At 47.9% G+C, this 57,671-nt stretch carries 53 protein-coding genes, 3 pseudogenes and 1 riboswitch (2 of these 57 only partly in view); of the genes and pseudogenes, 20 read left to right on the forward strand and 36 right to left on the reverse strand.

What is annotated here, in order from left to right:
- The 7 genes and pseudogenes from TOI97_RS02645 to TOI97_RS02675 all read right to left on the reverse strand — a co-directional run.
- Window positions 1-2,158: the 5' portion of a type III restriction-modification system endonuclease gene (locus TOI97_RS02645; RefSeq protein ID WP_321552579.1), read on the reverse strand. 854 nt of this gene lie to the left of the window's left edge; the window shows 2,158 of its 3,012 coding nt (coding positions 1-2,158); its start codon is at window positions 2,156-2,158; its stop codon lies beyond the left edge, outside the window.
- Complete coding sequence (locus TOI97_RS02650) at window positions 2,155-3,321, reverse strand: PDDEXK nuclease domain-containing protein (RefSeq protein ID WP_321552580.1); 1,167 nt, start codon at window positions 3,319-3,321, stop codon at window positions 2,155-2,157. Before TOI97_RS02650 ends, TOI97_RS02645 begins: the two co-directional genes overlap by 4 nt.
- Window positions 3,321-5,246, reverse strand: coding sequence for a site-specific DNA-methyltransferase (locus TOI97_RS02655; protein ID WP_321552581.1), 1,926 nt, complete (start codon window positions 5,244-5,246; stop codon window positions 3,321-3,323). Before TOI97_RS02655 ends, TOI97_RS02650 begins: the two co-directional genes overlap by 1 nt.
- A 47-nt stretch (window positions 5,247-5,293) precedes the next feature.
- Window positions 5,294-6,109: a DUF4391 domain-containing protein gene (locus TOI97_RS02660; RefSeq protein ID WP_321552582.1), complete on the reverse strand. Its 816-nt coding sequence runs from the start codon at window positions 6,107-6,109 to the stop codon at window positions 5,294-5,296.
- The gene (locus TOI97_RS02665; RefSeq protein WP_321552583.1) at window positions 6,102-9,344 is read right to left on the reverse strand and encodes a helicase-related protein; all 3,243 of its coding nucleotides are present in this window, start codon (window positions 9,342-9,344) and stop codon (window positions 6,102-6,104) included. Before TOI97_RS02665 ends, TOI97_RS02660 begins: the two co-directional genes overlap by 8 nt.
- Before the next feature lie 11 nt (window positions 9,345-9,355).
- Complete coding sequence (mads1, locus tag TOI97_RS02670) at window positions 9,356-9,538, reverse strand: methylation-associated defense system helix-turn-helix domain-containing protein MAD1 (RefSeq protein WP_321552584.1); 183 nt, start codon at window positions 9,536-9,538, stop codon at window positions 9,356-9,358.
- 582 nt (window positions 9,539-10,120) lie between these two features.
- Window positions 10,121-11,502 (reverse strand): annotated as a pseudogene (locus tag TOI97_RS02675) (IS1380 family transposase).
- A 103-nt stretch (window positions 11,503-11,605) separates the two neighbouring features.
- On the opposite strand from TOI97_RS02675, the gene TOI97_RS02680 reads away from it, so the two are divergent.
- From TOI97_RS02680 to TOI97_RS02690, 3 genes are all read left to right on the forward strand, one after another.
- The gene (locus TOI97_RS02680) at window positions 11,606-12,040 is read left to right on the forward strand and encodes a hypothetical protein (RefSeq protein ID WP_321552585.1); all 435 of its coding nucleotides are present in this window, start codon (window positions 11,606-11,608) and stop codon (window positions 12,038-12,040) included.
- A gap of 322 nt (window positions 12,041-12,362) precedes the next feature.
- Window positions 12,363-14,444: a TonB-dependent receptor domain-containing protein gene (locus TOI97_RS02685; protein WP_321552586.1), complete on the forward strand. Its 2,082-nt coding sequence runs from the start codon at window positions 12,363-12,365 to the stop codon at window positions 14,442-14,444.
- 232 nt (window positions 14,445-14,676) lie between these two features.
- Window positions 14,677-15,972, forward strand: a complete 1,296-nt coding sequence (locus TOI97_RS02690) for a ComEA family DNA-binding protein (RefSeq protein ID WP_321552587.1) — start codon at window positions 14,677-14,679, stop codon at window positions 15,970-15,972.
- Window positions 15,973-16,033: 61 nt separating this feature from the next.
- Here TOI97_RS02690 and TOI97_RS02695 read toward each other — a convergent pair whose 3' ends face one another.
- The 7 genes from TOI97_RS02695 to TOI97_RS02725 form a co-directional block, all read right to left on the reverse strand.
- The gene (locus tag TOI97_RS02695) at window positions 16,034-16,375 is read right to left on the reverse strand and encodes an ATP-binding protein (protein ID WP_321552588.1); all 342 of its coding nucleotides are present in this window, start codon (window positions 16,373-16,375) and stop codon (window positions 16,034-16,036) included.
- A gap of 153 nt (window positions 16,376-16,528) precedes the next feature.
- Window positions 16,529-17,980 (reverse strand): DUF6094 domain-containing protein, encoded by a 1,452-nt coding sequence (locus TOI97_RS02700; protein ID WP_321552589.1) that lies wholly within the window; start codon window positions 17,978-17,980, stop codon window positions 16,529-16,531.
- Window positions 17,981-18,040: 60 nt separating this feature from the next.
- Complete coding sequence (locus tag TOI97_RS02705; protein WP_321552590.1) at window positions 18,041-18,685, reverse strand: hypothetical protein; 645 nt, start codon at window positions 18,683-18,685, stop codon at window positions 18,041-18,043.
- A gap of 329 nt (window positions 18,686-19,014) precedes the next feature.
- Window positions 19,015-19,566 (reverse strand): hypothetical protein, encoded by a 552-nt coding sequence (locus tag TOI97_RS02710; protein WP_321552591.1) that lies wholly within the window; start codon window positions 19,564-19,566, stop codon window positions 19,015-19,017.
- Between the two features lie 78 nt (window positions 19,567-19,644).
- On the reverse strand, window positions 19,645-19,956 hold the full coding sequence (locus TOI97_RS02715) for a hypothetical protein (protein ID WP_321552592.1): 312 nt from the start codon (window positions 19,954-19,956) through the stop codon (window positions 19,645-19,647).
- A 58-nt stretch (window positions 19,957-20,014) separates the two neighbouring features.
- Window positions 20,015-20,707 carry a DUF3275 family protein gene (locus TOI97_RS02720; RefSeq protein WP_321552593.1) on the reverse strand — a complete coding sequence of 231 codons (693 nt, stop codon included), beginning with the start codon at window positions 20,705-20,707 and terminating at the stop codon, window positions 20,015-20,017.
- A 713-nt stretch (window positions 20,708-21,420) separates the two neighbouring features.
- Window positions 21,421-22,803, reverse strand: a complete 1,383-nt coding sequence (locus TOI97_RS02725; RefSeq protein WP_321552594.1) for an IS1380 family transposase — start codon at window positions 22,801-22,803, stop codon at window positions 21,421-21,423.
- 104 nt (window positions 22,804-22,907) lie between these two features.
- On the opposite strand from TOI97_RS02725, the pseudogene TOI97_RS02730 reads away from it, so the two are divergent.
- The 3 genes and pseudogenes from TOI97_RS02730 to TOI97_RS02740 all read left to right on the forward strand — a co-directional run.
- A pseudogene (locus TOI97_RS02730) lies at window positions 22,908-23,294 on the forward strand (type IIL restriction-modification enzyme MmeI); the annotation flags it as partial.
- The gene (locus tag TOI97_RS02735; protein ID WP_321552595.1) at window positions 23,291-24,301 is read left to right on the forward strand and encodes a virulence RhuM family protein; all 1,011 of its coding nucleotides are present in this window, start codon (window positions 23,291-23,293) and stop codon (window positions 24,299-24,301) included. The pseudogene TOI97_RS02730 and the gene TOI97_RS02735, both read left to right, overlap by 4 nt.
- A 125-nt stretch (window positions 24,302-24,426) precedes the next feature.
- On the forward strand, window positions 24,427-28,044 hold the full coding sequence (locus TOI97_RS02740) for a YobI family P-loop NTPase (protein WP_321552596.1): 3,618 nt from the start codon (window positions 24,427-24,429) through the stop codon (window positions 28,042-28,044).
- A gap of 372 nt (window positions 28,045-28,416) precedes the next feature.
- On the opposite strand, the gene TOI97_RS02745 is transcribed toward TOI97_RS02740, so the two are convergent.
- The 5 genes from TOI97_RS02745 to TOI97_RS02765 form a co-directional block, all read right to left on the reverse strand.
- The gene (locus TOI97_RS02745) at window positions 28,417-28,539 is read right to left on the reverse strand and encodes a hypothetical protein (protein ID WP_321552597.1); all 123 of its coding nucleotides are present in this window, start codon (window positions 28,537-28,539) and stop codon (window positions 28,417-28,419) included.
- Window positions 28,540-28,611: 72 nt separating this feature from the next.
- Window positions 28,612-29,145 carry a RadC family protein gene (radC, locus tag TOI97_RS02750; RefSeq protein WP_321552598.1) on the reverse strand — a complete coding sequence of 178 codons (534 nt, stop codon included), beginning with the start codon at window positions 29,143-29,145 and terminating at the stop codon, window positions 28,612-28,614.
- 87 nt (window positions 29,146-29,232) lie between these two features.
- A complete protein-coding gene (locus TOI97_RS02755) occupies window positions 29,233-29,433 on the reverse strand; it encodes a hypothetical protein (RefSeq protein ID WP_321552599.1) in 201 nt (66 codons plus the stop codon).
- Window positions 29,434-29,731: 298 nt separating this feature from the next.
- Window positions 29,732-29,800, reverse strand: coding sequence for a hypothetical protein (locus TOI97_RS02760; RefSeq protein ID WP_321552690.1), 69 nt, complete (start codon window positions 29,798-29,800; stop codon window positions 29,732-29,734).
- On the reverse strand, window positions 29,769-29,981 hold the full coding sequence (locus TOI97_RS02765) for a hypothetical protein (protein WP_321552694.1): 213 nt from the start codon (window positions 29,979-29,981) through the stop codon (window positions 29,769-29,771). Before TOI97_RS02765 ends, TOI97_RS02760 begins: the two co-directional genes overlap by 32 nt.
- A 306-nt stretch (window positions 29,982-30,287) precedes the next feature.
- Between TOI97_RS02765 and folE2 the strand changes: the two genes are divergently transcribed.
- Both folE2 and zigA read left to right on the forward strand, forming a co-directional pair.
- A complete protein-coding gene (folE2, locus tag TOI97_RS02770) occupies window positions 30,288-31,214 on the forward strand; it encodes a GTP cyclohydrolase FolE2 (RefSeq protein ID WP_321552600.1) in 927 nt (308 codons plus the stop codon).
- Window positions 31,215-31,281: 67 nt separating this feature from the next.
- A complete protein-coding gene (zigA, locus tag TOI97_RS02775) occupies window positions 31,282-32,490 on the forward strand; it encodes a zinc metallochaperone GTPase ZigA (protein WP_321552601.1) in 1,209 nt (402 codons plus the stop codon).
- A 214-nt stretch (window positions 32,491-32,704) separates the two neighbouring features.
- On the opposite strand, the gene TOI97_RS02780 is transcribed toward zigA, so the two are convergent.
- Window positions 32,705-33,181, reverse strand: coding sequence for a hypothetical protein (locus TOI97_RS02780; RefSeq protein ID WP_321552602.1), 477 nt, complete (start codon window positions 33,179-33,181; stop codon window positions 32,705-32,707).
- A gap of 660 nt (window positions 33,182-33,841) precedes the next feature.
- Entirely contained in the window at window positions 33,842-36,091 is a 2,250-nt protein-coding gene (locus tag TOI97_RS02785) for a DEAD/DEAH box helicase (RefSeq protein ID WP_321552603.1), read from the reverse strand.
- A gap of 459 nt (window positions 36,092-36,550) precedes the next feature.
- Window positions 36,551-36,672: riboswitch (yybP-ykoY riboswitch) on the forward strand.
- Between the two features lie 49 nt (window positions 36,673-36,721).
- Here TOI97_RS02785 and mntP point away from each other — a divergent pair.
- Entirely contained in the window at window positions 36,722-37,279 is a 558-nt protein-coding gene (gene mntP, locus TOI97_RS02790; RefSeq protein WP_321552691.1) for a manganese efflux pump MntP, read from the forward strand.
- Window positions 37,280-37,353: 74 nt separating this feature from the next.
- On the opposite strand, the gene TOI97_RS02795 is transcribed toward mntP, so the two are convergent.
- The 3 genes from TOI97_RS02795 to TOI97_RS02805 form a co-directional block, all read right to left on the reverse strand.
- The gene (locus tag TOI97_RS02795) at window positions 37,354-37,734 is read right to left on the reverse strand and encodes a hypothetical protein (RefSeq protein WP_321552604.1); all 381 of its coding nucleotides are present in this window, start codon (window positions 37,732-37,734) and stop codon (window positions 37,354-37,356) included.
- Between the two features lie 125 nt (window positions 37,735-37,859).
- Window positions 37,860-38,063 carry a hypothetical protein gene (locus TOI97_RS02800; RefSeq protein WP_321552605.1) on the reverse strand — a complete coding sequence of 68 codons (204 nt, stop codon included), beginning with the start codon at window positions 38,061-38,063 and terminating at the stop codon, window positions 37,860-37,862.
- A gap of 322 nt (window positions 38,064-38,385) precedes the next feature.
- Window positions 38,386-39,756, reverse strand: a complete 1,371-nt coding sequence (locus tag TOI97_RS02805) for a hypothetical protein (protein ID WP_321552606.1) — start codon at window positions 39,754-39,756, stop codon at window positions 38,386-38,388.
- Window positions 39,757-40,263: 507 nt separating this feature from the next.
- On the opposite strand from TOI97_RS02805, the gene TOI97_RS02810 reads away from it, so the two are divergent.
- Both TOI97_RS02810 and TOI97_RS02815 read left to right on the forward strand, forming a co-directional pair.
- Window positions 40,264-40,539 carry a CopG family ribbon-helix-helix protein gene (locus TOI97_RS02810; protein WP_321552607.1) on the forward strand — a complete coding sequence of 92 codons (276 nt, stop codon included), beginning with the start codon at window positions 40,264-40,266 and terminating at the stop codon, window positions 40,537-40,539.
- Window positions 40,536-40,817, forward strand: a complete 282-nt coding sequence (locus TOI97_RS02815; RefSeq protein ID WP_321552608.1) for a type II toxin-antitoxin system RelE/ParE family toxin — start codon at window positions 40,536-40,538, stop codon at window positions 40,815-40,817. Before TOI97_RS02810 ends, TOI97_RS02815 begins: the two co-directional genes overlap by 4 nt.
- 8 nt (window positions 40,818-40,825) lie before the next feature.
- Here the strand turns inward: TOI97_RS02815 and TOI97_RS02820 are convergent, their stop codons facing one another.
- Together TOI97_RS02820 and TOI97_RS02825 are read right to left on the reverse strand one after the other, a co-directional pair.
- On the reverse strand, window positions 40,826-41,671 hold the full coding sequence (locus TOI97_RS02820; RefSeq protein WP_321552609.1) for a 3'-5' exonuclease: 846 nt from the start codon (window positions 41,669-41,671) through the stop codon (window positions 40,826-40,828).
- Window positions 41,672-41,713: 42 nt separating this feature from the next.
- On the reverse strand, window positions 41,714-42,631 hold the full coding sequence (locus TOI97_RS02825) for a recombination-associated protein RdgC (RefSeq protein ID WP_321552610.1): 918 nt from the start codon (window positions 42,629-42,631) through the stop codon (window positions 41,714-41,716).
- Between the two features lie 227 nt (window positions 42,632-42,858).
- Between TOI97_RS02825 and TOI97_RS02830 the strand changes: the two genes are divergently transcribed.
- Together TOI97_RS02830 and TOI97_RS02835 are read left to right on the forward strand one after the other, a co-directional pair.
- The gene (locus TOI97_RS02830; RefSeq protein ID WP_321552611.1) at window positions 42,859-43,155 is read left to right on the forward strand and encodes a type II toxin-antitoxin system RelE/ParE family toxin; all 297 of its coding nucleotides are present in this window, start codon (window positions 42,859-42,861) and stop codon (window positions 43,153-43,155) included.
- Window positions 43,156-43,158: 3 nt separating this feature from the next.
- Window positions 43,159-43,458, forward strand: a complete 300-nt coding sequence (locus tag TOI97_RS02835; RefSeq protein ID WP_321552612.1) for an addiction module antidote protein — start codon at window positions 43,159-43,161, stop codon at window positions 43,456-43,458.
- Between the two features lie 819 nt (window positions 43,459-44,277).
- On the opposite strand, the gene TOI97_RS02840 is transcribed toward TOI97_RS02835, so the two are convergent.
- Window positions 44,278-45,609: a ferredoxin reductase family protein gene (locus tag TOI97_RS02840; RefSeq protein ID WP_321552613.1), complete on the reverse strand. Its 1,332-nt coding sequence runs from the start codon at window positions 45,607-45,609 to the stop codon at window positions 44,278-44,280.
- 743 nt (window positions 45,610-46,352) lie between these two features.
- On the opposite strand from TOI97_RS02840, the gene TOI97_RS02845 reads away from it, so the two are divergent.
- Complete coding sequence (locus tag TOI97_RS02845; RefSeq protein ID WP_321552614.1) at window positions 46,353-46,646, forward strand: type II toxin-antitoxin system RelB/DinJ family antitoxin; 294 nt, start codon at window positions 46,353-46,355, stop codon at window positions 46,644-46,646.
- Window positions 46,639-46,923 carry a type II toxin-antitoxin system RelE/ParE family toxin gene (locus TOI97_RS02850; protein WP_321552615.1) on the forward strand — a complete coding sequence of 95 codons (285 nt, stop codon included), beginning with the start codon at window positions 46,639-46,641 and terminating at the stop codon, window positions 46,921-46,923. Before TOI97_RS02845 ends, TOI97_RS02850 begins: the two co-directional genes overlap by 8 nt.
- Before the next feature lie 264 nt (window positions 46,924-47,187).
- Here TOI97_RS02850 and TOI97_RS02855 read toward each other — a convergent pair whose 3' ends face one another.
- The 3 genes from TOI97_RS02855 to TOI97_RS02865 all read right to left on the reverse strand — a co-directional run bounded on the left by TOI97_RS02855 (window position 47,188) and on the right by TOI97_RS02865 (window position 49,523).
- On the reverse strand, window positions 47,188-47,382 hold the full coding sequence (locus tag TOI97_RS02855; RefSeq protein WP_321552616.1) for a hypothetical protein: 195 nt from the start codon (window positions 47,380-47,382) through the stop codon (window positions 47,188-47,190).
- Between the two features lie 221 nt (window positions 47,383-47,603).
- Entirely contained in the window at window positions 47,604-48,383 is a 780-nt protein-coding gene (locus TOI97_RS02860; protein WP_321552617.1) for a SprT-like domain-containing protein, read from the reverse strand.
- A 678-nt stretch (window positions 48,384-49,061) separates the two neighbouring features.
- On the reverse strand, window positions 49,062-49,523 hold the full coding sequence (locus tag TOI97_RS02865; protein ID WP_321552618.1) for a hypothetical protein: 462 nt from the start codon (window positions 49,521-49,523) through the stop codon (window positions 49,062-49,064).
- 480 nt (window positions 49,524-50,003) lie between these two features.
- On the opposite strand from TOI97_RS02865, the gene TOI97_RS02870 reads away from it, so the two are divergent.
- The 5 genes and pseudogenes from TOI97_RS02870 to TOI97_RS02890 all read left to right on the forward strand — a co-directional run bounded on the left by TOI97_RS02870 (window position 50,004) and on the right by TOI97_RS02890 (window position 52,152).
- Window positions 50,004-50,453, forward strand: coding sequence for a hypothetical protein (locus TOI97_RS02870; protein WP_321552619.1), 450 nt, complete (start codon window positions 50,004-50,006; stop codon window positions 50,451-50,453).
- Between the two features lie 228 nt (window positions 50,454-50,681).
- Window positions 50,682-51,125 (forward strand): antitoxin PaaA2 family protein, encoded by a 444-nt coding sequence (locus TOI97_RS02875; RefSeq protein WP_321552620.1) that lies wholly within the window; start codon window positions 50,682-50,684, stop codon window positions 51,123-51,125.
- Between the two features lie 3 nt (window positions 51,126-51,128).
- Complete coding sequence (locus TOI97_RS02880) at window positions 51,129-51,437, forward strand: type II toxin-antitoxin system RelE/ParE family toxin (protein WP_321552621.1); 309 nt, start codon at window positions 51,129-51,131, stop codon at window positions 51,435-51,437.
- A 50-nt stretch (window positions 51,438-51,487) separates the two neighbouring features.
- Window positions 51,488-51,694 (forward strand): annotated as a pseudogene (locus tag TOI97_RS02885) (addiction module antidote protein); the annotation flags it as partial.
- Between the two features lie 125 nt (window positions 51,695-51,819).
- A complete protein-coding gene (locus TOI97_RS02890; RefSeq protein ID WP_321552622.1) occupies window positions 51,820-52,152 on the forward strand; it encodes a hypothetical protein in 333 nt (110 codons plus the stop codon).
- Window positions 52,153-52,232: 80 nt separating this feature from the next.
- Here TOI97_RS02890 and TOI97_RS02895 read toward each other — a convergent pair whose 3' ends face one another.
- The 6 genes from TOI97_RS02895 to TOI97_RS02920 form a co-directional block, all read right to left on the reverse strand.
- Window positions 52,233-53,906 (reverse strand): conjugal transfer protein TraG N-terminal domain-containing protein, encoded by a 1,674-nt coding sequence (locus TOI97_RS02895; protein WP_321552623.1) that lies wholly within the window; start codon window positions 53,904-53,906, stop codon window positions 52,233-52,235.
- Window positions 53,907-53,915: 9 nt separating this feature from the next.
- Window positions 53,916-54,245 (reverse strand): hypothetical protein, encoded by a 330-nt coding sequence (locus TOI97_RS02900; RefSeq protein WP_321552624.1) that lies wholly within the window; start codon window positions 54,243-54,245, stop codon window positions 53,916-53,918.
- Window positions 54,242-55,636 (reverse strand): integrating conjugative element protein, encoded by a 1,395-nt coding sequence (locus TOI97_RS02905; protein WP_321552625.1) that lies wholly within the window; start codon window positions 55,634-55,636, stop codon window positions 54,242-54,244. The genes TOI97_RS02900 and TOI97_RS02905 overlap by 4 nt, the downstream gene beginning before the upstream one ends.
- Window positions 55,637-55,645: 9 nt before the next feature.
- Window positions 55,646-56,560: a TIGR03756 family integrating conjugative element protein gene (locus TOI97_RS02910; protein ID WP_321552692.1), complete on the reverse strand. Its 915-nt coding sequence runs from the start codon at window positions 56,558-56,560 to the stop codon at window positions 55,646-55,648.
- A gap of 38 nt (window positions 56,561-56,598) precedes the next feature.
- The gene (locus tag TOI97_RS02915) at window positions 56,599-57,036 is read right to left on the reverse strand and encodes a DUF1525 domain-containing protein (RefSeq protein ID WP_321552626.1); all 438 of its coding nucleotides are present in this window, start codon (window positions 57,034-57,036) and stop codon (window positions 56,599-56,601) included.
- Between the two features lie 161 nt (window positions 57,037-57,197).
- Window positions 57,198-57,671 carry the end of a conjugative transfer ATPase gene (locus tag TOI97_RS02920; protein ID WP_321552627.1) on the reverse strand. 2,385 nt of this gene lie beyond the right edge of the window, so the window shows 474 of its 2,859 coding nt (coding positions 2,386-2,859); its start codon lies beyond the right edge, outside the window; it ends in the stop codon at window positions 57,198-57,200.

Genomic DNA, 57,671 nt, shown 5'->3' on the forward strand with positions numbered 1-57,671 from the left:
TTAAGAATACTGCTTTATTCAGTGATACTTTTTTCTTATCAGCATTGTTTTTGATATTAAGATTGCCCGACACTTTTTTCAGTACAGCAGCAATTTGTGACGCGTGCTCTTTAAACTCTTGAGGTAAGTCGAGATTGCCGTCTTTTAATGCTGTTTTCAAAGAGTCTTGGACCTTGCCTTTTGCATCGATATAGCCTGAAGCCTGCATGTGTTCCCATAGCTTTTTCGACGCATCAACACCTAGGTGCTCATGGTTATGCTCATCTATTGGCACGACGATATTGGCAAACAAGTGCTGTTCTACCACGCCAAACTTAATACCTGTTTCCTTCTCAATCTCTTTTTGAAGCTGCTCTGCAAACTCCTCGTAAGACTCATTTGCCATAACCGTTAGCGTATTCACCTCAAAGCCATGTACACGCTCGCCTTCTTGGTTAACGCAGATACGCAGGCCACGACCAATCTCTTGGCGTTTTTTGATCACAGAGTTGGTTTCATTCAAGGTACAGATCTGAAAGACGTTAGGGTTATCCCAACCTTCTTTTAATGCTGAGTGTGAGAAAATGAATTTCAGCTTGGATTTAAAGCTGAGCAGTCTTTCCTTATCCTTCATAATCAAGTTATAAACGCCCTCGTCAGCGACGGTAGCGCCGGAGGTGTCCTTGACCATTTCATTGCCTGCTGAGTCTTTCTTTTTATCAATTGCGAAATAACCGTTATGCACACCTGTGGCAGCTGTTTCTAAATCTGCGCCTTCAAACAGCGTACTGTATTTAGGCTTACGAATAGCATTGGTATATTCCTCTTCAAACATCTGCGCGAACTTGCCTTTCTGAGCGTGACCGTCTGCATCGTACCAACGGTAATTGGCTACCTTGTCGATAAAAAACAAGCTCAATACTTTGATGCCTTGAGGGCGTAAGCGCATTTCTTTGTCTAGATGCTCTTCAATAGTCTTACGAATTTGCAGACGCTTGTACTCATCTACATCCACTTCACCAATGGCTTGGCCTAGTTTTAGAATTTCTGGCTTACTGGTAAAGCTAATGTACTCATTGCCTTTTTCACAATAAATATCATCAACAATATAGCCGTCATAGATATCACGACCACCACTGTATTTAGCATCCAGCAGGTCAGCGCCACTGGTGACTGTGACGGTTTTGGCTTTAATGCCGCCATCTTTTAAGCGTCCGTGAATTTCTATTTTTGCGCTAATCGGACTCTTCTTGTTATCCACGCTTAATAGCTTGATATAGGCTTGGTTGTGACCATCCTTGACTTCAATCCCCGCCACTTCAATCTGCTTCACCAGCTTTTGCTCGTAAGCATCTACTGAATCCAGTTTGTAGAGCATGTGATGCTTTTCCACGTGGGTAGCAGAATAGCGCATGGTGCACATTGGGTTCAGCGAGGCAATCGCCTCTTTACTTTTAGCTGTGGTATCCACGCTTTGCGGCTCATCGATAATCACAATCGGATTGGTCTGCTGAATAAACTCAATCGGTTTAGCACCCGTCATGCGGTCGTGGGCACGGTGAATAATATTGGCCTTGTTCTCTAACTCAGGATCACTAAAGCTTCTACGGAAAGCATCAATGTTAATCACCATGATCTGAATATCAGGGCTGGTAGAAAAGTTTCTTACATCGGAAAGTTTGCTGGAATCATAAACAAAGTAATCAAAGCTGGTATTTTCAAACAGCTCTTTAAAGTGGCTTGTAGTGATTTCTAGCGTCTTATACACACCTTCTTTAATGGCGATGGACGGCACCACAATGATGAACTTAGTAAAGCCATACAAGCGGTTCATCTCAAAAATAGAGCGCAGGTAGACATAGGTTTTACCTGTACCTGTTTCCATTTCTACTGTTAGGTTAATACCGTCTTTTGAGCTAAAACTCTCTGAAGGGGCCAAGCCATTTTGCAGCTGTATTTTACGAATGTTGGCGTGAATATCTTCATCTAACAGCCGCAGACGATTACCAATACCTAACGTGTTTTCTTCTGCGCCATGAAATAACGTACCTTCTTCCCAGGCCTGTAAGGGCGCAACAGTAAAATTAGTCTGGCAAGTTTCCTGCCCAGCAAAAACACCGGTGATTGAGTCGATGGCTTGTTTTTGGTAATCCAGATTTGCATCAAATTGAATTTTCATGCGTCACCTCCTTGGTTTTGAACTTCCGAGCAATCCTCAACTGTTGCTTCCCATTGTGCATGGGCTTCCTCCAGCTGTTTTTTTAGAGCTTCCTTGTCTGGCAGGTAAGTTTGGTATTTGGCGGCATGAATATTAGCGCCCTCTGGCAGGGTAATTTTTACCAGCGAGTCCTTTTTCTTCTTACACAGCACAATCCCTATGGTTGGCTGCTCATCATCAAGCTTTACATGGCGGTCGAAGTAATTGACATACATCTGCATTTGGCCAAGATCCTGATGTTTTAGCTCACCTATTTTCAGGTCGATGATGACGTAGCAGCGAAGCAAGCGGTTGTAAAAAACTAGATCAACGTAGAAGTGGTCTTCATCAAAGGTAAAGCGTTTTTGCCTCGCTTCAAAAAGAAAGCCTTTACCCAGCTCTAGCAGGAAGTGTTCGAGCTTATCAATAATGGCCGTTTCTAAATCGCTTTCAGAATAGTGGGTATGTTCTTCAAACCCTAAAAACTCCAGCACCAGCGGGTCTTTAATCACATCAGTGTGTTTTTCCAAAAGCTGGCCTTGTTCGGAAAGTGCTTTAGCGCCTTTTTTATCTTTGCTCAGCGCCAAGCGCTCATACAAGCTAGTATTAAACTGCCGTTTTAACTCTCGAAGTGACCAGTTTTCATTCGCTGATTCAATTTCATAAAAACAGCAGTCTTCAAGGTTGGAAATACCCATCAGAAATAAATAATGAGACCAGCTCAAGGGTAATTGCTCAGACATTGCTTGCACAATCTGGGTACTATTCAGTTTCAGAGACACTGAACCGCTTTGTGCAGAAATCCCAGACACTGTTTGGGATTTCTCTTCAAGGCTTGGCGCATAGGTCAGGTAAAACCTACGCATGTACTCCAAATTGCTACGAGAATAGCCGCGCCCAAACTCTTTGGTCAGTTCAGCCGACAGTTCCTTTAAGATCGCTTGACCATATTCAGCCCGCTCATGTCCTCCTTGTTCCTCAGTAACAATGCGCATGCCAATCAGATAGTTGGAAATAACCTGCAAGGAGTTGACACTGCGCCGTGTCAAAGACCGAGCTTGAGAAATAATCGCCCTAATATCCTGAACAAGACCTTGTCCATTCATATCTATCGGTTTGTTAGGTGCCTTATCGCTGTTACTCATCACAGGCTCCGAACGTCTTCAATGCCTGCTTGTTTGAGAATCTGCAGTGCATTGGTTTTCACTACATCATCGGCAAAGCCTGCGTCTTTAAATACCACACGCATGATTTCAGGATTAAGCTCTTCTTTCAGCTTGGCGATACCTTCGGCGACTTCAAGAGAAATCTTATCGCTCAAACAAACCATCAAGGCGCCCATGCCAATGTTGAATACTTTGTGGCCATCAATGCTGTGTTCGGTGATGGGCAGGGTTAAGTCCAGGCCGTACTTTAAGAGCACTTCGTACAGGACATCTTCCTCTTTACGGTCAGTTTTGATATTAGATATTTGGTCTTCAAGGTCTTGTGCAGTGAAGTCAAAATCGAGCTCCCAAGGTTTGATATTGGTGGAGTCGAGCTTGAAAGCCTTAAAGCCAAGGTCGCCATCGTAGCCAGGGTTTTCTGCTTGAATTTTAGCCGCAGCGCGGCGGATACGTTCTTTACTGATATCAGTTATAGTTTTATAACCAACTTTCGACGCTTCAGACTTTCCGTCTAGAGCTTCGGGAAGCTGAACCATAATGAACTGTCTAGAACCTTTATCTTCAGCGTTTATACGCATTACCGCTTCAGCAGAGGAGCTTGAACCGGCAAACATATCAAGCATCAATGAGTCATTCTGCATACCTGATATCACAAACGTCTTAAGTAGTGCTAAAGGCTTTGGAAAGCTAAAATACTTACCGCCAAGCAATGATTCAACCTCAGATGTCCCTCTTCTAGATGTATATTCTTTACCTGAGATTATAGAGCGCACCAACTTCTCGTCAGTACGCATTTTTTGCACAATGCGGTACTCACCTGACGAGGTTTTATAACCCATTATTTCTTGATTCATATTCTCAATAGACTTTTGTTTCCCCCACCGCCAAACAAACTGTACAGAGTTTTTCTGTGATAACGGCGGATATACCTCTATCGAATTAAATGTTTTATCTAATCCTATCTCGTAAAAATCACCTTCAAATTCTTTAATAGGGCGATCTGTATAAAGATAAAATGGATAATATAAATTTGGACGATTACCTTTATGGAAGGCCTCGTTACTATTATAAAGTGGATGGATATTAAATCCGCTTACTTCATCTTCAAACTTAAATGTCTTAGTTGCGTCAGGAATTAAATTTGTGTCGCACTCTGATATGTTTTTACTATAAAAAACACAGAACTCATGGTTTTTAGCAATATGACCGTAATCTCTACCATTCGGTGCTGCGTTAACAACGAATGTGCCAATAAAGTTTTCTTCGCCAAAGATCTCATCACAAATATTTTTAAGATTCGTTACTTCATTATCATCAATGCTAATAAAGATAACACCATCGTCTCTCAGTAGGTTTCTCGCCAACTTCAAGCGTGGGTACATCATATTCAACCAGTCCGTATGATAACGCCCACTGGTTTCTGGGTTATTGGATAAACTACGTCCTTCACCATCCACTTGCCCGGTAATTTCTTTGTAATTTTTGATATTGTCTTTAAAATTATCTTTATAAACGAAGTCTTTACCGGTGTTATACGGCGGGTCGATGTAAATCATTTTTACTTTTTTGTGATAGCTCTTTTGCAGCAGCTTGAGCACTTCCAGGTTATCACCTTCAATAAACAGGTTTTGCGTACTGTCCCAATCCACAGACTCTTCTTTACAAGGGCGCAAGGTGCCGGTGCTGGGGGTTTGCGCAATCATCCGTGCTTTGCTTTTGCCGTTCCAAGTAAAGCTATAGCGCTCATCACGGCCATCAACGTATTCGCCCAGCACTTCTTTTAAGGCATCAAAATCAACTTTGCCTTCGGTGAAGGCTTCGGGAAACAGTTCTTTTAACTTACTGATGTTATCGGCAACTATATCGGTGCTGGTGCTGTCCATAGGGGGAATAACTTTAGTCATGCTGAATCCTCGTAAATACTAAAACTGAATAGGCCTAAACAGTCGCCTTACAAATACTCAGCCAATTGCTTGAGCGTTTGTTCGTGTTGTTTGATTTGGGTATTGAGCGTCACCTGTTGGCTAAACTCAGCTTTTTTAATTTGGCTGCGCAGGCGCTTAATGGTCTGCTCTAACTGTAGATAGGCTTGTAAATTTTGGCGTGACTGGTCGCCATTACTTATCACGCGATAACGGCCGGTGATCTCAGCACACTGGCCTGCTACCACGCGACTCATGAGCGCTTGATAGAGCTGCCAGAAGTTAGAAAAGGGCAAGTTGGCTAACTGCAAACTGGTTAAAAATTCTTTGGCTTTAACGGAGCTGTCTGCCAGCGCCACACTAGGTGCTAGTAGGACTTCTTCAATCACCCATTTTTCTTGATTGGCTTGGTTAATACGTTTATCAGCAAGGCAGAGGGTTAACTGCTCTTTGCCTTCGGCAACCGCGTGGCTATGCTGGCTATCGGTAAAGAAGATAACTAGCGGGTAAGGAATCGCACGGTTGATAAAGTGTCCGACTTGCTCCATCAGTTTGCTGTCCATGCGCTTGCTTTCAGCGAGTTCGACCTGCAGCACCGCCACTTCACCATACTCACGCAACTCATCCTGGTAGGGTGCAATATTAATAGTGTTGGGTTTGAGCGTGTACAGCCAACGGATTTTGTTTACGTGCTCTTTTAAGGCTTTTTTATCCTTAGCGTCCAGCTCATCATGCTCAGCAAACATTTTCTTGAACAGTGGTTGATTCAGTAGGCAGCTCGGCGGCACACCTAGAGTGTTAAAAAAAGCTTCAAATTGTGGCAGTCCTAGATTCAACTCAGCCATGGTCAGCCTCTGTCAGTATCAAATAGGACACCACCATAAAATCTTCAATACCTTGGCTGCTGGTGGCACTTAATACAGTGCCACCTTTAGTAAATAAGCTAGCGACCCCCTTTTCTTCACTCTTCGCAGCGATACTATCAACCGACACCGCAAGCAGCCGCTGGTAATCCGTCATGTCTCGTCCGTGGCGTGTACGGCGGTTGAGTGCGGCAATGGCTGCTGTATCGAGTGACTGGTGCATAAAGGCTTGGCGTTTCAGCAAGTCGAGTATTTTCTTACTTTGAGTAAAGTTAAGTTCAACAGCGGTATGGCCTGAGCCAGTATCATCTTGCACATAGACTAAGAAGTAAGGCGCTAAGGGGTAATTATCATCAACCTGCACCGCCTCTTTACCACTGCGAATATTCTTTAAGCAGAAAATAACACCAGGCTGAAAACCCTCCTCAATCAAGCCTGCATCGAGGCTCACCGCCGAGTACAAACCAAAGGGCATTTGCTCTAGTAGCGCCAAGCTGTCTTTGTTGGCCATATAACCCGATAAATCCATACGAAAATCATTCAGAGTAAGGTCGGTAATAGACACGCCACCGCTCATATCTTCTAAATCAACCACGGCATCTTTGAGTTGCTGCAGTTGTTTACGACGGTATTCCAAATCATTCATTTCATTGGTGCTGTCATCAATGACGTTTTCTTCACCGGTCGCTGAGATATCTAGCAGTACCATACGCCCAGATACCCGTGCTTCTAGGTTGATGTACTCATCCAGCTCCATGTTCGGCCAAAAGTTCACCAGCTGAATTTGCGTGTTTTGACTGCCTAAGCGATCAATACGGCCAAAGCGCTGGATAATTCGCACTGGGTTCCAGTGGATATCGTAGTTGACCAAGGTGTCGCAATCCTGCAAGTTTTGGCCTTCACTGATGCAGTCGGTAGCAATCAGCAAGTCCAGTTCCGTGGTCGCGGTGGGGTCTACTTTATTACGCTCTTTAGATATCGGCGAGAAAGCTGTCAGGATGTTATTCAGGTCCGAGCCTAATCCTGACAAGGTTGTTTTATTGGTACCGCCGCCGGTGACTAAGGCGCTGTGAATATCGAGCTCTTGTTGCGCCCATTGCGCTAAATTGGCATACAGATACTGTGCAGTATCAGCAAAAGCGGTAAAGACAATGATTTTCTTGTTGTCAGGGTTCAGCGGGCTTTGCACTTTACCGGTAATGATTTGCTTAAGAAGCTCAAGCTTAGCGTCACGCTCGGCGGAGACTTTTTTTGCTGTCTGCGCAATGTTATTCAATAGTGCTTGGTCGGCCTCAAGCTCTTGGCGGAAACGAATTAAATCCATATCTTGTAGCAACACTTTGGTTTTGTTGCCCACCATATAGGTTTCTAACTCGGTGGACTCCAGCTCAAAATCATGTAGGTCTTCAATGCTAAGTGCATCAACATCGTCAGACTCATGGGCATCAATTTTAGCCAGCAAATTATCAATTTGTAACGCAAGCTTAGTGGCAGTCAGGGTAAATGAGTGAATCGAGCTTTCCATACGCTTGAGCAGGTTGATGCGCATTAAGTGAGTCAGACTCTCTTCGCGGTCAACTTGCTTGAAAACCCCTTTGCCGCCACCAACAGCTTGGTCATAACGACGGGCGTATTCTGCTTTTTTCTCGGTGCGGACAAACTTAAGCGGAGAATAGCCAGCCAGTGATAATAAGCGAATGGTTTTGTTCACTTGTTCGAGTGGTGGAAACTCGCCTGACGAATCAATCTCGGCATAGATATTCTTGGGAGGCAAACGTGTCGGGAACTCACCAATATCAGCTGTACCGTAGTACTTTTCAATGTGCTTACGCGAACGCGCAATAGTGACAATATCGAGCAGCTTAAAGTAGTCAAAGCTCATCACGTCTAATAAGGAGCCTGTGGTACGTTGCTCCGCAGGTTTTTCTGTCCATTTATTAAACTGTGTTTGGGCTAAGCGCAAAGTGGACTCAATGTTTTTGATACCTTGCTCGGTAAAGGCATCATCACGACCTTCAGTAATAAAGGCGACCTGATTTTTCAAGTCATTCATGCGGTTATTCACTGGCGTCGCTGATAACATCAACACTTTGGTTTTAACGCCAGCGCGAATAATGTCATTCATTAAGCGCTCGTAACGGCTTTTGCCTTCGGCTTTGCTGGGGGTGTTACGGAAGTTATGCGACTCGTCGATCACCACCAAGTCATAGTTGCCCCAGTTTAGGGTCTCTAAGTTGATTTCACCGGAGTAGCCTTTTAGTCGTGACAAGTCTGTATGGTTCAGCACGTCGTAGTTAAAACGGTCGGCAGCCAGCAAGTTACGCTTATCGTTAACCGCCCACATCGTCCAGTTGTCACGTAGCTTCTTGGGACACAACACTAGAACACGGTCATTACGCAGCTCGTAATACTTGATAACCGCTAGGGCCTCAAAAGTCTTACCCAGGCCCACACTGTCGGCAATAATGCAGCCGTTATATTTTTCAAGCTTATCAATAGCTCCTAGCACGCCATCTTTCTGGAATCTGTAGAGTTTGTTCCAAACCTGTGTGTCTTTAAAACCCGTTTTACTGCGAATAATGCTGTCTTCATCAATATCTTCAATGAAGTCTTTAAAAATATGAAACAGCGTAAGGAAATAGATCAGGTTAGCGGGCCGATCGGCAGCGATATAATCAAGCTTGCTAATCAGCTCAGCTTTGATGTTGCGCGCGCTGCTAGCATCGCTCCAGACAGTATCAAACCAAGATAGCAGGTGTTTGGTGCTCTCTGAGTCTGACAAGCCCATATTCATCTGCAAGGTCTCTGATCGCACTTCACCAAGCCCAATAGGTGAGAGCGTAGCGCTGCCATGAATTGCGTAGCTGTGATCGCCAGAGTTTAGATGAATAATGTTCTGGCCTGGCTGGCTATTGATACTGGCTTTGACATCCACTTTGCTGGCCAGCCACTGTGAAAACTCAGCAGCAATCCTCTTTTGTTGCAACTGGTTTAGTAGCCGAACTTCAGCTTCTGCACCAACCAGTGTTTGCAGCGACGTTGCCTCCCAGTTGGTGAGTAGAAGTCTTGCAGAGTCTAGCTGTTTGAGCTCTTGTTTGAGTGTCGAGAAACCATAGAGAGTGAATAGGCTCGACAGCACAGAAAGCTTAGCATCATCAAAGGTATGTTTTTTAAGCTCGTGGCCAACGTGACCGCTGTTTTTGTTATCCAATATCACTGCAATATTCCCTATGACGGCTTGTCATTCTTGTGCTGTTCAATCCACTTCTCAAGCTCTTCACGTTTGAATCGCCACGATGTGCCTACTTTGAACGCAGGTATCTTCGCTGAGGTTGCCATGCGATACACCGTACGCTCGTTGAGCTTGAGATAAGCGGCAACATCCTTAACGGTCATGATTTCATCACTCATGTTCGTTATCCGTAGTTTTAAGAGTTATGTGTCGAAAGAGTACAAGAATGTCTGTTAGGGCACAATGAACCATTGTAGCTGCTCCAAAACACATAGAGCTATTCAGGCGTTATCACTTATAGCTTCAGAGACTGTATGAGTTTTATCTATCTTCATAGTGAAGGTCTTGTGAGTTTTGCGAATAACCCCGTAGTTATTAACTGGAATTTTTAACAAAAAAGCCCGCAACAGCGGGCTTATGTGGTTTAGCCGAACACGGTCAGCTTGCGGACAGTCGCCTGTATGGAGTTGGGTGGCTGATTTGTTTGCGATAAGGTTAAGCTGTTTTCGTCGGACTTATCCCTAGCGGATAATCCCGTCTTATTCATGAGAGCTCTCAAAGTGACTCATTTTCGGCAGCTTGATGACCCTCTAACCGTTTTCGGGCTGGAGGGTACGATTTTCGGTAGTGTATTTACTTTGTCAGCGTAAAAACAGAAAGGTTTTGTGCCTGCTTTCAACTCTTTCACAGCTTTTCTTATCATTTAGGCAAGATAAAACCTCAGCCGTTCAGCCGATAACCTGTTTGTTGCGTGCCTCGGTTTAAGTTTGAGCCTGATGCAGTCGAGGCAAGTTTTTAAGCAGACTGGGCCACCATTTGCCGCCGGACTGTCCGATATGAACTGCTATTTTTCGCGCATGCACGGCCACGGTTGCTGCTGTTTTCAGGATCTGCTCGCGGACTTTGCGTATGCTCCAGCCCTTTTGTGTACGCGCTCCATCAGCGCTCGCAGACTGTGCATCATCTGATAAGCGTAGAGACTCAGCAGCAGGCTGACCTGATTGCGGCCCATCACCTGTTGCACGGTAGACGCACCACGGCAGGTAGAAGATAGGTGAACGTTGAGCGTGTCTTTCAGTTCGCCCATGTGCCCCTCAGCTTTCCCGCGCTTGCGGTACAGCTGCAGAATTTTATGCGGTGTCCAGTCTTTCCAGTCCAGGCTGGTGACTAGGAAAAAATGTTTTAAAAACAGATCATCCGGTTGCTCGCAGACCACTAAAATAATGCGGCGCGGCTTCTCCCAAGATTGTGCCTGATAGTAAAACTCATGGCACCACTCGCGTAGTTGATGGGTTGGCCGACCCACTGGGCGCTTGAGATAGTGTGCCGCTTCGCGCTCAAGTACGGTATTGCTGGACAATCGACCAACATATTCAATATTGGCGTCATCCAGTGCCGAAAGTGTTGGGTTGCCAGTAAAACCCGCATCAAAACGAACTCTGACCTTGGTGCCGGTTGTCTTGCCAATCCGTTCAACCAGCTTGGGAATCCAGTACTCAGCTTGTACTGCACAACCGCTGTTTCCCTCTCGTAACAGGCCGCCAACCATGTCGCCCGTTTCAGCGATAGAAGCCACCAGCGGTGAGTAGTGTGAATAACCAACATAGCTGTTGTAGCCCGTTCTGACTTGTTGGCCAAAAGTTTCAATGGGCAGGCCATCGACATCCAACGTGATCGATGACAATGGCTTGCCGCTGCGCATCGAAGACAGTCGCCACATGGCCATGTCGAGCAAACCGTCATGAAATGCAGCCTGGTTGATATCTGTGGCCAACAGATTCAGAAGACGCGACAGGGTTGGCTGCGAAGGACGGGGCTGCTCTAGTGGCGTGGTGCTGCGCTGATCGCTGCAGGCCAGCTGCAAAACTGGGTCGTTTGCTAGTGTTTGCGTATCACTCAGATCGTCCCAGCCCAGCGCACGCTGAACCAGCAGAGTACGAAGCTGACTGGACAAACTATGTTGCACACGTGCGGGGGCACGATCATCCAGCAACTGCCGATCCAAGCTCTCAATCACACCGCTGCGATCGAGCACCTCGCGCAGCAAGAATGCACCGGCATCACTACTGGTTTTTTGTTCACTGAGCTGCACTGAAACAGATAAGTTGCAGGCTGGTTTCCAGCTTGGTAGTGTTTCACCCATGGCGAGTGGCCCTCTCTAATCAAGTTCTTGCCGAACATATTGATTTTAAAGGATAAACCACTCGCCTTCTTTATTTTAGGTCAAGGCTCGTGAATAAGACGGGATGCAGGATCAGTATTTCACCTTCAATATGTTTGATGCACAAGCGTGGTATGCACGTGATGTGATTCTTGACAAGATCCAGTTGCCTGAGTTGGCCGTACGTCAAGCCGACGAGCAGGAATGGTTGGCTGAATATGAAAAAGTGACGAATGTTGATGGTGATATCGACTTCCAAGCTCAGTATATTCGCGACTTAACCAATGTGACTGACTACCCTGAGTTTGCTGTAGAAAAGCAGGGTGAGATCTTTAAAGAATGGCAAAAAGATAAAAAAGTCGACATTATGGGCTTTAGAGAAAAAGCCTACCGCTCAACCTTAACCAACACCTTGGCACCTGAGTTGCCTGAGCCGTGGTTGGATATTTTAGATGATTCACTTGAGCACTTTTTGAATTTACCGTTCTGCAGTAAAACACCTAAAAAGAAAGTAAGCTAGTCGTTAAAAAGATGCTTACATTAAAAACGGCGCTGAAGAAATTCAGCGCCGTTTTTGTATCTGTGGGTATAGTCTTTTTACTGTTTGATACAGCATCAGTGGCTTGAGGCTGGCCATCTGCCGATGCGTTGAGAGAGCGGCTCCTTTTCTCAAATCGTTTGATATTAAAACAGCAGTGTATGTCTTCAATTATGGCTTCTATATAGCAAGTAGGCTTGCTTCTGTCTGGCCGCTTATATTCTGCAATTAAAACCCCCTTGCATTTTAGTTTTTATTCGCTGTAATATATCGAGTTATATTATAACGTATTGGTATGTTTTGAATGGATACTCTGCCACCCTTGCGGCTAAAAAAGCGCCGTATTTTATCAGTGAGTTTTATTACAACAGCTTGCGCTGTAGTCACTCCTTTTGTTTTTGCGCAGGATACTGAGGACTCGTCTCTGCGACTGCCTGAGCAAACCGTTAAAGCTCAGCAGCAAGAATTTGAGGATTCGCCTCATACACATCATGTTGATGTTGAGCGCTTACAAAAAACCATGGCAAAGGGTTTACGTGATGTTTTTGTCACTGAACCCAGCGTGCAAGTGGGCTCAGGATCACGTAATGGGCAAAAAATCATGTTGCGTGGTGTCGAAGATTTGAACTTAAATATTCAGATTGATGGTGCGCGTCAAGGGGCCAATACCTTCCACCACCAAGGACGGGTTCAGGTTGATCCGTATTTGTATAAGCAAGTTTCGGTGGATACAGGGCCGGCTGCTGCTGATGTCGGGCCGGGTGCGCTGGGTGGTAGCGTACGTTTTACCACAGTCGATGCGCAAGATTTATTGCACCCAGGGCAAACAACTGGCGCACGCCTTGGTGCGCAGTTTGAAGATAAAACTCGCACCCATGGTGGGGTCGCATCAGCCTACACCCTGTTAAATGATTCAACCGGCTTGCTCGGCTATGTACGTACGCTGGACAGCGGAACGTCAAAAGATGGTAAGGGAAAGCGCATCCAGTCGACTGATGGTGATAATCGCAGCTATTTATTTAAGCTCAGTATGCTGGAAAAAGACGGCCATAGTTTACGTATTGCTGCAGAGCGCAACACCAACTCGGGCGGTACTTTGCGTGCCAATATGCCATGGCAGACGGGTAATGATATTCAAGCGGATGATGATCAAGAAACCTTTCGCGATACAGTGACGGTCAATCACCGTTATCAACCGACGGGTCAGCCGTTCGTTGATGTAGAGACGACTGTGTATCACAACGTCAGTCGCTTGGAGTTGTATCGTGATAAGGGCGATGAAACCTATGAAACTCGCAGCCTAGGCGGCAGCGTACGTAATACCTCGCGCTTTGCTTTAGGGCCGATTCAGCATGCCTTAGTGACTGGTTTTGATCACTTCCACGATCGCGGTAGCCGCTGGGACAGTCAGGATCATTACGATGAGCGTGCCTTAAATCATGGTGTGTTTATTCAGAATCGCATGCAGTGGGGGCCGGTGCGCTTATCTGTGGGTGGGCGTGGTGATTTTTATGATACCAATTATGCTAATGGTGCGGGCAGTAAAGGTGAAGTGTATTCGCCTAACGCCACTATTGAATGGGATCCATTGTCCGCTATAGATCTGACCTTATTTGCCGGTTATGGCGAGTCAGCACGGGGTGCCAAGCTCAATCAGGCGGGCTGGTTGCAAAAGTATTCAAGCGATTTTCGTCTTGGCAAAAATGGTCATTTAAAACCTGAATATGCGCAGCAGCGTCAGCTGGGTGTGCGCTGGCATGATATGTCGGTGTTGACGCCGGGCGATCATCTAGGTTTAAGTTTTATGATGTATAACACCCATATTCGTGACTATCAGATTGTCCCAGGCGAAGGTATGAAAGGCGTTACAGATCATATTCGTAATGCGCCGGGAGCTGTACGCAGTCATGGTTATGAACTGGCAGGGCATTGGGGTCTCAATGATGTTTTATTGAGCATGACCTACAGCCATAATGTGGTGCGTAACTGGAATGGTCAACCTATGGATACCAGTGGTGAGTCAGCCCGTGTGGGTGTGTCGACTGGGGATCGATTGGTTTTGGATGCAAACTGGACTTTAACGCCAGCATTGAATGCCGGCTATACCTTGGTTGCAGTGAAACGCTTGAACGATGTGCCGTTAGGTCGTCCTGATAAGCCAGGCTATGGCGTGCATAATTTACGTTTAGGTTGGTCACCTTTGGCAGATCTGGATCGCTTTCAAGTTAACTTTGTCGTGGAAAACCTGTTCGATAAGCATTATGCCGATCATGTCACTGTGCGCACGGTGCAAACTAAAAATACCGCAACAGCAGTCGCTGGTCAGCACTATGCGAACTGGGAGCCAGGACGTACCTTTAAGGTGTCTGCAGATTGGTTCTTCTAGTTACAGTCTCTTGCGAACTTGCAACTGCGATCCTTTAGTCTGGTTAGCAGAGTCAGCCTATAACAGCGTATAGCAATGTCGATTGCATACGCTGTTTTTGTATATGCGCTGTCACTGAGCTCTTACGCTGATATATGTTTTGCGGGCTGATAATCTATCTAATAGTTTAGAATGTGTTTTTAGCCTCTAAATAGGTTTATAGATAGAATGCACAGGTGGGCAGGAGGCTGACATGGGCTTTTTAAATATTGGTAAAAAAGATACGTTGGGTAAGCAAAAGCGTATTGAACACCGTGGCCGTCATCTGCGTGTCAGTCGCACCGGTGGGATTGCTCTGCGTAAGCAGGTGAAAGTTGCTGGGTTAACTGTGACGGCCAATACTAAGCATGGCTTACGCGTATCGAGTCGCGTGGTCAAAAATACACGTATCGCCCTGCAAAATGGTCGTTTTGTGCTGCAGGGGCGTTATGGCAGTGGCCCGACACGCCTGAATCTATCTAAAAGTGGTGTCACCGTTTCGACACGTAACTCATTGGGCACTTTTAACTGGGTTAAGCCCAATCGTTCCTCAGTCAAAATTGCCGGTGTGCAGTTGCGCGGTAAAAAAGCGGCCAATATTCAATTGATCTATATGCTGCTGTTCAGTTTGACCCAAAGTGTACAAATGGCCTGGCATGCTTTGAAGTATGTGCTGCAACTGATCATCACGCTGGTGATTTGGCTATTTGATCGAGTGCTGTCGATACCTTATGGCTTAGATGTGCTTAAACAACGTATCAGTCATGCTCGGCTGAAGCGTTCTTTTAAGACGGCACGGCTGTTATTTCAGCCAGAAATCAGTGAGTGGACTCAGCCAGAGTTATTAACCGCTATGCAGTTAATTTTGCTTGGCTGGGGTGCTGGAATAACGGCTGATGAGGCTGCACTGCGACTGACTCAGCATATTCACCTGCATCCAGGCGATAGGCTTTTATTATCCACAGCCGTAGCTGAGTTAGCAGATATCGCGCAGCAACTTGAGCAGGCGCGTGATCAAGCTGAAGGGCAAACTGCCGCTGATCCGCGCGTTATTATGGCGTTACTCGCTCAGCAGTATGCGGGTATTGCCACTGAGGATGAGGCGGTAGCAGGTTTATTCGCCGCCGATGAATTGGTTTTAGCCTTGGGTGAGCGCACGGTCATGCAAGATGCCTTAGTGCAGGTGTTTGCAGACTTTGCTGGATTACGTTTGCAGATAGCGGATCAAGAAATAGCGCCAAGGTTTGAGGTAAATCCGCGGCAGCACTTTACAACTGAAAGCTCTGCGCAAAACCGTTCAACACCAGCCCTAGTAAGAAACACATCTGCGCTGATTAATCTGAATACCGCAACACTGCAGCAATTGCAAAGCTTGCCACATATAGGTAGCGAGCGTGCGCATGCACTGATTGCTTTGCGACCTATTACTCAGCTGTCACAGTTGCAATCGATCTCGGGTATTGGTCCGGCACGCTTAACAGCGATCAAGGCTGCAGGTGTCGCGCTTTAATGGTGTTTGAAGACCTGGTCAGCCTAACTATTTAGCTGTTAAAACAGGTTAAGTTGATTGTCTAGGCTTTGTCTTCAGGGTCAATATGAATGCATTCAGGTGTGCCGTCGTTTTTAATACGGCGTTTTAAATACATGCCTTCAAATGTAGCTATCAGAGTATTGGTGCGCGGTACGATAATTTGCGCGACAATCACTGAATCGATGCAATGTTGCTGAACTGACACTACTAAAGGTGGCGTGGTTTGCTCGGCAATCAGCCCCAATAAATGTGTGGTGTTTTGGTGTTTAAGATGCAAGCCACTGGCCTTGCCATCATCTTCTACACCCAGCCATAACTCACCACCTGAGGTGTTAGCGAGACAAGTCTCCGCTAGGGTGGGTAAAGGTGAACACCAGCTCAAATGAGCGCCTCATGTTTCGTGGTGTACAAAGGCTTTGGGCGTGTGCGTGTGCCAGTCAACGACCAGCGATACACCACTGCATTATAGCAAAGAGATAGCGGCGCATTCTGCAGGCATAAAAAAACCGGCCTAAGCCGGTTTTTTTGAGGTGGGTTAATATTCAGATGGAAGCAGAATAGTGGTAACGCTTCTATCCCATTCGGTGATGATCCAGATTTTGCCTTCTCCCGAGAATGTGTCATCCACGTCATAAGAAGAAAACAACCGTCCCGGATAACTCTCTCCGTTAGCATCTGGTTCAGGGTTTAGACTGTCATCATTGAGCTTCCAGTCTTCTGCAGCAATCTCGCCCCAATCACCTGACAAATGCCTGTTCAGTAGTGGTTGAAGATCAAGAAAACCTCTTCGTACAATGTGGTCAACACCTTGAGTGGCCACGACCCGTCCCAGTTCGAACAATGGTTTGTTCTCAGCTGGTTTGTCACTGATTGACAGGATTTGTCCAAACAGTTCAGAGCCAAGTGTCATATCCCAAGCTTTGATGGCTGGTACAAAAACATCAGTGTCAGTGATGGTTTCAATTAGATTGCCCTCATCATCTTCCCGAAACTCGGTTCGACGTGTTTTAGCTTTATAAGTGTCACCTTTGACTACCAAGGTGCGACCTGTTTTAGGTGAGTGGATCACTCCGGAGATTGCTCCAGCAGCCAAGGAAAGTGCTAAGTGCCAGTCCGATAAAGGTCTGGCTGGTTGACGCTGTGCAAGCTTGTCAGTGCTAGCAAACACATGATTGAAATCAGCCCAGCAACCTTCGTTTCTGGCTATTTCCTCTTGCATCTGTTCGACATCCATCGAGATACGAAAGAATTGCCCTACGTCTTTGTTAGCGCGCGGAACAACATAGCTCATGACAGCATCGCCTACAGGTGGAAGCTCATCGGCTTGAAGCCTAGAAGCCCCGATATCAACCAAGCGATCTCTAAAAGCTCGCCGGTCTCCATCTTGCTGCGTTTCTTTTGTGCGTACACGCCTGCCTAAAATCACAACCTGCTTAAAGGTTTTGTCCACGCCCTCAAATACAGCGAGGTCGGTGAAGTGATTGGTCAGCCAGTTTGCCAGTTCCATATCCAGCACATAGCCAGGAAGTATGAAAACCAGAGTGCCGTCATACTGCAGCAACGGTAGCGTGCGTTGGTAAAACAGCTTTTCTAGGCGTTTGCGCCCAGTACCCTGGTAAGCAGCAATACCGGTGGTATCTCTTGCCATGTCGCCGTAGGGTGGGTTTAACCACAGCAGGCCAAAAGCCTGGCGTGTGATCATTGTGTCCATTAGATCGCTGCGTAAACAATGATCTGTAATGGTCTTTGCGTGAGTGGCTCGCTCATGGTCGTATTCGACAGCATAAGCGCTGGTATTATCTTTACCGAGGTGATGCTTCACTTCGGCAATGGCAACACCTTCGCCAGCACAGGGGTCAATTACATTCACCTCACCGGTTTCAGGCGAAGTGATTAGAGCAAGGATCCGCTCAAGGGTTTGTTCATCAGTAGGGTAATACCCGTTTTTTGCAAAGTTACGGGCAACACGAGGGAACATGAGAGCCATGGTAGGCCTCCTTTCATACGAATTTAAGTGTGAGATTTGCTTGGACAGGCAATAGGGGGGTTAAGCGTTTACGGTGAGAGTGCCGTTGCAAATCAGTTCGCTGATCCTGTGCTGAAACACAGACTCTTTCAGTGCGATTTCAGCGCACAGCGCTTTGCCCAGATATGAGGTGTGCAGCGATACCATTTCCAGCTCACATGCAGCTTTAAAAGCGACAGGAGCCCAATGTTCCAGGATGGGCACCGGTGAGACACTTATCAGCTGTTGCAAGCAGTTCCCGAATTCCGGGTGCTGTGGCAGTTGGTCTAACGACTGGGTATCGCCGTTGTCACGTAAGACAATAAACGCAGTGTGATTTGCCTTGTCTGCTTTTACAGCCCGACTGTCATACAGCCAAAGGTTGTTGATAGAGCCAAACTTGGTTCGGCCAAAGGTTCTGGAAAAGGTTTTTTCCAACAGATCTGGGATTACGAGAATTTTATTGGTGCTCGTTGAACTCTTGTTGTCCAGTCGCAGGTTAAAGCCTTGAATAAGGCTGGCAGTTTCATTGGCTGGCAATGTCAGGCGAGCGAGAAGCTCTTGGGTTGCAGTGTCGCGACCCCATACAGACAGAAATGACAAGTAGCCATCTTGGTCTGTGCAGAGAGCGTCAACCTGTAAATCGGGCATCTCTAAGATGTGGCCGATGGAGGGAGTGTTTTGCATGGTGTTTCTCCAAAAAGCAAAAGGCGGAGAAACACAAATCCCTTAACGGAAAAGTATTTTCCGCCAAGGGTAAGATAAAAGGTAGGTAGAACATGAACTCACAACGTGAGTGCCGATTATTTCATCATGTACATCGGCTTGGGCATGTTGCCAGTCAACGACCAGCTGAACATTTTGCAAGATTAGAACAGTAATGTTTGGCTGTCCAGCTTTCAGAGCTTGGACAATAAAAACCCTGCGGAAGCAGGGTTTTAGGGTTAGAGCTTGAGATTAGGATCTCCAAAGAAAGTGCATATAGGGCAGCGGTTCAAGATAAATTTTCAGAAGGTTCATGCTACAGCCTGCTCGGAGCAAATTGCCGAAAACGCTTTGCGCATAAAATCAACCATAGGCTGATTTCCATTTTCTAAAAAATATTGAGTCCAGCCTGAAAAGCTAAACTGATCCGCCGACTTTGGTGGATTAAAGACTCCCCACAAACGATTATTGCAGCCTTGCTCTAGCACTTGCTGGACCTGCCCCATAATCAGGTTAGGTGCAGCGCTTGTGTCGAGCTTTGGTGGAAGATGCGCAATGATAGTGGCTTGGGTTAACGGTATTTCTTTGATTGCGCAGGTCCTGCTATCAATCAGAAATGTTTTAGCCGAGCTGTCACGCCCAATACCCTCAATATAATAGGTGATGGTGATGGGCTCTGCGCCTTGTTCAACAGGCAGAATACTTGAGCCATTATTCCGTAGCAGCCAGACGAACTGGTCTGCATTAGAATTAATGATGCAAAAAACATCGATGCTAATGTCTGTAGCGTAATGCTTTGGCAAGTTTGCAGCTTCACAAGTACGCAGCATTTCTATAGCGATTTTTTGTGTTTGCATGGTCATGGTGCTTCTCCAAAAAGGCGGGGAAACACGTTTCCTGACGGAAAAGTACTTTCCGCCAAAGGGTTGGTTATGAGTGAGTTAGAGGGTAGTTGCGTTGATAAACTTAGCAACGCGCCTAAACTCTTTTAAGCTGGTTGGCTTTTTGCCGACCAAGTGTAGTTTTAATGAATACAAAAGATTTTTTCCTTTGTGCTTTACTGGGTTGCTCAAAAACAACGTATCGCTTTCCAGGCTGTACTGAATCCCAAACTGACTGGCCACTTGGATCAGTTGGTCAGCATCCAGCATGTTTCTACTGAATACCGTCCTAGTATTTTGAAGCTCGGGAGTTCTACGCTCTATAGAAACGTTGTAATCTCGCATTAGCATTAAGGGTGCAGGGCGACTCATATCGTGCTCCTTGAGTCTTTGTAAGTGGCCACCCAAGCAGAGCTGGGTGGCGGTGACGTTAAGTGTAAGCCGGCTGCTTCCACATCTGAGATTTGATATCCATCTCGTAGCCAAGCTCACGCAAGCGTGCAACTTGGGAACGCTGGGTCAAACGATCAACAGTGGCATCGAGGCGCACCTCCTGACCGAGCGGCCAGATAAGTCCAAATAATGCTTTGTCCGGATCAGGGTCAGCCTGTTGTTCCAACTCCTCTTCGGTCATGCCAAAAGGCATTTCCTCGGAGCTCTGAGCTTGTGGTTTTGATTGAGCCTTTTGGGTTTTGTCACCAACTGTTATGAAGGTAATTTTGTCCTCAAGAGACGGAATCTCGGCTGGCGGGATGTCAGAGGTCGGTGTTTCAAGCTCTGCAGGTTCCGGTTCTAAATCCGGAAGCTGAGGGGTTTCTTCTTCAACCGGGTCTTGAATCATCTCATCATCAGCTGTGACAGTTGCGTCAAAACCGTCAAGAGACATAGATTCGAGGTATGCACGGATCTCGACGATCAGTGTGCCGCCAGCAGTGGAGTAGTAAGAGGGTTTGATTTGCTGGATCAGGAACGAGCCTTCATAGCGACCAGCTGTGTACTGATCAAGGACTGCATCCTTGATAACGAACTCACCTATTGAAGTTGAGAGCTTTGCAGTATTGAAGTCGCCGTAACGACCGGTAATCGTCTTGATGACAAGGGTTCCAGGGATCTGGATGCTCATGGTGTTTCTCCAAAAAAGCAAAAAGCGGAGAAACACTTGTCCTGACGGAAAGTATTTTCCGCCAAGGGTAGGTAGGTTAAACATGAACTCACAACGTGAGCGCCGCTTTGCATCATGTACACGGCTTTTGGCATGTTGCTAATCAACGATCAGCGGAACATGACTGAATAATAGGTAACTTGTGTTGGGTTGTCCAGCACTGGGAGGGCAGTGCAAAAAGTGCTATCAGCGGTTTAAAATCAGCAAGTATTTACGCGGCTGGATAAACTATTTTGGTATTGCAGGCGGCTATCAGCACTCGTTGAGCTGGATTATTGGGGCCGGCGCTGGGTGCGAATAGCCTACTGGCGACAGTGGTGCGAGCCGCGCAACTTGTGCGCCTTATTAACTTTCGTATTCAACGTCATCACCGGAAACTTTAATGAGCTTCTCATTAACAAGCTGATTGAAGTAATTTTGTATTGCTATTTCATTACCCTTAACCCGCCTTATTCATGAGCACTAAAAAATACCGCCCGGCTCCGCTGGATCTCTGCGCCGGTACACACAGCCCAGCCCCAGCCTGATTTTTGTTCTTTAAAAACACAGTTTCCTCGTCGTTCCTGGCAAAATCCAGCCAAATTTCAGCTCGTTGGTTGCTTTTTCCGGCACAGAAACGAGAGCATCCCTCGGCGCATGGCTGATTCCGTAATGAGTCCGGCAAAAAGCGATATTTATGTCGGCGATTGATGCAGCCAGGATAGATGCCTGAGCAGGTCTGGCCACCATTTGTTGCCCGCCCGGCCAATATGCACCCGGATGCGGCGGGCATGCACAGCAACGGTGGCAGCTATTTTCAGGGTCTGTTCACGCACCTTGCGCAAGCTCCAGCCTTGATGCGTGATGTACTCCATCAACACTCGCAAGCTGTGCATGAGCTGATAGGCATACAGGTCCAACAGCAGGTTGACCTGGTTGCGTCCCATCACGTCCTGCACGGTCGAGGCGCCGCGGCAGGTCGATGACAAGTGCACATTCAATGTGTCTTTGAGCTCACCCATGTGTCCCTCGGCCTTGCCACGCCTGCGGTACAGGCTCAAAACCTCATGGCCATGCCAGTCTTTGCTATCCAGGCTGGTCACCAGAAAAAAGTGATGTAAAAACAGGTCGTCCGGTCGTTCACTGACCACCAACACAATGCGCCGAGGTTGATCCCAGCTTTCTGCCTTGTAATAAAACTCGTGGCACCACTCCCGCAATTGTTCCGGTGGCCGTCCCACCGGTCGTTTTAAATAAGGCTGGACCATGCGGTCCAGCACGGCATTACTGGTAATGCGGCCAACAAAGGGGATGTTTTCTGCATCCAGCGCTGACAGGGTGTGACCACCGGTAAAGCCAGAGTCAAAACGCACCTGTACTTGGGCGCCTGTCGTTTGCCGGATCCGCTGAACCAGCCCGGGAATCCATTGATCGGCCTGAGCAGCATTGCCGCTATTCCCCTCGCGCAGCAGTCCGCCCACCATGTCGCCGGCTTCAGCGATGGAGGCCACCAGGGGTGAGTAGTGTGTGCAGCCAACATAGCGGTTGTAGCCAGTACCTGCCTGATTGCCAAAGGTTTCGATGGGCAGACCGTCCACGTCCAGTGTGATCGAAGGCAGCGGTTTGCCGCCGCGCATAGAAGACAAGCGCCACATGGCCAAATCCAGCAAACCATCGTGCAATACAGCCCGGTTGGCATCCAGGGCCAACAGGTTTAGCAGCCGGGAAAGCGTCGGCTGGGAAGGCCGCTGTTGTGTCAACGGCGTGGTACTGCGCTGATCGCTGCAGGCCAGCTGAAACACCGGATCTTCACCCAGCAGCTGGGTGTCGCTCAGATCATCCCAGCCCTGAGCATGCTGGAACATCAGTGTGCGCAGTTGACTGGTCAGGCTGTGCCGCACTCTGGACGGGTCACGATGGTCCTGCAGTTGCTGCCCAAGCTGCTCACACACACCGCTGCGATCCATGATTTCACGCAGCAAAAAGGCTCCACCATCACTGCTGGTTTTGCGACCACTGAGGCGTACAGAAACAGACGGGTTGCAGGTAGGTTTCCAGGTTGGTATTGTTTCACCCATAGCGAGCGGTCCCCTCTAATCAAGTTCTTGTCGGAACATATTGATTATAAAGGATAAACCGCTCGCCTTCTTTGTTTATGGGCAGGTTTCATGAATAAGACGGGAACATGGCACTCATAGCTTCGCGACTTCACTGGGTTTGGATCGGTACTGTTTGCGTGCGTATGCGCACGGATTTTTCCTACTCCAACACCCTTGGCTGGAACACTTTCCCTGTTCCTACTTTGACTGAAAAGAACAAGGCTGATCTAACCCTTTGCGCCGAAGATATTTTGCTGGCCCGCGAAGCCCATTTCCCTGCCACCATCGCCGACCTCTACAACCCAGACACCATGCCGGATAACCTTCGCGCGGCCCACGAACGCAACGATGAAGTGCTGGAGCGCATCTACATCGGTCGCCGTTTTAAAAACGATACCGAGCGACTGGAAAAACTGTTTGAGCTGTATATCAAAATAACCGACAAAACAGCCAAAGGGAAAAAGGCATGAGCGAGTTAATTCTGTACACCAGCGACGACGGTCACACCCGGCTCCACCTGCGGGTGGAGATCGAGACCATCTGGCTGAGTCAGCTGGAAATCGCTGAACTGTTCCAGACCACCAAGCAGAACGTCTCTTTGCACGCAAAAAATATCTTTGAGGACAAGGAGTTAGACCCAGAGGCAACTGTCAAGGAATCCTTGACAGTTCAGTCTGAGGGGGGCCGTCAGGTCAAACGAAAGATCAGTTATTACAACCTCGATCTGATTCTGGCGATCGGCTACCGCGTGCGTTCACCGCGTGGCGTGCAATTCCGCCAGTGGGCCAGTACACATCTCAAGGAGTTTCTGCGCAAGGGCTTCGTGATGGATGACGAGCGTCTGAAAAATCCGGGCGGCTGGGATTACTTCGATGAGTTGTTGGAACGCATCCGCGACATACGGGCCTCGGAGAAGCGCTTTTATCAGAAGGTTCGCGATCTGTTTAAGCTTAGTTCTGATTACCAGGCTCGCGAGCGTGAAACCGCATTGTTCTTTGCCGAAGTGCAGAACAAGCTGCTTTATGCCACCACCAATCACACCGCTGCCGAGCTGATCCTGAAGCGCTCTGATCCCAGTCAACCCAATATGGCATTGACCAGTTGGAGTGGTTCGCGGGTACGAAAGCAGGATGTCATCATCGCCAAGAACTACCTGAGCGCCGATGAGATAGACACGCTGAATCGGCTGGTAGTGATCTTCCTGGAACAGGCCGAGCTGCGTGTAAAACAGCAGAAGGAGCTGACCCTGGACTTCTGGCGTAACAACGTCGATAGAATGCTGGCTTTTAATGACCAGGCGATCCTCGAAGGTGCTGGCTCAGTCAGTCGCGAGAGCATGGAGAAGGTTGCCCGTGAGCGTTATGAGGTCTTCGATCAGCAACGGCGTATTGCCGAGCGTGTAGCAGCCGACGCTGAAGATCTCCGCCAGCTCGAACAACTTGAAGGTGCGTTAAAAACGCAAGAGAAAAAACTATGACCGATAATCAAGATTGGTGTCCACTGACGCCCAGGCTTTCCCCATGGAAGAAAGACAATCCTCTGATCCAAAAGGGGGTTCTTTCTACCCGGATCCACTGAGTTCCATTCCAAATGAAAAAGAGCATGATTTCCCTAATACGTTGGCTTGTAAAGCGTCTCGATCAGGGGGCAGCTTTTCTGGAAAGAAAAAGTCTCTCCGCTGACGCGCAGCCAAAGTTCGTGGACCTCGCACCCACGGACGAGGCAGACAAGGACGGCATATATACCGAAGCACTAGTGTTTGCGACAAATAATAAGGATGTTACTAACATTGCCCTAACAGGCCCCTATGGGTCGGGAAAGAGCAGTATCATCAGAACCTTCTTGAAGAAGTACCCGCGGCCTGTGCTGAATATTTCTCTCGCCGCGTTTGTTCCCGAGGACGATTCAAAGGCCGAGGTGGGGAGCAAGAAGGTAAGCCGCCAGGAGATTGAGAGAAGCATCCTGCAACAGATGTTGTATGGTGCTGACGCCAACAAACTGCCACTGTCGCGGTTCAAAAGAATCCAGTCGCCCGGATTCTGGTCGATTTTCAAGTCTCTTTACATAACGCTTGGCATTCTCTCGCTTTGGTACCTGTTTCCCCAGCGAGAAGATATTATCAGCGGAGATTTTTTTGATCCGCTAGCGCTCAGCAATGGGTTCAATCTGGGAACCTTCGGGTTCGCGGTAATATTCTTCTGGGCGACATTACATCAACTCTATGTCGCGAGCTTTGGGCTGTCTCTCAAGAGTATCTCGCTGAAGGATGTTGAGATAAAACCGGCCAATGATGACCAGACATCCATATTGAATCGTCATCTGGATGAAATAATTTATTTCTTTCAGAGAACAAAATATGACCTTGTCGTTATTGAGGATATCGACCGATTTAAAAATACGGATGTTTTTGTCACGCTGCGCGAAATAAACAGCCTTGTTAACGCGAATGCCGGAGTTAAGCGAGTCATTAGATTTCTCTACGCGCTGCGCGACGATATGTTTGTCAATACCGAGCGAACCAAGTTTTTTGAATTTATCGTTCCTGTCATACCGATTATTAACTCGTCGAATTCGATCGATAAGGTATTGGAACAGGGGGAAAGACTTGATCTAGACAGCCGTCTTAACCGCCAATTCCTGCGGGAGGTCTCACGATACCTGAACGACCTGAGGTTGATTCAGAATATCTTTAATGAATACGCCATTTATATGGCCAATCTGGAAACCGATGGAGAAAGTTTTCTTGATGCCAATAAGCTTCTTGCGATTCTGATCTATAAAAATGTTTATCCCAGAGATTTTGAGCAGTTACATCGGGGTACGGGTGTGCTGGCAAGAATATTGAGCCAGAAAAATGAGCTGATCAAAAATGGTGAGAAATCTTACCGGGACGATATTGAGGAGCTCGAAGAACAGCTCAGGGTTGCCGAGCAGCAGACCCCTGCAGATTTAAGAGAGTTGCGTCAAATTTACGCTATGGCGCTTATTGAAAAGCTTCCCGCGAACATTACAAGTGTCAGCCTTGACAGGCGGACATGGGTCAACCTCCAGCAGATGGTCGCGCCCGACACTTTTGAGCAACTTTTAGAGGCTTCCCTCTTGTTCTGCCGAAACATCCATAACCAACAACAGCAGGTCAATATTGCCGATCTGCTAACCGGGGAGAGCCCTCAGAAATCTTACCAGCAGCGCAAGGAAGAGATCGAAAGCAAGTCGACTGATAACAAGAGTAAACAATTGCGTCGAATGAGCGACCTGAAATCAAAGATTGCAACGCTCCGTACCACTAAGTTCAGCGAGTTATTGCGTTTACATCCCGACAGCACTCAAACTGTTTTTGAGAGCTTCGGGGATAATGGAGAGCTTGCCCGTTATCTGGTGCTGGAGGGCTATCTTGACGATACTTACTATCAATACACGTCACTCTTTCATGAGGGTCGTTTGTCGCCGAACGATAACAAGTTTCTGATTCAGATTCGGGCCTTTGTCACGCCAGAGCCAAACCACTCGATCGATAACCCCAGAGAGGTTATCGCAGCGATGCGTGAAGAAGACTTTCAGCAGAGCTATGTACTGAACGTTAAGCTTGTTGACGTTCTCCTGAGCGATCGCATTCTTTATGGTGGGCAGACGAAGAAGCTTTTCCAATTTATTTCATCTGATTTTGAAGGCTGCGAAAGCTTTCTGGATGCCTATTACGCCAGCGGCCGCAATGCCGAAGCGTTACTCTCGGGACTGGCCAGAACTTGGAAAGGGCTTGTTCCAGCCATTCTTGCCAGCTCCGGCAGTATTTCTCACGTCAGTCAATTAGTCGCAAACCTATCAGAAAATTTGCTTTCAGAGTTCGCAAATACCTTTGAAAAACTACCGAAATTTGTTGCCGTTCATCTTCCTGAAATTCTGGAGTTGGTGCCGGAACTGACACCGGAACGTCTTAAGTGCCTCGACTTTGAGATCAAGGATCTCGCCTCGATCAAAGAGCACTTTGGTATTGTGCAATCCATGTTCGAGGCAGGGCTTTTCGAGCTGACGATAGCGAATCTGGAGCACATCTATGAGGCGCTCTTGGGGGGGAACGACATTTCGTCGCTGCGGAAAAAGAACTTCACCACCATACGCTCGACGAACAACGCTGCTTTGATGGGGCGGATCGAGCGTGATTTTAACTGTTATTTTTGCAATGTGCTTTTGGCGCAGGAAGAAAACACCAAGGAGGATGCCTCTGCAATTCTCGAGGTGATTCAACACGATACGCTTGAAGAGGATGATCTTCGGGAGTTTCTGGAGCGGCAGGCAACACTGCTACCAACTCTGGAGGGCGTGCCAGTAAGGCTGCACGCAATGTTGTTCCAGTTAGGCAAGATTGAACCCACGTGGCTGAATTGCCATGAGTTCATTGACGGAGAGGGATTTAAAGCCGATAGCCTGCTGGATTATTTGGGGCGCGATGATGTTCGTGCGGCTCTTCTGGCACAGCCTATGCCGGATAGCTCTGATTTTTCTCCGCTCCGTCAGTTCCTGATCAATGCAGGCTCGCTGTCGGATGCCGTTTACAGAGAATATGTGCACGCTCTACCGAAACCGTTTACGAAAGTACCCGAAGGTTTGGAGGCAGCCAAGGTTAAAGCGCTGATCGAGGAGAGAAAGGTTACTTTCACCAAAGAAAGCCTCGAAGCGCTCGCTGACCATGAAGATCTGCAGGTGCTATTCGTTGCGACCAATATCAACCTATACCTGATCGACCCAGATGGCTTTGCGCTTGATGATGATTTCCGCGAGGCGCTTCTTCAATCTGGAATTGATAACGCAGCCAAACTCAAGTTGATAGATTTGATGGACCTGGAGGCGCTTGTTGACTTGCCTGAGAGAGCCGCACTGGTTGGGGCGATCATCAATCGGAGCGACACGGAAGTGCCGGGCCTCAATGGGGCTATTGTGCAAGCGCTGGTGATCCACTCGACACTCGTAGAGACACAAGTTTCACTCCTCAACAAGTATCACGATCTGTTGACGAATGAAGAGGTGCGCTATGTCCTGGCCGAATTGCCGGAGCCGTATTCGGAAATAAAAATCGGGAGCAATAAACCAAAGTTGAGGAATACACCCGGTAATCAGCACTTGGTTCGTTGGCTTGATTCTAGGGATATTATTTCGTCTTGGCGCGAGGGGAAAATCATGAATGATGACATAACAGTGCACCTTTATAAGAAGGCGCGTTGATCAGTCGGGATTGCGCTAAATTGTCGGTGACAACGATATCCGTCCGAACTTGCACGGGTTGGTCGTTCAATCCGCTTGTTGCTAGCGACAAGGTGTAATCCCGCCTTATTCATGAGCACTAAAAAATACCGCCCGGCTCCGCTGGATCTCTGCGCCGGTACACACAGCCCAGCCCCAGCCTGATTTTTGTTCTTTAAGAACACAGTTTCCTCGTCGTTCCTGGCAAAATTCAGCCAAATTTCAGCTCGTTGGTTGCTTTTTCCGGCACAGAAACGAGAGCATCCCTCGGCGCATGGCTGATTCCGTAATGAGTCCGGCAAAAAGCGATATTTATGTTGTTAATGGCCAATAGTGGATCAGTTTAAATGGCCATTAACATACGCCATCTGCTGCTTGGTAACGGTATACATTGGCCAAGACAAACTGAGCGTCCGCGTCGTCGTTTAATGCTTTTTTTGTTAACCGCGTTAATGCGGCTTTAGTGAGTTTTTTCATATTGATTATGCCTCTTGGTTAGACGGCATTACCCCGTACAGGCAGTAATGCCCATACGGGATTGTGAAGAGATTACAGAAGATTATTTTCTGCAAAGGAGTAGGTCGTGTGACCAACGACCATGTGATCCAGGATGCGTACGTCGATCAAGGCTAGTGCCTCTTTTAGACGTTTGGTTAGCGTTTTGTCTGCCTGGCTCGGCTCTGGGTCACCTGAAGGGTGGTTGTGCGCGATTATGCAAGCTGCGGCATTATTAGCCAAAGCGCGCTTAACCACTTGACGAGGATAGACACTAGCGCCGTCAACAGTGCCGTAAAACAGCGTTTCATAAGCTATGACGTTATGTTTGGTGTCTAGGAATAAACACGCAAACACTTCATGCTCAGGCTTGCCCATTTTGAACTGAATCAGCTCGGTGGCTTTCTTAGGAGAGTCTATACAGACTCGATTGTTAATTTTCTGTGCTGCAATGAAGCTTGCCATTTTTAGCACATCTGTTTCGCTGATATTTTTAGCGCTATAGGTGCCATCCGGTTCCCGTAAGAAACCATAGACATTGTCCAAAAAGCTCAGTGAGCTATTAGTTGCTTCGTTAGTAGTTTGCATGGTGTTTCTCCAAAAAAGCAAAAGGCGGAGAAACACAAATCCCTTAACGGAAAAGTGTTTTCCGCCAAGATGGGTAGGGTTATTAGATCAGCTGCGTTCGTATGAGCAGTATTCTACATATTCATGATGAATCATCATTGTGGTGTAGCAGGTATCACATATATCAATACCGCTACTGATTAGAGCTTCTTTATCTAGTCCATGCTTATGAGCTTCATTAAGCTGAACAGGAATTGCTCCAATAGTTTTTTTGCAGTTAAAGCATGCCTCAGCAATTGTGATTTGCATTGTATGTCCCCGAAAGAAAAGACGGAGAAACACAGCACCTAGCGGAGAGTGATTTCTCCGCCAGCCAAGGATAGGTAGGTTGAACATGAGCTCACTACGTGAGCGCCGCTTTGCATCATGTACACGGCTTTTGGCATGTTGCTAACCAACGATTAGCGAAACATGATTGAATAATAGGTAACTTGCGTTTGGTTGTCCAGACCTGGGTAGTCAGTACAAAAAAGTGCTATCAGCTGTTTAAAGTTAGCCAGTATTTACGAGGCTGGATAAGCTACTTTGGGTTCGCCAAAGACTGGCTTCATACTGCTATCAGTGAATCTTCTAGAGCTGGATCGCTAAGCTTGTAGAGCAACTGCAAACAGTGCACACGCAGCATCATAGTGAGCGGGTAAGGGGAATCCTGTTTCACCTTTGGAGTAATGCTTAGTGGCGCGATTTCGCAAGCGCTTCCAAGGAATAATGGTCTCCACCTTTTCTAAGAAAATCTCACGACGCGTCTTACCCTTTTTGTTCTGGTATTCTGCTTCGGCAAAGGTCAGTTGGTTCATTATTTAGCTCGCTGGGCTAAAAAATGGACGATGCGGCTATTATCGAAAAAAGTGGGTAGTTATTCAGAGGCTCCTTAAAATCATGCTGAGAAGCTGCATTGGTCACCAATGCCATAATTGGATCTGGTGTGCCGATTAACAAAACAATCACAACAATATAAGCCAGTAGCACGCTAAAGCTTATTAATATGGCACTGGAAAACTGTTAATTCTTGCATTCAAAAACAAGCATATCCATTTAGGCTGTGTTGTTATCGCAAAGCATTGGTTATACTATAACATTACTTTTAGGTATGTCTGATAACTATGAAGAGCTCACTGCCTGATATTTCCCTAGATACACAAGCTTATATCCACACACCTATCAACTGGGTTGGTATGGATAATATTGATCTGCCACTCTGCTTGGCTGAGGAATATCCCAACATATACAACACACTATCCATGCACGCCTGCTTTCAGGTGGATATGGGTAATGCCAAAAGCAAAGGCATTCATATGTCTCGCCTATATCAGCTACTCGGCGAACTTGCTGCTGTACAGCCGGTCACGCCTGATATTTTGTTGGAGATGTTAAACAAAGCTATCCTCGGCCAACAAGAAGCTCAAGCCTCACAAGCACGTTTACTCTTAAGTTTTAACCTACTACTGAAGCGCACGGCATTATTGAGTAGCGATTTGGGTGGCTGGAAAAGCTATCCCGTGCAACTGCATGCACAGTTATCGCCAGCAGGATTTAAGCTGACGGCAGAGGTCAAAATCGGCTACTCCTCCACCTGCCCCTGCTCTGCCGCTTTAGCACGGCAACTCTTGGCTGAGCACTTTACTGCGTCCTTTGCTACAACTGATACCTGCAATGTCGAGCAGGTTGCGCACTGGCTGCAAGAGCATGGCAGTTTTGCCACACCCCATAGTCAACGCAGCCAAGCCACAGTCAGCGTGAGCATAGCCCAAGGCTGTGCAGACTTTGGCTTGGTCGCGTTAATCAACTGTATCGAAGAGGCATTAGCCACCCCGCTACAAACCGCAGTAAAGCGTATTGATGAGCAAGAATTTGCCCGTCTCAATGGCCATAATTTGATGTTTGTTGAAGATGCGGTGCGCCGCATGCAACAGGCATTAGCTGGACGCTATTCAGAATTTACTGCCACAGCACGCCATTTAGAAAGTCTGCATGCTCACGACGCTATCGCCTCTATTGAGCACGCTGCAGCAAACGACCGAGCCCTTTAAGGCTATCAGCGCGCTGCACTCTGGCGTAAACCTATTACTTAACATTACTTAAGCAAGGAAAAACAATATGTCCACTCCGCTTCCCGTTACCGTGCTATCTGGTTTTTTAGGTGCAGGCAAAACCACATTACTCAATCATATTTTAAAAAACCGCGAAGGCTTACGCGTGGCGGTAATCGTCAATGATATGAGTGAAATCAATCTTGATGGCAGTGCAGCGCAACATGGCGTAGAGCTTAATCGCGCTGAAGAACAGCTGATTGAGATGAGCAATGGCTGCATCTGTTGCACCTTGCGCGAGGACTTACTTAAAGAGGTCGCAGCGCTGGCCCAGCAAAATCGCTTTGATTATCTACTGATTGAATCCACTGGGATTTCTGAGCCGTTACCGGTGGCAGAAACCTTCACCTTTACTGATGAAGCCGGTCATAGCTTATCTGACCTCACGCGTCTCGATACCATGGTTACAGTGGTGGATGGCATCAATTTTTTAACCGATTATCATGCTGCACAATGGATTGGCGAGCGCGAAAACGATATTGCCGAAGACGATGAGCGCGCAATCACTGATTTGCTGATTGAGCAGGTGGAGTTTGCTGATGTCATTTTAGTCAGCAAAACCGACCTTATCAGCCAAGTTGCTTATCAGGAGCTGGAAGCCATTTTGCGCTCACTCAATACCCAAGCGAAAATCTTACCGATGCGCATGGGCGATATCCCGCTAAAAGAAGTACTCAATACCCATGCCTTTAATTTTGATCAAGCCGCGCAAGCACCCGGCTGGCTCAAAGAAATGCGCGGTGAGCATATTCCAGAAAGTGAAGAGTACGGTATTGCTTCACATGCATGGCAAGCACGCCGTCCGTTACATGCCGAGCGCTTTTATCAGTTTTTAAATCAAGAATGGTGCAATGGACGTTTATTACGCTCCAAAGGTTATTTTTGGTTGGCACCTTGCCAAAATTTGGTTGGCAGCTGGTCGCAAGCCGGTGGCATGATGCGTTATAGCTATGCGGGCCAATGGTGGGCCAGCGTACCTCATGCAGATTGGCCGCAAGATGCTGAGAGTTTAAAATCCATCGAAGAAAAATGGCAAGATGATGTCGGTGATTGCCGCCAAGAGTTGGTTTTTATTGGCCAGAACATTAACTTTAACCAGCTCGAAGCTGACTTAAACGCTTGTTTACTGACGGATGATGAATTAGCGCAGGGTTCGATAATTTGGCAGCAGTGGGGCGAGCCGTTTAATTTAGCGGGCACTTTAGAAGTGGCATAAAGACGATTTCTGTTACACATGTGTAATAGAATCGTCTTTTACTTAGCAAAGGTCTATGGCGCAGCTCTAAAGCTCCGGGTCTGTACGAGTTGCGCGATGGTTGGATTAAACTTCATCACTCTTAGTGAAACGCCCTGTGCGGAGCCGCATGCAGGGTGTTGTGGGGGCTGAGGGCTAGAAACCCTCGGCTACCCGATTAGGCCTGCACTGTCTTTCAACGTATGCCGCTCTTAGCTGTTCCTAATAAATAAGCAACTATCAAGGTTAGCAAAACAACAACCCAGGATATGCTTTTGCTTTCAGAACGATAATCGCGAGCGTAGTTTTCTAAGCCATATACACGCCAGCCGTTAGCTGACAAAGAGTATGCATTTATTGTCTTGCGCCAGGTAATGTTTGAGGTATGACCAACCTTAAGTACTGTACCTGGCTTGAAACTACGCGAAATGCGGTCAGCGGAGAAAATACCCCGGCGTATGGCTACCTTCTCCGGCAGATTTTCCATGCGATAAAAAATGGAATCCCGGTTCTTAATGGAGCGCACGGTGATGATTTCTAAAATACGTCCCTCTGTGTAAACAAGATCTGCTTCTGATACGCCGAGGCTGCGCATTTGCAAGTAAGTAAATAAGGAAGTGCCTGCTAGCAGTACTATGCTAACAATTATTTTCTGTGTTAGTGGCTGCATCACTCCACATAACCCCAGATTGGATTAATTTTTCCATTTTTCTCAATATGACTACTGGCTGAGTTCTGCATATGGGCCTAACATTATATTAGTAAGCATGCGCGTTTCGCTGCTATGCCTGTTTAGTTTATTTAACAGTAAATCATTGTTTATACGCAGTTTTTCCGCGCTTAGCAAGACAGCTTCTTGCAGCAATTCGAGCTTGCTCACCTTTCGCTAGCTGGGTGCACATTAACCACCCCAGCAAAAACGCGAACCCTTTATATTTAGCGGCTCACGCTCAACTATAAGATCTTAAGCGTGCATCCCTCAGCAGAAAAACGTGCACTTTGCTTTATTGAGGGCTAGAAAAAAGTTTTGAAAAAAGAATATCGGCATGTCTAACAGTCTATTTGTATTAGGCTAGAGTGGGTGTAAACAGTATTAAAAAAGGCCGCGCATGCGGCCTATAGGTTTAGGAGTTGTCGTCCTCGTCATCCAGCTCGTAAATGGCGGTATGACCGCTTTTGCAAGTACCGATCCAAGGCACGGTTGGGTCGTCTTGATCACATGGCACTCTGCTGCTGCAGTAAGGACAGAGCGGGTGAGTGAACTCAGCTGTGTATGTAAAATGGTCCATTATATTAGATCCTAAACAGCCTCTTAAGAGGCTGTGATAGTGGGTTAATGACTTGAAATAAGCTGCCTTGCGAGAGCCATTTCAACCGAGTCACCATCCGAGTTTAGAGAATCAAGACCTGATTCTGGTATATCGCCTGATGTACTCTGTGAGACTGCAATTTTCTTGGCCATCAGCTCCAGACAGGACATCTGGGAGGTGCCGGTATAGCCAAGGAAAATCACTTTCACTGCTTCAGTTTGACCAATCCGCCAAGAGCGTCGGGCAGCCTGTTGCATGGTGTAGACGTTATAGCCGGTTTGCATGAACACGATTGTTGGGAAGTCCAACAGATCGAGGCCGGTTTTCACCAACTCAGGGTTGCAGATAAGCACGTCAATGCCTCTGTCTACCTGATCTGCAATCCAGTCTTCACGCTTGCCTGTTTCAACACTGCTGCGCAAAATTGCCACCTTCAATCCCGCTTGCTCCAGCCTGACTTTAAGCCTGGCTGTTGTGTCGCGAGTACCGGTGTAGGTGCAGTAGGTTAAAACCTTTCGGCCTTTGGCTTTCTCCTCAAGACAAATGTCCAGTAGCTCCTGTTCCTTGGGCATCATTTCCTCGTCACCAAACACAGCTGGCACAAATGCCAGGGTATCCCGAGTTTTCGGGTGTTTAACGATTTCAGTTCTGAATGCGCAATCAGGCCAAGCGAGTAGCACGTTTAACACAGTACCCATAAGGGTCGTATCGCGACGTGCCAATGCTTGTTTCAGTTCAGCTGTCAGTCTGTTGCTAAGGTCTTTGTAGGCTGTTTCCTGGCTATCGCTCATTGGAATAGGACGGAACTCCTCTGTATAAGCAGGAAGAACATTGCCGCCAATATCCTTGAGTTTCAGGAATACGGTGTAAGGCAAGACATAGCGGTGAATGCCTTTAGGGCCAAAGCCAGGGGCTTTCACTGTGCGCGTTGTCTGCTTTTTACCGCGTGCGGTTTTATGGGATGTTGTGCTTTCGCTCATGATGTCCTTGAGGATTCCATGCTCACGCATGAAGCTCATTGCCGCTGAGTTCAGGCTGCCGTTCTTGCGAGGAACAAAACCATCTTCAATCATGCGCTGGGTGAGCGCACGAAACAGCAAATAGAACAAGTCATCAGCATAGCCACCCATTAAGGTGCCGGTTAGCAAAATGGTTTTCCGGGTTTTGGCTGCGAGTACACCCATGGCTTGTCCTTGGGCCGAACCTGAGTTTTTGTACTCGTGACCTTCATCCACGATCAACAGATCAAAGTAACCTTGCGGCATATACCGCTTGATGAACTCTGTTGGTTGATAACCGCCTGAGCCAAAACCAAACTCGATGTTGGCCATGGCACGCTCCATGCGCCTGGCTTGCTTGTCGGAAAATAGAAAGTCGCCTTTCTCATCCATCAAGTTGATGAACTCGTGAATGTTGTCAGCCAACAATCCGCTGATGAAGTCCTCACCAAACTGATCGAGTAACCGGTTCGCTCGCACCGGTCCAATGGTTGGAATCTGGCAAACTGACTTGACTAAAGCCTTACGACGGTCAAATTCAGCGCCTGTCCGGTCGCGCATCAGGGTCCAAAGTTTACCTTTGCATTCCCTGCAGCTGACTTGCTTATCGACTGCCAGAAATTGCTTCTCGGTAATTGGCTCACCGTCATGTGCTACCAAGGTTCCACAATCGGGACAGGCTGGCAGAAAAATCTGTTCGCCGGTTGTATCGCGATTGCGGGTTGGTTTGCGCGTATAAGCATGTCGCCAGTGGTAACCCATACGCATTCTGATGCGCCCCAGAATAAAAAACTCTGGTGCATCCTTACTAGACAGAACGCCTAACTCAGCGCGGAGCTGGATCAGCTTTGCGAGTGTGTCAGGGCCGTTCAAAACCCAGACTTTGGCATTTGGGACAGTTTCCAAGATCTCCCTGCGCCACTTGTAAACCAAGTGAGGTGGGGAAATAACAAGGTGTCTACGATAGCCCTCTGTGTGCATAACAGCTGCAGCAGCGATGGCCATCATGGTTTTACCCGTACCCATCTCCGCATTGATGACTGCAGCTGACTCGTTTTTATCAACGAGTAGCGCAGTAACCGCTTGAACAACTTCGGCCTGAGCATCGAAAGGTTTTCGGAGCAGTCCATCCATTACCTGCTGACGCTGGAGGTGAGTGGGGTGGGTCATGCCGGTATACACCGGAGGGTTTGACTCGTTCAAAGAGTCGATTAGGACATCGCCGAACTCGGAAATGAAGTCGGTTAGAGGGATGGTTGTTGAGTGAGTACTCATAGTGTTTCTCCAAAAAGCAAAAGGCGGAGAAACACAGCTCCTGACGGAGAGAGTTTTCTCCGCCAAGGGTAGGTAGGTTAGACATGAACTCACAGCGTGAGCGCCGCTTTGCATCATGTACACGGCTTATGGCATGTTGCTGATCAACGATCAGCGAAACATACCTAGAGGATATGCCAGGCTTTATTGACTGTCCACCCTCCAATAAAAACTGTAGTGGCATAGTGTCAATGGCCACCTATTTAGATTGGTGCTGGCTCGAACCTATCCATTCCTTTCTTTACATCAGCAATCCGTGATTCGGCTCATGCTCACAGCGCTCACGACACATTCCCCACCTTGGTGAATATAACTGTGGTTCTGTATTGATAGTACTGCGGCGCTTGAGGCCTTTATTTATAGTCGGTACACAAACAAAGCTGAATTTGCTATTGCTGTAAGCTATTGCTAAAGTTGCGGCCTCTTTGGGGAGTAGCCTGCTTCCGATATTAGGAAGAGTTCGTATCAACATACTTGGCCAAATGCCATGGTGCGGACACCTCTCGGTTGGCGAGACCATCGATATACTCATGCCTGAGGTCGGGCGTGTGCGTATATCGTGGACTCAATATGCCCGACCGGATTAATCTAATGAACCCTATAGCCCTTCTTTTACTTGCTTTTGCAATGTCCACAGATGCCTTCGCCGCTGCAATTGGCAAGGGCGCAAGCCTAAAAAAACCCAGCTTCTCAGAAGCCTTAAGAATGGGGGTTATTTTCGGCTCAATCGAAGCAATAACACCTGTAATAGGTTGGTTGATTGGTAAGTCGGCATCATCTTACGTAGAAACTTGGGCTCACTGGATAGCATTTTTTCTATTAGTGGTCTTGGGTTTGTACATGATTTATGAAGGCATGAAACCCGTCTCAGAAGAAGTAGAAAAACCTTCCAGTCACTCTTTTCTTAAAGTTTCTCTGACCGCAATAGGTACTAGCATTGATGCTATGGCTGTTGGCGTGGGGCTCGCGTTTATTAATGTGAACATCTTGATTGCAGCTGCTCTAATTGGATTAGCGACGACATTCATGGTGACACTGGGGGTGATGTTAGGGCGAACTATTGGTTCCGTATTGGGACACAGAGCGGAAGTTTTTGGCGGACTTACGCTCATAGCGGTAGGCGTATGGATATTGTTGGGGCACTTGTAGCGCTTAAAAAACAAACCTCCCTCTGGCTTAATAGCGGAGGGAGGGGTGCAAGATGAGTTCACCAGACGCTTACGTTAAATAAAGTGCTCAGTCAAATCGAACTCACGCACGAAGAGAGCGCCGCTTCGGTCTGTAGTTACCCAGTGGCGCTCACCGAAAAGCGCTATGTATTTGTAATAGACGCCCCATTTACTCAGGCTGTTGATTTCCACCCAAGTAAGTGGAAGCCCTTCAATGGCCTTGAGGACTTCAACACCATTACAATCAATACGTATCGGAGTAACGAATGGAGACGGAAACCTTGAAGGCTTTGTGCCAAAGCAACTGGAGTTTGGAGTGTGGATTCCTTCAAGAAAAATCTGCTCGAAGAAATTACCTAAGATGCCTTTCTTAACCGAGTCGGTTATGTATTGGCATCCAGCTATTAGTGTGTTTTGTGATTGTTGAGACTGCATAGTGTTTCTCCAGATAAAAAAGCGGAAACACTGATCCTCTGGCGGAAAAGTGTTTCCGCTAGGGGGTATTGCGAATGTTTTTACAGAACGAAGAGGGTTAAACCGACTTGCGTTTTTAGTTTATTTCACGCCCATTCACGCACGGCCCAGTTACCACTAGCCAGCGCAGCTTCAGCATCAGATTCGGTTTTCCAATACTGAACACTCAAACGGGAAATCGGACCTTCTTCTGGGCAGCATTGCCCGATGTAATACCCTGCAGCAGAGCGCAGGACTTCGATCGGGTAGGATGATGTGTCAAACTGATCTTGTTGAGTTTGAGTCGTCATGATGTTTCTCCAAAAAACAAAAAGCGGAGAAACACAGAATCCTTGCGGGATAAAGGTTTATCCGCAGGGATTAAAGGTAGGTTTAAACAACAGCTTACTGGCGTAAGCACCCATTTTCATGTTGTACAGGGCTTGAGGTATGTTGTCAGTCAACGACTAACGAGACATAAGTTAATCATAAAACAGTGGTCTGGAGGTGTCCAGTATCTGGCCGGGTTACCGAACAATTGGGTCGCGGATGCTGCCGGTCAGCCGGTCAAGGTGGGGTATTGTCACCACATCGCTAGGACGCAAGTATGCACACTCACGCGACAGGCGCACTCTAGTCCCTATGCTGCTCATGCCAAATTGCGGCCGCATGGGCTGCCTTTGCGTTGAACTTCATGAAATGCTTTCGGTAGGCGTTGATGAGGCCATCGTCGTTCGTTCTCTGGCAAAGAGTAAGAATTTCCGGGCCAACGCGCCAACTGATCGTGTAGCGCGTAGCTTTGATCTCGCTCTTGGCCCTTTCGAGCAAATCAAGCGATTCTTGGGTCAGAGGCGCAGTCGTCCAGAACTCGAAATGCGCCGGGATGTTTTTCCAATCTTGATGCTCGTTTCTAATCCTGAAGAAAATCGGGACGTTGTGCTGTAACCAGCGCTTTACCTCACTATGCGGCGTCTGCCCATAGGGGTCATGCCCTTTGCATTCGATGAAGGTGACAGATAAATCTTGTCGCTCCGCTATCACGTCCGCCTCGGCCACGCCCATACTATTCTTGTAGATTCGGTTCAATCGTACCAAGCTAGCACCGGATTTTCGCATGAGTTCGGCAGCGAGGTACTCAAACAATGTTCCACGAAGCTGGTTAGATGCTCCCGTAATCTTTCCTAGTTTGCTGAATAGATCATCAAATTTTGCTGGGTCGATAGTAGATAATGTTGCTGCCTTATTCAGCACTGCTGATAGTTCCCGCAACCCTGCGGCAACTTCTTCACCAAATAGGTTTGCTGGCGTCGCTGGAATAATCCCGTTTTTCTTCAGGATCTGAAAAGCATCGCTATTGAATTTTTCAGCGGCAAATATCTGCAAGCATGAACCTACGTTCCGAAGACTTCTCAGGGTTCGACATTTGTTGATGAAGGGCTTCACGCCCTCAATGGTGACGGAATCACCCAGATATACATCACAAACGACAAAACCTGGCTTGTCCTTGCCATCCTTGGTCGCTTTCACCATCGGCCCCAAATACGAAGGCGCGGTAAGATCCCAGGCGAACGTCCCTACACGGGGCAAGCTATCATCCTCACGAGTGGCCACCTTACCGTAACTAACAACTCCCAGTTTACGCAGCCAATCACTGACCGCCGCAAGCAGGAAACTTTCAGTTATGAGGCGTGCGCGTATCATTGGCGAGAGCTGATCGTAGTACTCGTCCGCCTGCACGATAGCAATACAGTCGCCAAGACTGGGCAGCGTCACCCTTTTCAAAAGCCCCGCCTCATTGAGCCTAGTGAAGATAGTTTCAGGCGATAGGTGTTTCTGCTGCCTGATCGGGGCACCGCAAACGATAGGGAAAAGTCGCTCTGGGACGGCTCCTCCACGTTGTCGTAACGCCGCTATAGCATTGCCGTAGGCCGTGTTGGTTTGCATCAATGCTCCAGCGAGCTTCTCCCAGTAGACGGGCGAGCCAAACTGCTGCTCAAGGTACATGAACCGAGCCCTACGCGGAAACGTCACATAGCCTAGGCGTCTAACATTATCAGCAAGCCTTGAAACTCGCTTTCTAGCTGCATCAGGCGAAATCTTTAGAGTCTGGACTAGATAGTCCGCAAGCTCACTCGACAAACAAGGCCCGTGGTTCTGTAAGAAGTCTTTAACCAAATCGCTCATGAATTTCCACCGATGTCACACTGCGCTATTAATATCATGAATACATGGGCCACTCTGGTTTTTTGAAATGAAGTCTAATGTCATTGATTTTAAAGAGGTTTTTTAGATAAAAAAGATTAAAAAAATAATCTATGTCACAGTGGTCGTGTCTTATAGAATGAATTAGCTCTCTAAAAAAGCATTTGTTGAGATATTTTTTGCCGGCCTGCTCTGGATCAACTAGTCAATAACTCGACTAGTTCTACGCAACAAAACAAGGCAATTTCAGCGCGCCATTCATACTAACAAGGTATATACTTTATTAGTACCTGGATAAAGGAGAGAAAGATGTCCAAACAAGCCGTTTTCACAATGAAACTAGAGCCAGAGTTACGCGAAAGCTTCATGGCCGAAGCCGCTGGCGAAGACCGCCCAGCTTCCCAAATTATGCGTGAACTGATGCGCGGATATATTGAGCAACGCCATCAAGCTCGCGAGTACGACGATTATCTGCGGGAAAAGGTCGAAGCCGGACGTGCGTCAATGCATGCGGGCTTAGGTCGCTCAAATGATGACGTTGAGGTTACATTCGCAGCCAAGCGTAACGCGGTGGGTCAAGCGTGATAGTTATCTGGACACCGAACGCGGAACAAGACCGGATAGATATTTGGAACTACATCGCAACGGATAACCCTGGTGCAGCGGTTCGCATGGACGCAGTTTTCAGCGATGCCGCTGCCCAGCTGTCAAGGCACCCGAAGCTCGGCAAAGCCGGTAAAATTGCTAGAACCCGCGAACTAATACCCTATGAAAACTATCGCCTTGTGTATGAAATTGACGGTGGCAAAGTTTGGGTGCTTGCTCTTGTGCATACCGCAAGGCTGTGGCCAGCAGTGAAATAGTTTTTCCATTACTGCATTCTTTCCAGCTCAATATGCAGCTGGTGATAATGGTTGCTCAAAGCTCTTAGCACCCCAAGCGTGACCAAGGCATCTACTTTTGCACTATGCGCTTCTCCAGGCCACGACACATCAGCTGCGTCAGCGGCATTGGCGAGAGAAATGGTTCCATAGCGGTTAGTGGCTCCAAACGCCTGTACAGACAACTCCATAGCGCAGCGGATGTTTAGCGTGTTTAGCCAGGCGTCGTCGGTTTGGAACGCTTGAGAGGTGTTACGAAGCATGTCCAGATCAAAATCTGAATTGTAAGTGACAACGGTTTGGCCGGTCAGAAGAGCTTTGAGGTCATTAACTATTTCAGGCCACTTAGGGCATCCAGCTAAATCATCGAGGCTGATAGCGTGTATTTCTTCTGCTTTGGGATTGATCGGTACGCTTGGTGAAATGCGTTGCTCATAACAAACCCTACCATTTGCATCACACACAGCTATTTCGATGATTTGATCGTTGTCACCCAATCCGGTTGTCTCAGTGTCCAACACATAACAGCCCTCAGTCAGCCAGTTTGCTGCGAGCTTGCCAGCTTGAGCTAAACCGCTTTCCAGTTTTGACATGATGCCCAATCTCTTTGCAGCCTTCTTTTGATTTTCGGAGCGTTCAGCTTTTATCGGGCGCATCGGAACGCAGTCAGCAATGCGATATACACCAAACTCACCGCCATAAGTGTTCTTGTAATAGGCGACTGGTTCAATTCCAGGTTTTGGCTTCATTCGGAACTCGTCACGTAAGCGCCCTTTGGAAAAGCAGCGATCTTGCTCGATGGCTGCCGCACGTAATGTCTCCAACTCTTCATTCATTGCATAACCTACTAGCAGGAAAATCCATAATTCAATCGTTTCTTAAACGGAGTTCGCTTGCTCTTCACCACCCAGTGTTTCGAGTAACTGCGGAATGAATTCACGAAAAGTAAGCATCATCAGCACAAAGCTGGCATCAAACTGACCAGCTGCATCATCTCCGCCATCCTGCTCGGCTTGGGTCTGCAGTAATTCTTCAAAGCGCAGGCGCTTGATGGTCAGCTTGTTGTCCAGCACAAAAGACAACTTATCTTCCCAAGCGAGTGACAGTAGGCTGGCCACCTTGCCAACAGCCAGGTGATTTTGAACTTCCTCACTGGACAGATCCTCACGCTTGATCTTGATGATCCCACCGTCCTCAGCCGTATCACGAAGTTCGCATTCGTCCAGCAGAAATAAACCACCGCCGACCTCGTGATATTTGAGCCAACTGGTAAATGAGATTTCCGGGGATTGCTTCACGTTGATGGGGCGTACCGGCAAGCTGCCCAGCACCTCGCGTACTGCAGAAAGCAGTTCTTCCGCACGTTTGGTGCTCGATGCGTTTACGAAAATCAGGCCAGTACTGCTGTCAATTGCAGCAAACGTCACTGTTCGTCGAATAAAAGCACGTGGCAACAAAGCCTGAACAATCTCATCCTTAAGCTGGTCCTTCTCTTTTTTATAGACCTTACGGGACTCTGCTGTCTCAATTTCAACCACTTTTTCCCGTAGTGCATCACGCACGACTGAGCCCGGCAAAATCCGCTCTTCTTCTCGGCCTGCAATCAACATAAAACCTTGTACAACATGCACAAACGGATCCTGTGGCTTTCCTAGTGCTGGAACAAAACCATAGGTGCTAGTCACTTGGCTGCCGCAAGGGATAGCAGGTTTTTGAGCCAAAGCAGCCTCCAGGTCATCTGGCAGTAGGGTTGAGTCAGCGCTAAGGCGGTAGATCAGTAAATTGGTAAAAAACATGGGGTTATACTCCTTGGGGTGGTATGCAAAGAGTGTCGTACAAATTGAGAATGAGCTGGTTCAGTAACCCGATACTCGTGGATGAGGGTTACTGAAGAAGAAAGGGGGGGAGTGTGATGCAAGTTATGCTGCTTGAGGGGTATGGCTTGCACTAAGTGTTTTTCGAATTCGGATTGCTTTTTGTATTCGATAGGATACACTTGCGTTAGTGGAAACCGAGATTAACTATGATTGAAATTAAACGAACGCCAGAGTTTGACCGCTGGTTTAATGGACTAAAAGACGTTACCACCAAAATGCGCCTAGTTACCCGGTTGAAAAAGGTTTCGCGTGGCAATCTTGGCGATGTTCAGTCGGTTGGCGAAGGTGTAAGTGAGATGCGCGAACATTTTGGCAAAGGCTGGCGAATGTATTTTGTACAACGTGGCTCTGTCTTGGTTGTCATGTTGGGTGGGGGTGATAAGTCAACGCAGGCGCGTGATATCGTCAAAGCCATTGCTATGTCGAAAACACTGGAGGATTGAACCATGGTTAAAATTACTGAGCTACCTACTTTTGATGCAGCCGACTACCTAGACAGTGAAGAGGCGATCACTGCCTACTTGAATGCTATTTTAGAGGCAGACGACGATGCGTTGCTGGCCGAAGCTCTTGGCGATATCGCTAAAGCACGTGGTATGACCCAGATTGCCAAAGACGCAGGTATCGGTCGTGAGTCCTTGTACAAAGCGCTGCGGGGGGGAGCCAGTCCACGCTTTGACACTATCAGCCGGGTGTTGGGCGCTCTGGGTGTAAAGTTGGTAGCGGTGCCTAAGACGACACATTAAAAATACGGGATATTTCGTGTAACAATTCGCAAATGCTCCGTAAAATAAGATGAGCCTGTTAAAAACTAAAATGTAGCTAATGTGTAATGGATAAATTAGAACTCCAAAATAGGGCACCTATTCTTCGGAGGTAATCCTCACCCAGTAGCATAGGGTGATAGCGTATGTTGTTTGAAAGATGATCGGTATGACCTGCATAAACTCCACCGAGACCTTTCTTCGCCTTGTTAATGACTGCGCTGGTAGTTTGGATCGTAAAATCCATGATTTCGCATGTTGGAAGCGTTAGCCAAGCATGGATACTGAGCTGTGTTTTAGAGATCCCGTTTTTAATTAGGCCTTTCATTTGCTCTTCTGTCTGCTCATAGAGTTTTTCCTGAGCCTGTAAAGCCTATTGTGTAAGTCAGCTCAGTTCCAAAATAATTACTTAGTGCTGGCAATATACGTGCGTGGTACGACAGGCATTGAGCAGCAATTTCTTCAATCGGAGGTGTGCCTATAGCATCTCTGATAATTTCAGATATGGACGAATGTATCGAGGGGGGTCGGCTCCTGTGCGGTTGTACTGGACACCTATCTGGGGCTGTTCTCCCTGGCTGTGGTGGCACCCACCGCACGGATTCAGCCAAGGGGCGAGATCATTCGTGAGACGTTGCTGGCCTGCAAGCAGGACATAGAACGGGCCATCGGGCATATCTTGCGGCAGGCTTGAGAGCCCACAACCAACTAGGGTATCACCATCAAGATGGGCTTCTGGCTGATGCCCAAGCAGCCGGTGTACAAGCCCATTGTGCGTCTGGATGCCAGCGGATGATGCTATCAGCGCATATCGAACAGCTCCTGATGGAAGTGCTGATGAACCGGGAAGCCCTGGGCTGCGAAGTCCTTGCGTAACGCGTCACCGAATCCGGCCGGCCCGCAGAACCAGATGCTAGCCTCACGCCAATCCGGCACTGCGGCGCGGATGCGCTCTGCGGTCAGGTAGCCATCGCGGCTGTCGATCAGCAGGTGCAGCTGAACTTCTGTCTGGCTGACATCCTCGGTCAGTCTGGCCAGTGCCTGCTCATCCACTTCGGCCGTGCTGTGGAAGAAATCGATCTGCTGGTTCTCGCCAGGGTGGTTGGCCAGGTGTTTCAGGCGGGCGACAAAAGGCGTAACACCAATACCCCCGCCAACCCAGATCTGCCGTGGCCGCGGGTCGTCAAAGGTAAAGCAGCCATAGGGGCCCTCCACGGTCACTGACTGGCCAACTGTCAGCTTATCACGCAGCGTGCGGGTATGGTCCCCCAGCGCCTTGACCACAAAGGTGATCGCCGGGTCGGCCGGGTTCCAGCTCGAGGCAATGGTGTAAGGGTGAAAGCCTTCCCGGGTATCCGAGATGACGAAGGCGAACTGACCAGGCTGATGTCCTGGCCAGTTCGGCACCTGGGTTTCGACCTCCAGTGACTTGACGCCTGAAAAGTAATGCAGCCCGGTGATACTGCCAGGCACCTGACGCTTCGTACCGAGCTGGCGCAGCAACGACTTCACTGCCGCCCAGCTGCCGATGGCCAGCAGGACGGCGGTCAGCCAACCGACCGGTGAGCTCCAGTAACTGAACTTGAGCAAGACCAGGCTATGCACCACTAGCACCAGATAGACAAACGTCAGCAGCCGGTGACTCTGGTAGAACAGCCGATAGGGAAAACGCTTGATCAACGCCAGGGCAATCAATATCACCGCGGCGTAAAAGGCCCACTCACCCAGACTTTCGGCGGTACCACGCTGACTGGTGAGAAAGGCTCCCAGCGGTGGTTGCACAGCACCGGCGCCTTTGTGTGGGCGTTCCAGCCAGCCCCAGCCCACCGCCCATTTCGGGCCCTTAGCCGCCAGCCAGTGAAGGGTGGAAATCACCAAAGCGCCTATGCCGAGCCACTTGTGCAGACGGTACATCTTGTCCAGCCCGTCGAGCCATTGTTCCAGCCAGCGCGGACGCAGTGCCAGCAGCATGCTCAGGCTCATGCACGCCATCGCCAGCACGCCGGTCAGTTGTACCAGCAGGTTACGGTGGGGGAAGAAGCCCCGGGTATTGAATAGGCCGGGCTCGGCCAACAGCCACAAAAACGCGAACAACACCAGGCTGGACCAGAGCACCCATTTCAGACGACGCATAGCACCCCCTTGTGCGGTTCAAGCAGAATCTTGCTGATCATTAAACGCTTTTATTCGTGTGGCGGCCATGACCAGCGTCAAACATCCGGGTTTTCTTATCGCGATTGATTGCCTAACGTAAGAGGGTAGAGAAGAATTCCAATTCTGAGCCAGAACCAGGCAGTCTTGTGCATTGACCGGAGAGTGTCCATTTGTATTAGACCAGAACACTACGACTTAAGATTTATGAGAAAAACAGTGCATCAAGCGTAGAGTCTAATTAACTATACCTCGCTGAGGAACGTCCTGAAGAGCCTGTGCATTCAGCAATAGACCTTTTTGTGGTTTAAAAGTTGGCGTTTTTAATTGAAGTCTTGCCGCTCGTACGATTGCTTCGTTTATCTCATTCAAGCATTTCATATTCAGCACCTGCTTATTAAATAAAAGAGCTATTAGGCCGTGGTGGGGGTTCGCTATCAAGAGTAGTTTTAACTCGTATATGATTTTTTGGCTGGCACGGATTGCCTTTTGGCCTTTTGTCTTTCCCTGCAAACAAACCCTTTCAGGGTAGCCCCTTTGCCCTTAATCCCCCTTCCATTAATCTCTTAAAGCCATTTTCCCTTTACCCCTTTAGCGCTCTTTAGACAGGCTTTGAAGTAAGGCCACTACGGTAATCGTTTAACGGTCTATAAACTGTGAACGCCTTGACTGTATCTCAATTGAGATACAGAATAAGATTATGAATAACGAATGGAGGATACATCATGGCTCATACTTCAATGTTGCATGTTCGTGTCGATGACAAGCTGAAGGCTGAGGCGACAGAAAAACTTGCCAGCTTCGGCCTAACTATGTCTGATGCCGTCCGAATCTTGCTGACCCGCATTACTAAAGAGGGTGGGTTACCCGCTGGTCTAACGACAGATCCAGAAGTACACGATGCTTGGTTTCGAGACAAAGTGAAAGAGGCTTTGATGGATACACGACCCACAGTTACGCATAAACAAGTCATGGATGAGGCTCAAGCTTTGATCGACAATAAACGTCATCGTGGCTGAGCTGGAATGGTCGGAACTGGCACGTATCGACTTGCTGGAGATAATAGATTATATATCAGACGATAATCTGGATGCGGCGCAGCGTGTAAAGGATGACATCGAGGAAAAGGCTAAAAAGCTGTCAACTTTCCCGAGAATGGGTCGCTTTGGCCGAGTCGAAGGAACTAGGGAGCTGATTGCCAGCGCGAATTATATTCTTGTATACGAAGAGGGTGCTCTTACTGTTCGAATACTGCGTGTGCTACATGCTGCGCAGCAATGGCCGCCATCAGCGTGAAGGTTTCGCCGCTATGAATCCTGAGTTTGACATCTCACCTGAAAAAGCTTCATTCTGATACAGTTAGCCATGGGACTTGAGGGCGGATGCCTCCCCCCGCGGACGTATGATTCAAAAAAACCTACTTTTTAGTGGGTTTTTTTGTGCCTGAGGATTAATGACTTCATTAAGGTTCTCACTCTGTTACTCCAGCCGTCAGTCTGCATGCGCCTGATACAGTTCTTCGGCTGTAGTGTATTTGTCACAACCTGCGTGTTCACACTATTAACGACTCTCTAAACCTAAGGCGACCTTATACTGCTCGAAAAGCCGCTCAGACTCGAGGAGCAGGGCGTTGAATTCGCGGTATATCGAGCGGTACTTTTCCGCTTCCTTGTGGTGCGTCATTATTTGTTTGAGCAAAGCCTCTTTGCGGGAAGCATCAGAGCATTCGTTGAGCTCCTCCTTTAAAATACACATCGTCTCTATGTCTGATATCTGGAAAGCAGCGGTTGAAACTTCAGAAAGCTGCTTCTGCCTCTGCGCCAGAGACACCCAGCGAGCGTATAAAACATCACTTTTTTAGGGCGTTGCATCACATGCCTGCGGATCCAGAACACAAGCTCCTGCTTGGCCATTTGATCCAGTATATCTTTGCTCATAAGGGCATGGGCCCTGTCATATGGGTGATTTGTTCAGGCTCAGGCAATCGGTTCGAACACTGAGTCAGCACAATCATTTTCGCCACAGCGGATTTTTAAATTAGGCTTGCCCCAGACTTGGGTTGTGCATCTTGGGCAGCGGTACTTCACACGGCTGCTGCGATTTCCAGCAATCGGAGGCGATAGCAGCTTCGATTGCTCAGGTGCTTGCCATCGAACAGATTTCGATTGATCTGGCAGGGCTGTCTCTCTAACTACTGTCACAGACTCTGAAAGTGCAGCCATAATAGTCGAGGTAATACTGAGGCGATCCTTGTGTTGCACCAGAGGAGAGAAGCGGTCAACCGAGGACGCTTGGCAGCCGGCGGCCAATAGCTTGTCAGTGGCTTGCATGAACAGGCCTCCCTTAATCGCATAATCAGCCATCTTCTCACCAGTGCGAGAACCACCTGGTTTGCCAGTGCTCGACGGCATCAGGCCAATGCTCTCCATCTTGTCCGCCCACTCTTCATTGTGGTAACCGCGTCGGCCTGGGTTACCGAAATGCTGCTGCCAGGCATGGGCCATCTCGTGAACCAATGTCTGTAAAATTTCAAGTAATGGGACAATACCGAAATAGGCTGGATTGATAGCAATTTCATCAATTGTGGTGTGATCATCTCGATGTACAAAGCGCTTGGTCGAATAATAGCCATAGGTGCGCTTCTCGCGCTGCATTGTGATCAGGCAGCGTGGAATTTGGCCGTCAAAAAGATCTACGTTGTAATGTTCAAAAGCCTGTTGCAGTTCTGCGTATGCTTGGGTGGTTGGGTCAGTCATAAGTGCTCACCGTTTTGGATTGTGCAATCCAAAATCAATAAGCCAAGCATAGTGATACGTTTCATGTCGTTGAAGTCCCCAAAATTCGATTCTGGGTCAATCTTAAATATGACGGCAGCTGGATAGGGCGTTAACCCGATATCCGAACAGACGGGTTTTGGGGCAGGCTATAAAAACGCTGGGATAATGATAATTTGCTATTGTGTGCAGACATGAAAAAACCCGCCGAAGCGGGTTTTTTTGAGTTATTTTTCGTCTTGTAACTGACGTGAGGCTAGGTCTTCAAGGAATTGATCTTTCAAACCGATGTAAGCTATGAATGAAATAAATGTGAGTAACATAGCAACTGTTATTCCGAAAATCATATTATTCACTCCTCTGTGTTAGGTTTGGGGCTGACATCAATAGGCCTGCAGCCCATGACGCGATCCCTAGTATGACAAGTATAGCTGATTTCGACTGCGCTGGACCAAGAAAAAAGCCAAAGAGGCCTGCTCCTATCATTCCCAACCCCAGCTTGCGAAGATCTTCACCAGCTCCGGCAGCATTACGAACAAAACCTGCCTTTATCCAAGACAGAAACCAAAGTATTAGCATGTGTTTCTCCAATATACGGCGGAAAAACACTAACCCTGGCGGAAAAGAGCTTTCCGCCAGGGTTATTAAAGGTGTTTAGCCTTAGCAAAGGTCCATGTTGTAAGCCTGGACGTGGATGTTTGTATCGGGTGTTTCAGTAACACCGTTTAGATGCTGCCATGCTTCAAACTGTGCTGTGCCCAGCTTGCGCATGATTGTGGGAGTATCGTAATTAACTGTTGGTGATACAGCAGGCTGCTGCTGAAGCTGTGTAACTGTTGCCTTAGCAGAGGTCAGCAAAGCTTTGCATCGAGTCAGCCCAGAGTGCAGGTGAGTAACAGTAATGCTACGAAGTTTAGAGCCTTCTGCTTTGGCAGAGCCTAGAGCAGTCTTGCACTGAGTCAATCGAGGTGACAGGCGAGCGCTGGTGGTAGCACGAAGCTTAGCGCCTTCTGCTTTACTCACGACTGCCACATCCCTTACCAGCTGAATCATTTCAGGGCTCGTAAGAAAAGCAGTCAAAGTGGCTGGAGTGGTTTGGGTGTTGGTTTTTTTCTGAGACATGGTGTTTCTCCAAATAAAAAAGCGGAGAAACACAGCTCCTGACGGAGAGTGATTTCTCCGCCAAGGGTAGGTAAGTTTTAACAGCAACTCATACTAATGTAGTGAGCGCCCATTCACGTGCTGTACAGGGCTTTGGGCATGTTGTCAGTCAACGACCAACGAAACATAGCCAAATCATAAAACAGGCTGGCCACTGTGTCCAATTTAATAGGTAGTGCTGAGTTTCGGCTTTCAGATGGTTGTGCCATCTCCAGGTTGCTAGAGTAATAATCACCAAACACTGAGATACAGAATCGTAGAGATGTTCTGCTGATGCACCCAAAATGACACCAGTAAAATATGGACATATAGAATTATGTTGTTGTATTCGCTAAAGTTTACAGGGACATATAAGTTGGAAATTGCTCAGTCAGCACTAGGGCATGATTAGTCCGAGGATTAAACACCAGTTGGATTATTGGATATCAAGGAATTTAACAAGTGAAGAAAGTTTATTTAGCAGCTGTCTGCTCTGTTGTATTGCTATCAGGCTGTGCAACTGAGGACTTTGCAGCATTGAACCAAAAGATCAGTGATGCCGCCTACGATGTGAATCGGGTTGTGTATGGTGGGCGGGTAACTCCTAACAGCGTATCAAAGACTTTTTTTGTAGACGTTGATGTTGATACTGTTGCAGCAAGAATGAAATCCTACTATGGATTTTCGGATGCGCGTATCCAGGCCACTCCTGGGGCTTTTTACCGGATGGCAGGAGATATTGGGAAAAACACTCCGCGCGACATTTTGTGGATTAGCCTGAACAAAGAAGGGGCAAATCGAACATCAATCAAGATGACACATGACTCAGCATTTGAGCGAACACAGGCCGCGAGCTGGCGTAATGATTTGTTTGAGGGAGCTAAGGACGTTGCTGATGGGAAGCTCCGGTAAGTAATACGATAAAAAGCCTGCGAATTATGCAGGCTTTTTTCATCCTAGCGTCTTAAACAACGGCAGTGCTGATCGCATTGCCTGCCTTTCCCTACCTCTTGGCAACTCTTTAGCTATCCTGAAAAACCGTAAAGCGACCGTATTCGGATACTAAAAGTGTTGCTCATGTTCTATCAGTTGTGCACAATAAAGTCTAATATTAACGCTTGCTGATAAAAGAGGTGCATCATGCAAAGCATGACAGTAGAGCAGCTACGTGCAACGGTCGGAGCTGGTGGCGTGATAGGTGTAACTCTGAAAGGGCAGGGTGGAGGCTTCTTTGTTGAAATCGCTACGCGCAGCGGTCAAGACGCCATGCTAGTGAAAGCGCGGACTACCGAACCGCGTCGCTTTGGCAACCCCACTTCGGCACTGATTGTGTTGCGCGACGTCGGTATTGACGTTATCCAGATTGACGCCACCGACTGGAACCCCGATCAGAAGGACATGAGCCGAAGTAGGCAGAACCGTGCGGACGCCATGCGCGAAGCGCACGAAGCCGCAGCTTATAATCAGTGGCTGGCAGTCGAGATCCAAGAAGCTATTGATGATCCACGTTCAAGCATCCCGCATGACGAGGTCATGACTCGGATGGACGCCCGTATTGCACGCCACATGGCGGCAGACGAGTAACTTATGGTGAAATCAGAAAAACCTTACAGCGTTATCTGGCGACCCATTGCTGAAGCCGATTTAGACAACATCATTGACTATATCGCCCAGGACAGTCCAGCCAATGCCAAGAAATTTGGTAAGGAGCTGCGTGATAAGACAAAGCAGCTTGCAGAGTTCCCCAGCACGGGCCGCTCGGGTCGCCCTGGCTTGCCCGACTGGTTGAGGGAGTTGGTGGCACACAAGAACTACATCATTTTTTACCGGGTGCTCGATGAATCCCGTACCGTTGAGATTTTGCGAGTGAAACACGCAGCGCAACAGATGCCGTGATTGTCACTGCACCGATACGGGGTGAGTTGCGTGAAGAGGGGAGGCTCAGAATGCAAACAATCAATGTTAACCCGAAAATATTGAAAGAGCTTGGCGTTCAGCCTTTTGATGTAGCCGACTACCTACAAACCGATGAGGATATTGTCGAGTATCTCAGCCAAGTATTGTCCGAAGGCGATACTGATGAGCTGGTCCGTGCCACTGGTTATGTGGCCAAAGCACGTGGAATGTCTCAGATAGCCAAGGACTCAGGCCTCTGTACGATCCAGCAAGGCGGTTTGCAAAATTGAGATGAAAGCGGTTGACCCTAGCGAGGGTGTATATTAAATTTGTGGCATATTAGGTTTTTTCTGCATATTTTTTGAAGGTTGGAGGCGCTACAATGGAACGTATATTTGAAGCTCAAAATGCGGGATACGGGCAGATGATGCTTGGTGTCGCTCGAACCACCAAGCAGAAGGTGAGTGGAGTGTTCACTGCCTTAAAGCTGCCTCGGTTTTTGGTCAGCGTACTGACCTGGGGTGTTTTGATTAGCCTTGGATTGATGTTGGCCGGCCTAGTGTTTTTTGTTGCGGTTATTTACTCCATGCTTACAAATTCAGGGCAAAGCAAGGCCGATCAGTTGGCGGATGAGCTTCGCGAAGAAGGTAGACAAGAGGCTTTGGCTAGATGGGAATACTATATGCACTTAGGCGATACTAATGACCGTTTTTGAGATTTTTAGATTGTCACTTTGCTTGTGACTCTTAACAGAAAAGCCTGCGTAATCGCAGGCTTTTTTCGCTCTAGCCCTCCTTAATAACGAAGATTGCGTGCCGTAGTCGCTGCTGCTCTAGCCGCTCTTACTTTTGGATGATTACTGGCTGCACGAGCACCAGCCCTCATTGCAGCTCCACCTGCTTTATTAGCAGCCCCGCCAATTTGCTTGCCGATACCTGCCGCTGCGCCACCCTGTGCACCAATGCTTCCTGCAGCTCCGCCTACAGCTCCGCCTGCAGAAAATCCAGCAAGTAAGAATCCAGTCGTTTTCATGCCAGCCCAGCCCATCATTACTACAAATAAAGCTGGCATAGCAACCAGTGAACCCCACAACACAAAGTCCGACACCCAGTACGCCGCGCCATGATCTGTCCAGGGCATCATTCGTGTTGCAACAGCACCAAAACCTTGGTTCATGTACAGCCCCGCCAGCACTTTAGAATCTAACCAGCGCGACAGTTCCCAGAAAAACGTTAGGAAGTGAATAGTGAACATCCCGAATGACAGCTGGAACAATGCTCCAAACGAATACCCACTCAGCACCAGGACAATAGGTATAGAAATGACCAGCACCATGTAGGCTATTGCCTGAAACATCGGTAATGCTGATCGCATGGCCTGCACTTGTGCTTCAGCCTTATCTCGCTCGCTGCCAAGCGGCCCCGTTTTTAGGGTAGTGGATGTATTGTTAATCAATTCACGAACATAGTCGTACATGCCCGCTAGGCCAGTCTCGGTGCTGGGACCCATATTGTAAAAAGGATTGCCCATTTCTTTTGAGCGTTCCATAGAGCTAGGGCTTACCAGGTTACGGATCATGCTATCTGTGCTGTTTTCTCCCCAGCGAAATAAGCCTGATGCTTTTTCGAGCAAGTCAGGCTCGATTTGAGCAGCTAAGCGAGTACGTAATCCATTCTTTGAGTCCAGCCACCAGTTTTTACAGATTGGGTAACCGCCCCCATCGCGGCCAGGAGCCAAACCCTCATCTCTATTCGCATCCCAAGGAAACAGACGCTGGGGAGAGAGGGCGCGCATGCTGTCATAGTAGCCACCGGTGTCCATAAATACTTTGGAACCAATCCAACCTGCCTCCCACTTCGTAATCAGTCCGCTTGCGTCGGTCCAACTTTCTGTCACATTCTTGTCTCGGAATAGTTTGACACGGGCTTGGGCATAGCATTCGTTTGTAAATTGAGCGACTTCCTCGATGAGGTTTGGATCAGCGATTCGCTGATTATCAATCTCGAACATGGTTGAACGAATATCGCCATTGCATGGGATAGAGGCGATTGCTGTCCCAGTGATTGATTTCGATATTAAATGAATCAAGTTAAACCAAACAGGCACGTTAGGTTTGAGGTTGCCAATAGTAGAAAACTCACCGCCCCATTGTGTTTTGTCGTGCTCCATTTGCGTAACACCACATGAGGTCGTTGTGTCCACCTTGATTTCCCCCAAGCTCAAAGCTGGCCAAGGAATACATGCAAACAATATGACCACGTAAATCTGCCACATCCGGGTTTCAACGCCTTTAGTTACAGCCTCAACGTCCACACCCCCTTTTTGTCGAGCCTCTAGCATTGACTGAAGAAAAAGAATAATGATGGGTACAAGCGCAACACCACTGGCAGTGAGCGCATTCCAAATGCTGTTACTAATAGCCCAGCCCAGCATTGTTAGGTAATACTCAAAATAGCTGAATGTCGTCATTCCCATGACTTATCCCTCGAAATAGCCGATATAGTTTGAAATTTCGTTTGCCAGCACAATCAGGAGGCCGTAGTTCCGGATTTTTCTTAGATAGGCAACGTGCTCAGCATTACCCTGAGCACTGTGTCGACGGACAAGATAAACGTAGAAGGCTGCTACACCTAAATACAGTACTACCCGCCAAGCTAGCCAATGATTGGCTAACTCAGCATTTCGCTGAAGCACAGCAACAGGGTCCCCCCCATTGAGCAACAGTTGGATCGTGTAAAGCAGAGCTGTAACAATAAAGGTCAAAAATATTGCGAAAATTAGTAAATGTCTTTTGACAAACTTGATCACTGCGTTGCCTCCTGTCCCTTTTCTGCTTGCTGGATCCGATCAGGTGATGCATCCGCTTCGAGCACAAACCCAGACTGAGCACGTGCCGCAGCGGCGCGATTAAGCGCAGCGGTAGCAGTGTTGCTGGCTAGATCACGACGCATATCCATTTCCATCTTCATGGAATCAATTTCGGCCTGCAGGTTGGCAACTTTGTCTGATACGTGCTGTTTCGCTTCGGCTACTTTCTGAACATCAGGGTTTTGCGCACCTGTCATCAGAAGCCGCATGAGCTGCATGCCTTTCCAGATGATGTCAGCCAGTGAAATCTCAGAAAGCAGTCGCTGAGACAGCACTTGACCGTCAGGGTCATCGCGTAGAGCTTCAATCACACTACGGGATACTGGCAGCATTGGTGTTGATAGTTTACGCAGCTCCTCTTCCGATATTTTTTGGGTTTTGTCCAACAGCTTGAGCATTATTTCGGCTTTTTCCTCATACACCTCATCTGCCAAGTGGAGCAGTCCAGTGCCCGGTTTAACTACTGATGGGTCACACCCATCTTGGCACGTTGCAAGCTCAGTTTCTCCAACAACTTTTTTCGCAAACTCCGCTGCTATTTGAGGTGAACTCCACAAAGTACAAATTGCAGCACCGTTACATTGAGCTGCAGTTACCATGGCGTTCGTGTTTGAAGTACGACCTACAGTTGTGTTGTAGGCACGGCGGGTTATGTCCTCAGTGAAGGCAATCGGTTTTTGTCCAGCGCCACCACGCTTTTCACCCATCCACTCAATACCGTTTTCGGTACCGTCTGCCTCAGCTTTTTTCTCTGCGGCAACACTGTCGCCATCAGTTGCTCGTATAGCTGATTTCATAGCTTCAGCTTTCGCGAGTGAAGCAACGCTTGGTCCGCCATCAAGGTATGAGCCTGCTTGATCCAGGATTGCTTGACATGACATCTTGGATCTATCGAAATCGACTCGGGCCTGTAAAACACCGTTGCTGAGCAACTCATACAACCCAGGATTAGAGCGTTGAATCAGCATTGCTGGCAGACTCATGATCGCGCCAGTTGCTGATTCAACAATACCACCCATAATACTTTTAAATCCGTCAGTCGAGCCATTCAACTGGTTTTTAATAGTCGATTGTAGATCCATGTTTCCGCACATCATGTCAGCTTTCCACTGAATACCGAACCCAATGCCTGGTGGGACTATACGTGTGCTTGCTGCCCCATAAGCAGCACCCCCTCCCAGCTCATAACTCAGTTTGTCGTTTACGGCTGTACCTGATACTTTTTCGTAGGGTCGTTCACGAATATCAAACGCATGAGATGATGTGCTCGTTGCCAGAAGCACAGCAATAGCCAATAATTTTAGTGTTGTGTGTGGTGTCTTTATGTTCATTGTGTGTCCTTACTGGCCAATTGAATATAAAAAAGTCCCTTTAGGCTCACAGCAGCGGTAAGGCCGCCAAAGCGCATAGGCATAGCCACCTTGTTCGTCTTGCTCTACGAGACCGGTGGTAGGCCAAACTTCGCAACTGTTTGAGACAGAAGGGTGTAGTTGCTGCCATTTGTGGGTTTTCATGCTGCCCTCAATGAGAGGGTCCTCATAAGAGCCTGGCGGCCACCAGCCACGGCTTTCTTTTCGACGTGCGTGAATGCTCTTGTACACGTGGGGTTGACCTGTTCGGACAACAAAGTCTGCTGCTCGCTGAGCCATCACAGCACCGGCTTTTCCGTCATCCCCTTGAACTAAAAAGCCTTGTCGAGGGTACACAGAACCCCAGCCATTCATTCCTTTCTGGATTTCTCGCCGACCAGGAATAATAGATTGTGGGTACAGCATCTCTGTTACGCCCCAACGCCATCCCGGCACATCCAAAGTGGAAAGGTAATACGGCCTGAAGCCAGTCGTTGCGCTGTCGCAGATGTAATCGCCCATGTTGCTGAGGACATAATCAGCAGGGTGTCCGATAACGTCAGCATTTTTGAATCTAGGAAGGTTGTCACGTTTGTTATTCGGGGTGATTAAGTTGCCACCACCCTCTGCTCCAGGCTTTGCACTGCCTAGAGATGACATCTCAGACCAAGGGTTTGCTCCAGTATTGGCATAGCTGGAAACCACCACTTCTGGAATGTAGTGCTTGACCTTCATGCTGGTTCTGACTTTACATGGGTAGCACTTCAGCCAGAAACAAACCCCAACAACACTCCACTCCATACATTGAGTGTTGGCTGTGGCTGCGACTATTTGTGCGGTGTTAACGGCATGGGCAGGTGTTGAAAATGCAGTACTCGTTATTGCAGCGCTGGCAAACACCAGCAAACTGCAGAATGCTCTGAGAAAAGATTTCTTTATAGTGTTCAATTTCTTATCCTCACCAGCGAGTGCGGAACATCATATTCACCGTAACTCACTAGAGATCTCTCACCCTGAAGGCGAGTTACGATAGCGGGGATATGCGTAACATTGAGACTCCATGCAAGTGACAGACCTGCATAGGCATCCAGAAGCGCTTGCTCGTCCATGACTCGACTCAGCTGATTTCTAACGGCCTCAAAATCTTCAGATTTCATGTTTTCTGAAAGATCAAAGTGGCTAATTGCTTGTGTTAGCTCTTCTTCAATTCGGAGCACCTCATCTAAGTAAATAACCGGATACCCTCCGTCATCCGTAAACTCATTGGACCGGTCGGTAAACAACAGCACCTGCATGTCTGGCTTATCGGCGGCGTATGCAAATGTGCCAATGAGCATGGCCACACATGTCAAAACGTTGCACATTAAATTACGAATGCTCATAGCAAGACCTTTCTTTGTCTGAGCAAGGCTTTTTCAGCATTGGGTTGATAACCTCTAGGAGCAGCTCTAGAGCTTCCAAGTCCATAGGATTTGGAGATTGCTGCAGACGCCTCACTTCTTGCAGTGAAGCAATCAGTACCGGCGTTAGCGGTACGTTGAACTCAATCTGTGCAGGCATCTTCCAGTCCTTCTTCTACGTCAACTTCTTTACAGGCGGCGTCAGTTTGGCTAGAAAACAGATGTTTCCATGGCATCGGTTGGATTCCACGTGCTCGGTCAATTTGTTCGGCAACGTGGAATGCGGCCTCAAGCTCTGAACAGTTGTGTTCTTCCATTAAGATCATTCGTTCACGTTTCTCCTCACCTTCAGTCATCGCTAAAGCTAGGAAAAGCGAAGGTGGAACAGCACGAAAAAGAAAGTCTTGGTTGCGAGATAAAACGACTCCTTCGGTGTACTTTTGGGGCTCTTTGTTAGCAGATAGCAGCAGGGCTTCCTGTGCGGGAGTTAGCTCTTTAAATCGAGCAATATCGTTGATCTCTTGCTTAGGCATTACCAGACAGATCCACCACTCAATCATATTGAGCATTGTTTCTGCAGAGCCTGGGAAGTCGGCCAAGTTTTGAGTCGCGAGCCA

It is taken from the genome of Denitrificimonas halotolerans, assembly GCF_034259425.1.
GTDB classification, from domain to species: Bacteria; Pseudomonadota; Gammaproteobacteria; order Pseudomonadales; family Pseudomonadaceae; genus Denitrificimonas; species Denitrificimonas halotolerans.

Coding starts and splice junctions, on each gene's coding strand:
- TOI97_RS02725 (WP_321552594.1), bottom strand. CDS start 22,803: ATGGGTGAAACAATACCAACCTGGAAACCTACCTGCAACCCGTCTGTT.
- TOI97_RS02805 (WP_321552606.1), bottom strand. CDS start 39,756: ATGTACCTTGAGCAGCAGTTTGGCTCGCCCGTCTACTGGGAGAAGCTC.
- mads1 (WP_321552584.1), bottom strand. CDS start 9,538: ATGAGTGATGAAATCATGACCGTTAAGGATGTTGCCGCTTATCTCAAG.
- TOI97_RS02740 (WP_321552596.1), top strand. CDS start 24,427: ATGATTTCCCTAATACGTTGGCTTGTAAAGCGTCTCGATCAGGGGGCA.
- TOI97_RS02835 (WP_321552612.1), top strand. CDS start 43,159: ATGGTTAAAATTACTGAGCTACCTACTTTTGATGCAGCCGACTACCTA.
- TOI97_RS02830 (WP_321552611.1), top strand. CDS start 42,859: ATGATTGAAATTAAACGAACGCCAGAGTTTGACCGCTGGTTTAATGGA.
- TOI97_RS02890 (WP_321552622.1), top strand. CDS start 51,820: ATGGAACGTATATTTGAAGCTCAAAATGCGGGATACGGGCAGATGATG.
- TOI97_RS02855 (WP_321552616.1), bottom strand. CDS start 47,382: ATGTGTATTTTAAAGGAGGAGCTCAACGAATGCTCTGATGCTTCCCGC.
- TOI97_RS02795 (WP_321552604.1), bottom strand. CDS start 37,734: ATGCAGTCTCAACAATCACAAAACACACTAATAGCTGGATGCCAATAC.
- TOI97_RS02765 (WP_321552694.1), bottom strand. CDS start 29,981: ATGAACCAACTGACCTTTGCCGAAGCAGAATACCAGAACAAAAAGGGT.
- TOI97_RS02810 (WP_321552607.1), top strand. CDS start 40,264: ATGTCCAAACAAGCCGTTTTCACAATGAAACTAGAGCCAGAGTTACGC.
- TOI97_RS02680 (WP_321552585.1), top strand. CDS start 11,606: ATGCAGGATCAGTATTTCACCTTCAATATGTTTGATGCACAAGCGTGG.
- TOI97_RS02825 (WP_321552610.1), bottom strand. CDS start 42,631: ATGTTTTTTACCAATTTACTGATCTACCGCCTTAGCGCTGACTCAACC.
- TOI97_RS02660 (WP_321552582.1), bottom strand. CDS start 6,109: ATGGCTGAGTTGAATCTAGGACTGCCACAATTTGAAGCTTTTTTTAAC.
- TOI97_RS02710 (WP_321552591.1), bottom strand. CDS start 19,566: ATGACCATGCAAACACAAAAAATCGCTATAGAAATGCTGCGTACTTGT.
- TOI97_RS02700 (WP_321552589.1), bottom strand. CDS start 17,980: ATGGCTCTCATGTTCCCTCGTGTTGCCCGTAACTTTGCAAAAAACGGG.
- TOI97_RS02735 (WP_321552595.1), top strand. CDS start 23,291: ATGAGCGAGTTAATTCTGTACACCAGCGACGACGGTCACACCCGGCTC.
- TOI97_RS02820 (WP_321552609.1), bottom strand. CDS start 41,671: ATGAATGAAGAGTTGGAGACATTACGTGCGGCAGCCATCGAGCAAGAT.
- folE2 (WP_321552600.1), top strand. CDS start 30,288: ATGAAGAGCTCACTGCCTGATATTTCCCTAGATACACAAGCTTATATC.
- TOI97_RS02800 (WP_321552605.1), bottom strand. CDS start 38,063: ATGACGACTCAAACTCAACAAGATCAGTTTGACACATCATCCTACCCG.
- TOI97_RS02865 (WP_321552618.1), bottom strand. CDS start 49,523: ATGTCTCAGAAAAAAACCAACACCCAAACCACTCCAGCCACTTTGACT.
- TOI97_RS02875 (WP_321552620.1), top strand. CDS start 50,682: ATGCAAAGCATGACAGTAGAGCAGCTACGTGCAACGGTCGGAGCTGGT.
- zigA (WP_321552601.1), top strand. CDS start 31,282: ATGTCCACTCCGCTTCCCGTTACCGTGCTATCTGGTTTTTTAGGTGCA.
- TOI97_RS02655 (WP_321552581.1), bottom strand. CDS start 5,246: ATGACTAAAGTTATTCCCCCTATGGACAGCACCAGCACCGATATAGTT.
- TOI97_RS02840 (WP_321552613.1), bottom strand. CDS start 45,609: ATGCGTCGTCTGAAATGGGTGCTCTGGTCCAGCCTGGTGTTGTTCGCG.
- TOI97_RS02785 (WP_321552603.1), bottom strand. CDS start 36,091: ATGAGTACTCACTCAACAACCATCCCTCTAACCGACTTCATTTCCGAG.
- TOI97_RS02715 (WP_321552592.1), bottom strand. CDS start 19,956: ATGAGTCGCCCTGCACCCTTAATGCTAATGCGAGATTACAACGTTTCT.
- TOI97_RS02880 (WP_321552621.1), top strand. CDS start 51,129: ATGGTGAAATCAGAAAAACCTTACAGCGTTATCTGGCGACCCATTGCT.
- TOI97_RS02650 (WP_321552580.1), bottom strand. CDS start 3,321: ATGAGTAACAGCGATAAGGCACCTAACAAACCGATAGATATGAATGGA.
- TOI97_RS02690 (WP_321552587.1), top strand. CDS start 14,677: ATGGGCTTTTTAAATATTGGTAAAAAAGATACGTTGGGTAAGCAAAAG.
- TOI97_RS02915 (WP_321552626.1), bottom strand. CDS start 57,036: ATGAGCATTCGTAATTTAATGTGCAACGTTTTGACATGTGTGGCCATG.
- TOI97_RS02745 (WP_321552597.1), bottom strand. CDS start 28,539: ATGAAAAAACTCACTAAAGCCGCATTAACGCGGTTAACAAAAAAAGCA.
- mntP (WP_321552691.1), top strand. CDS start 36,722: ATGAACCCTATAGCCCTTCTTTTACTTGCTTTTGCAATGTCCACAGAT.
- TOI97_RS02755 (WP_321552599.1), bottom strand. CDS start 29,433: ATGCAAATCACAATTGCTGAGGCATGCTTTAACTGCAAAAAAACTATT.
- TOI97_RS02860 (WP_321552617.1), bottom strand. CDS start 48,383: ATGACTGACCCAACCACCCAAGCATACGCAGAACTGCAACAGGCTTTT.
- TOI97_RS02845 (WP_321552614.1), top strand. CDS start 46,353: ATGGCTCATACTTCAATGTTGCATGTTCGTGTCGATGACAAGCTGAAG.
- TOI97_RS02705 (WP_321552590.1), bottom strand. CDS start 18,685: ATGCAAAACACTCCCTCCATCGGCCACATCTTAGAGATGCCCGATTTA.
- TOI97_RS02720 (WP_321552593.1), bottom strand. CDS start 20,707: ATGAGCATCCAGATCCCTGGAACCCTTGTCATCAAGACGATTACCGGT.
- TOI97_RS02905 (WP_321552625.1), bottom strand. CDS start 55,636: ATGAACATAAAGACACCACACACAACACTAAAATTATTGGCTATTGCT.
- TOI97_RS02685 (WP_321552586.1), top strand. CDS start 12,363: ATGGATACTCTGCCACCCTTGCGGCTAAAAAAGCGCCGTATTTTATCA.
- radC (WP_321552598.1), bottom strand. CDS start 29,145: ATGCAAACTACTAACGAAGCAACTAATAGCTCACTGAGCTTTTTGGAC.
- TOI97_RS02895 (WP_321552623.1), bottom strand. CDS start 53,906: ATGACGACATTCAGCTATTTTGAGTATTACCTAACAATGCTGGGCTGG.